57 protein-coding genes and 7 pseudogenes (1 of these 64 running past the window's edge) are annotated in these 57,671 nt (G+C 32.0%); 31 read left to right on the top strand and 33 right to left on the bottom strand.

What is annotated here, in order from left to right:
- Together topA and EAG11_RS00300 are read right to left on the bottom strand one after the other, a co-directional pair.
- Positions 1 to 257, bottom strand: the 5' portion of a protein-coding gene (gene topA / locus EAG11_RS00305; protein ID WP_129537359.1) for a type I DNA topoisomerase. Its footprint begins 2,263 nt before the window's first position; only the first 257 of its 2,520 coding nucleotides appear in the window; its start codon is at positions 255 to 257; its stop codon lies off the left edge, out of view.
- A 195-nt stretch (positions 258 to 452) separates the two neighbouring features.
- Entirely contained in the window at positions 453 to 1,226 is a 774-nt protein-coding gene (locus tag EAG11_RS00300) for a DeoR/GlpR family DNA-binding transcription regulator (RefSeq protein ID WP_129537358.1), read from the bottom strand.
- Positions 1,227 to 1,380: 154 nt separating this feature from the next.
- Here EAG11_RS00300 and EAG11_RS00295 point away from each other — a divergent pair, with 154 nt between their 5' ends.
- From EAG11_RS00295 to groL, 12 genes and pseudogenes are all read left to right on the top strand, one after another.
- Positions 1,381 to 2,970, top strand: coding sequence for a glycerol-3-phosphate dehydrogenase/oxidase (locus EAG11_RS00295; protein ID WP_129537357.1), 1,590 nt, complete (start codon positions 1,381 to 1,383; stop codon positions 2,968 to 2,970).
- Between the two features lie 12 nt (positions 2,971 to 2,982).
- Positions 2,983 to 4,479: a glycerol kinase GlpK gene (gene glpK, locus EAG11_RS00290; RefSeq protein ID WP_129537356.1), complete on the top strand. Its 1,497-nt coding sequence runs from the start codon at positions 2,983 to 2,985 to the stop codon at positions 4,477 to 4,479.
- Positions 4,480 to 4,505: 26 nt separating this feature from the next.
- Positions 4,506 to 5,234, top strand: a complete 729-nt coding sequence (locus EAG11_RS00285) for an MIP/aquaporin family protein (RefSeq protein WP_129537355.1) — start codon at positions 4,506 to 4,508, stop codon at positions 5,232 to 5,234.
- A gap of 26 nt (positions 5,235 to 5,260) precedes the next feature.
- Positions 5,261 to 6,052, top strand: a complete 792-nt coding sequence (locus tag EAG11_RS00280; RefSeq protein WP_129537354.1) for a hypothetical protein — start codon at positions 5,261 to 5,263, stop codon at positions 6,050 to 6,052.
- Between the two features lie 173 nt (positions 6,053 to 6,225).
- Positions 6,226 to 7,671, top strand: a complete 1,446-nt coding sequence (miaB, locus tag EAG11_RS00275; RefSeq protein ID WP_129537353.1) for a tRNA (N6-isopentenyl adenosine(37)-C2)-methylthiotransferase MiaB — start codon at positions 6,226 to 6,228, stop codon at positions 7,669 to 7,671.
- 86 nt (positions 7,672 to 7,757) lie between these two features.
- Positions 7,758 to 8,129 (top strand): GxxExxY protein, encoded by a 372-nt coding sequence (locus tag EAG11_RS00270; RefSeq protein WP_129537352.1) that lies wholly within the window; start codon positions 7,758 to 7,760, stop codon positions 8,127 to 8,129.
- Positions 8,130 to 8,188: 59 nt separating this feature from the next.
- Positions 8,189 to 9,448, top strand: a complete 1,260-nt coding sequence (locus EAG11_RS00265) for a sigma-54-dependent Fis family transcriptional regulator (RefSeq protein WP_129537351.1) — start codon at positions 8,189 to 8,191, stop codon at positions 9,446 to 9,448.
- Between the two features lie 69 nt (positions 9,449 to 9,517).
- Positions 9,518 to 10,021: an LptE family protein gene (locus tag EAG11_RS00260; protein ID WP_129537350.1), complete on the top strand. Its 504-nt coding sequence runs from the start codon at positions 9,518 to 9,520 to the stop codon at positions 10,019 to 10,021.
- Positions 10,022 to 10,116: 95 nt separating this feature from the next.
- The gene (locus tag EAG11_RS00255) at positions 10,117 to 10,812 is read left to right on the top strand and encodes a hypothetical protein (RefSeq protein WP_371414616.1); all 696 of its coding nucleotides are present in this window, start codon (positions 10,117 to 10,119) and stop codon (positions 10,810 to 10,812) included.
- A gap of 271 nt (positions 10,813 to 11,083) precedes the next feature.
- A complete protein-coding gene (gene secG, locus EAG11_RS00250; protein ID WP_129537349.1) occupies positions 11,084 to 11,425 on the top strand; it encodes a preprotein translocase subunit SecG in 342 nt (113 codons plus the stop codon).
- A gap of 143 nt (positions 11,426 to 11,568) precedes the next feature.
- Positions 11,569 to 11,844, top strand: coding sequence for a co-chaperone GroES (gene groES, locus EAG11_RS00245; RefSeq protein WP_129537348.1), 276 nt, complete (start codon positions 11,569 to 11,571; stop codon positions 11,842 to 11,844).
- A 73-nt stretch (positions 11,845 to 11,917) separates the two neighbouring features.
- Positions 11,918 to 13,545 (top strand): annotated as a pseudogene (gene groL, locus EAG11_RS00240) (chaperonin GroEL).
- Between the two features lie 297 nt (positions 13,546 to 13,842).
- On the opposite strand, the pseudogene EAG11_RS00235 reads toward groL, so the two are convergent.
- The 9 genes and pseudogenes from EAG11_RS00235 to xrtF all read right to left on the bottom strand — a co-directional run bounded on the left by EAG11_RS00235 (position 13,843) and on the right by xrtF (position 20,903).
- A pseudogene (locus EAG11_RS00235) lies at positions 13,843 to 14,525 on the bottom strand (DedA family protein).
- A 131-nt stretch (positions 14,526 to 14,656) separates the two neighbouring features.
- Positions 14,657 to 15,046, bottom strand: a complete 390-nt coding sequence (locus EAG11_RS00230) for a heavy-metal-associated domain-containing protein (protein ID WP_230604473.1) — start codon at positions 15,044 to 15,046, stop codon at positions 14,657 to 14,659.
- A gap of 42 nt (positions 15,047 to 15,088) precedes the next feature.
- A complete protein-coding gene (locus tag EAG11_RS00225; protein WP_129537347.1) occupies positions 15,089 to 17,095 on the bottom strand; it encodes a TonB-dependent siderophore receptor in 2,007 nt (668 codons plus the stop codon).
- A gap of 72 nt (positions 17,096 to 17,167) precedes the next feature.
- Positions 17,168 to 17,569, bottom strand: a complete 402-nt coding sequence (locus EAG11_RS00220) for a hypothetical protein (protein ID WP_129537346.1) — start codon at positions 17,567 to 17,569, stop codon at positions 17,168 to 17,170.
- Positions 17,570 to 17,642: 73 nt separating this feature from the next.
- Positions 17,643 to 18,997 (bottom strand): annotated as a pseudogene (locus EAG11_RS00215) (MBL fold metallo-hydrolase RNA specificity domain-containing protein).
- 41 nt (positions 18,998 to 19,038) lie between these two features.
- Positions 19,039 to 19,869, bottom strand: a complete 831-nt coding sequence (locus tag EAG11_RS00210; protein WP_129537345.1) for an ATP cone domain-containing protein — start codon at positions 19,867 to 19,869, stop codon at positions 19,039 to 19,041.
- Between the two features lie 63 nt (positions 19,870 to 19,932).
- Positions 19,933 to 20,070 carry an exosortase F system-associated protein gene (locus EAG11_RS22565; protein WP_256387090.1) on the bottom strand — a complete coding sequence of 46 codons (138 nt, stop codon included), beginning with the start codon at positions 20,068 to 20,070 and terminating at the stop codon, positions 19,933 to 19,935.
- A gap of 43 nt (positions 20,071 to 20,113) precedes the next feature.
- Entirely contained in the window at positions 20,114 to 20,374 is a 261-nt protein-coding gene (locus EAG11_RS22560) for an exosortase F system-associated protein (RefSeq protein ID WP_256387078.1), read from the bottom strand.
- Positions 20,364 to 20,903: an exosortase family protein XrtF gene (gene xrtF, locus EAG11_RS00200; RefSeq protein ID WP_129537344.1), complete on the bottom strand. Its 540-nt coding sequence runs from the start codon at positions 20,901 to 20,903 to the stop codon at positions 20,364 to 20,366. Before xrtF ends, EAG11_RS22560 begins: the two co-directional genes overlap by 11 nt.
- A gap of 70 nt (positions 20,904 to 20,973) precedes the next feature.
- On the opposite strand from xrtF, the gene EAG11_RS00195 reads away from it, so the two are divergent.
- From EAG11_RS00195 to EAG11_RS00180, 4 genes are all read left to right on the top strand, one after another.
- On the top strand, positions 20,974 to 21,429 hold the full coding sequence (locus EAG11_RS00195) for a GAF domain-containing protein (protein ID WP_129537343.1): 456 nt from the start codon (positions 20,974 to 20,976) through the stop codon (positions 21,427 to 21,429).
- Positions 21,430 to 21,469: 40 nt separating this feature from the next.
- Positions 21,470 to 22,435, top strand: coding sequence for an energy transducer TonB (locus EAG11_RS00190; protein ID WP_129537342.1), 966 nt, complete (start codon positions 21,470 to 21,472; stop codon positions 22,433 to 22,435).
- 88 nt (positions 22,436 to 22,523) lie between these two features.
- Entirely contained in the window at positions 22,524 to 22,790 is a 267-nt protein-coding gene (gene rpsO, locus EAG11_RS00185) for a 30S ribosomal protein S15 (RefSeq protein WP_129537341.1), read from the top strand.
- 155 nt (positions 22,791 to 22,945) lie between these two features.
- Positions 22,946 to 25,099 (top strand): polyribonucleotide nucleotidyltransferase, encoded by a 2,154-nt coding sequence (locus tag EAG11_RS00180; protein WP_129537340.1) that lies wholly within the window; start codon positions 22,946 to 22,948, stop codon positions 25,097 to 25,099.
- A gap of 60 nt (positions 25,100 to 25,159) precedes the next feature.
- On the opposite strand, the gene EAG11_RS00175 is transcribed toward EAG11_RS00180, so the two are convergent.
- Positions 25,160 to 25,777 (bottom strand): hypothetical protein, encoded by a 618-nt coding sequence (locus tag EAG11_RS00175; RefSeq protein WP_129537339.1) that lies wholly within the window; start codon positions 25,775 to 25,777, stop codon positions 25,160 to 25,162.
- A gap of 2 nt (positions 25,778 to 25,779) precedes the next feature.
- Positions 25,780 to 26,523, bottom strand: coding sequence for an LA_2272 family surface repeat-containing protein (locus tag EAG11_RS00170; protein WP_129537338.1), 744 nt, complete (start codon positions 26,521 to 26,523; stop codon positions 25,780 to 25,782).
- A gap of 103 nt (positions 26,524 to 26,626) precedes the next feature.
- On the opposite strand from EAG11_RS00170, the gene EAG11_RS00165 reads away from it, so the two are divergent.
- The 8 genes from EAG11_RS00165 (at position 26,627) to rpe (ending at position 38,039) form a co-directional block, all read left to right on the top strand.
- On the top strand, positions 26,627 to 26,866 hold the full coding sequence (locus tag EAG11_RS00165) for a hypothetical protein (RefSeq protein ID WP_129537337.1): 240 nt from the start codon (positions 26,627 to 26,629) through the stop codon (positions 26,864 to 26,866).
- Positions 26,867 to 26,880: 14 nt separating this feature from the next.
- Positions 26,881 to 27,588: a hypothetical protein gene (locus tag EAG11_RS00160; RefSeq protein ID WP_129537336.1), complete on the top strand. Its 708-nt coding sequence runs from the start codon at positions 26,881 to 26,883 to the stop codon at positions 27,586 to 27,588.
- A gap of 934 nt (positions 27,589 to 28,522) precedes the next feature.
- Positions 28,523 to 31,309 carry a TonB-dependent receptor gene (locus EAG11_RS00150; protein WP_129537335.1) on the top strand — a complete coding sequence of 929 codons (2,787 nt, stop codon included), beginning with the start codon at positions 28,523 to 28,525 and terminating at the stop codon, positions 31,307 to 31,309.
- 12 nt (positions 31,310 to 31,321) lie between these two features.
- Positions 31,322 to 32,527 carry a DUF4249 domain-containing protein gene (locus EAG11_RS00145; protein WP_129537334.1) on the top strand — a complete coding sequence of 402 codons (1,206 nt, stop codon included), beginning with the start codon at positions 31,322 to 31,324 and terminating at the stop codon, positions 32,525 to 32,527.
- Positions 32,515 to 34,254 carry a hypothetical protein gene (locus tag EAG11_RS00140; protein WP_129537333.1) on the top strand — a complete coding sequence of 580 codons (1,740 nt, stop codon included), beginning with the start codon at positions 32,515 to 32,517 and terminating at the stop codon, positions 34,252 to 34,254. Before EAG11_RS00145 ends, EAG11_RS00140 begins: the two co-directional genes overlap by 13 nt.
- Positions 34,255 to 34,975: 721 nt before the next feature.
- Positions 34,976 to 35,839 (top strand): RNA polymerase sigma factor RpoD/SigA, encoded by an 864-nt coding sequence (locus tag EAG11_RS00135; RefSeq protein WP_129537332.1) that lies wholly within the window; start codon positions 34,976 to 34,978, stop codon positions 35,837 to 35,839.
- A gap of 268 nt (positions 35,840 to 36,107) precedes the next feature.
- Positions 36,108 to 36,971, top strand: coding sequence for an RNA polymerase sigma factor RpoD/SigA (locus tag EAG11_RS00130; RefSeq protein ID WP_026707723.1), 864 nt, complete (start codon positions 36,108 to 36,110; stop codon positions 36,969 to 36,971).
- Positions 36,972 to 37,376: 405 nt separating this feature from the next.
- Positions 37,377 to 38,039 (top strand): ribulose-phosphate 3-epimerase, encoded by a 663-nt coding sequence (gene rpe, locus EAG11_RS00125; protein ID WP_129537331.1) that lies wholly within the window; start codon positions 37,377 to 37,379, stop codon positions 38,037 to 38,039.
- A 69-nt stretch (positions 38,040 to 38,108) separates the two neighbouring features.
- Here the strand turns inward: rpe and EAG11_RS00120 are convergent, their stop codons facing one another.
- On the bottom strand, positions 38,109 to 38,441 hold the full coding sequence (locus EAG11_RS00120; RefSeq protein ID WP_242499233.1) for a hypothetical protein: 333 nt from the start codon (positions 38,439 to 38,441) through the stop codon (positions 38,109 to 38,111).
- An 86-nt stretch (positions 38,442 to 38,527) separates the two neighbouring features.
- Between EAG11_RS00120 and EAG11_RS00115 the strand changes: the two genes are divergently transcribed.
- Positions 38,528 to 38,740, top strand: coding sequence for a helix-turn-helix domain-containing protein (locus EAG11_RS00115; protein ID WP_207209613.1), 213 nt, complete (start codon positions 38,528 to 38,530; stop codon positions 38,738 to 38,740).
- 112 nt (positions 38,741 to 38,852) lie between these two features.
- Here EAG11_RS00115 and EAG11_RS00110 read toward each other — a convergent pair whose 3' ends face one another.
- Positions 38,853 to 39,692 (bottom strand): AraC family transcriptional regulator, encoded by an 840-nt coding sequence (locus tag EAG11_RS00110; RefSeq protein ID WP_129537329.1) that lies wholly within the window; start codon positions 39,690 to 39,692, stop codon positions 38,853 to 38,855.
- An 88-nt stretch (positions 39,693 to 39,780) separates the two neighbouring features.
- Here EAG11_RS00110 and EAG11_RS00105 point away from each other — a divergent pair, with 88 nt between their 5' ends.
- Positions 39,781 to 41,310, top strand: coding sequence for an MFS transporter (locus tag EAG11_RS00105; protein ID WP_129537328.1), 1,530 nt, complete (start codon positions 39,781 to 39,783; stop codon positions 41,308 to 41,310).
- Between the two features lies 1 nt (position 41,311).
- Here EAG11_RS00105 and EAG11_RS00100 read toward each other — a convergent pair whose 3' ends face one another.
- Positions 41,312 to 42,262, bottom strand: coding sequence for a DUF4421 family protein (locus tag EAG11_RS00100; RefSeq protein WP_129537327.1), 951 nt, complete (start codon positions 42,260 to 42,262; stop codon positions 41,312 to 41,314).
- Between the two features lie 261 nt (positions 42,263 to 42,523).
- Here EAG11_RS00100 and EAG11_RS00095 point away from each other — a divergent pair, with 261 nt between their 5' ends.
- The 5 genes and pseudogenes from EAG11_RS00095 to EAG11_RS21600 all read left to right on the top strand — a co-directional run bounded on the left by EAG11_RS00095 (position 42,524) and on the right by EAG11_RS21600 (position 46,039).
- Positions 42,524 to 42,925 carry a hypothetical protein gene (locus tag EAG11_RS00095; RefSeq protein ID WP_129537326.1) on the top strand — a complete coding sequence of 134 codons (402 nt, stop codon included), beginning with the start codon at positions 42,524 to 42,526 and terminating at the stop codon, positions 42,923 to 42,925.
- Positions 42,926 to 43,085: 160 nt separating this feature from the next.
- Positions 43,086 to 43,757 carry a response regulator transcription factor gene (locus tag EAG11_RS00090; RefSeq protein WP_129537325.1) on the top strand — a complete coding sequence of 224 codons (672 nt, stop codon included), beginning with the start codon at positions 43,086 to 43,088 and terminating at the stop codon, positions 43,755 to 43,757.
- Entirely contained in the window at positions 43,757 to 45,067 is a 1,311-nt protein-coding gene (locus EAG11_RS00085; protein ID WP_129537324.1) for a cell wall metabolism sensor histidine kinase WalK, read from the top strand. The genes EAG11_RS00090 and EAG11_RS00085 overlap by 1 nt, the downstream gene beginning before the upstream one ends.
- 35 nt (positions 45,068 to 45,102) lie before the next feature.
- Positions 45,103 to 45,545: pseudogene (locus EAG11_RS00080) on the top strand (PepSY-like domain-containing protein).
- A 251-nt stretch (positions 45,546 to 45,796) separates the two neighbouring features.
- Positions 45,797 to 46,039, top strand: a complete 243-nt coding sequence (locus tag EAG11_RS21600; protein ID WP_164998634.1) for a PepSY-like domain-containing protein — start codon at positions 45,797 to 45,799, stop codon at positions 46,037 to 46,039.
- 100 nt (positions 46,040 to 46,139) lie between these two features.
- Here the strand turns inward: EAG11_RS21600 and EAG11_RS22705 are convergent.
- The 17 genes and pseudogenes from EAG11_RS22705 to EAG11_RS00005 all read right to left on the bottom strand — a co-directional run.
- Positions 46,140 to 47,252, bottom strand: a pseudogene (locus tag EAG11_RS22705) (exo-beta-N-acetylmuramidase NamZ domain-containing protein).
- 508 nt (positions 47,253 to 47,760) lie between these two features.
- A complete protein-coding gene (locus tag EAG11_RS00065; RefSeq protein ID WP_129537322.1) occupies positions 47,761 to 47,976 on the bottom strand; it encodes a hypothetical protein in 216 nt (71 codons plus the stop codon).
- Positions 47,977 to 48,884: 908 nt separating this feature from the next.
- The gene (locus EAG11_RS00060; RefSeq protein ID WP_129537321.1) at positions 48,885 to 49,079 is read right to left on the bottom strand and encodes a hypothetical protein; all 195 of its coding nucleotides are present in this window, start codon (positions 49,077 to 49,079) and stop codon (positions 48,885 to 48,887) included.
- Between the two features lie 522 nt (positions 49,080 to 49,601).
- Positions 49,602 to 49,826: a family 20 glycosylhydrolase gene (locus EAG11_RS22550; RefSeq protein ID WP_256387076.1), complete on the bottom strand. Its 225-nt coding sequence runs from the start codon at positions 49,824 to 49,826 to the stop codon at positions 49,602 to 49,604.
- Between the two features lie 124 nt (positions 49,827 to 49,950).
- Positions 49,951 to 50,160, bottom strand: coding sequence for a family 20 glycosylhydrolase (locus EAG11_RS22545; RefSeq protein WP_256387089.1), 210 nt, complete (start codon positions 50,158 to 50,160; stop codon positions 49,951 to 49,953).
- 291 nt (positions 50,161 to 50,451) lie between these two features.
- Positions 50,452 to 50,694: a family 20 glycosylhydrolase gene (locus tag EAG11_RS00045; protein ID WP_129537318.1), complete on the bottom strand. Its 243-nt coding sequence runs from the start codon at positions 50,692 to 50,694 to the stop codon at positions 50,452 to 50,454.
- The gene (locus tag EAG11_RS00040) at positions 50,685 to 51,134 is read right to left on the bottom strand and encodes a glycoside hydrolase family 20 zincin-like fold domain-containing protein (RefSeq protein ID WP_129537317.1); all 450 of its coding nucleotides are present in this window, start codon (positions 51,132 to 51,134) and stop codon (positions 50,685 to 50,687) included. The genes EAG11_RS00045 and EAG11_RS00040 overlap by 10 nt, the downstream gene beginning before the upstream one ends.
- A gap of 201 nt (positions 51,135 to 51,335) precedes the next feature.
- On the bottom strand, positions 51,336 to 51,653 hold the full coding sequence (locus EAG11_RS22000) for a hypothetical protein (RefSeq protein ID WP_242499230.1): 318 nt from the start codon (positions 51,651 to 51,653) through the stop codon (positions 51,336 to 51,338).
- Between the two features lie 47 nt (positions 51,654 to 51,700).
- Positions 51,701 to 51,931: pseudogene (locus tag EAG11_RS21995) on the bottom strand (family 10 glycosylhydrolase); the annotation flags it as partial.
- Between the two features lie 369 nt (positions 51,932 to 52,300).
- Positions 52,301 to 52,519, bottom strand: coding sequence for a family 10 glycosylhydrolase (locus EAG11_RS21990; RefSeq protein ID WP_242499229.1), 219 nt, complete (start codon positions 52,517 to 52,519; stop codon positions 52,301 to 52,303).
- 190 nt (positions 52,520 to 52,709) lie between these two features.
- Positions 52,710 to 53,060, bottom strand: coding sequence for a hypothetical protein (locus tag EAG11_RS00030; RefSeq protein ID WP_129537316.1), 351 nt, complete (start codon positions 53,058 to 53,060; stop codon positions 52,710 to 52,712).
- A gap of 272 nt (positions 53,061 to 53,332) precedes the next feature.
- A complete protein-coding gene (locus EAG11_RS00025) occupies positions 53,333 to 53,677 on the bottom strand; it encodes a PQQ-binding-like beta-propeller repeat protein (protein ID WP_129537315.1) in 345 nt (114 codons plus the stop codon).
- Between the two features lie 174 nt (positions 53,678 to 53,851).
- Entirely contained in the window at positions 53,852 to 54,007 is a 156-nt protein-coding gene (locus EAG11_RS21595; RefSeq protein ID WP_164998633.1) for a hypothetical protein, read from the bottom strand.
- 132 nt (positions 54,008 to 54,139) lie between these two features.
- Positions 54,140 to 54,385: a metallophosphoesterase gene (locus EAG11_RS00020; protein ID WP_129537314.1), complete on the bottom strand. Its 246-nt coding sequence runs from the start codon at positions 54,383 to 54,385 to the stop codon at positions 54,140 to 54,142.
- A complete protein-coding gene (locus tag EAG11_RS00015) occupies positions 54,364 to 54,564 on the bottom strand; it encodes a hypothetical protein (RefSeq protein ID WP_129537313.1) in 201 nt (66 codons plus the stop codon). The genes EAG11_RS00020 and EAG11_RS00015 overlap by 22 nt, the downstream gene beginning before the upstream one ends.
- A gap of 472 nt (positions 54,565 to 55,036) precedes the next feature.
- Positions 55,037 to 55,306 carry an alpha/beta hydrolase family protein gene (locus tag EAG11_RS21985; protein ID WP_242499227.1) on the bottom strand — a complete coding sequence of 90 codons (270 nt, stop codon included), beginning with the start codon at positions 55,304 to 55,306 and terminating at the stop codon, positions 55,037 to 55,039.
- 376 nt (positions 55,307 to 55,682) lie between these two features.
- Positions 55,683 to 57,669: pseudogene (locus tag EAG11_RS00005) on the bottom strand (FAD-binding and (Fe-S)-binding domain-containing protein); the annotation flags it as partial.
- Positions 57,670 to 57,671: the final 2 nt, after the last annotated feature.

Here is a 57,671-nt window from a genome sequence, read left to right as displayed (position 1 = left end):
TCACGATCCTCATCACTCGCCAACCAAACCATTTCGGCATTCTTAGATAATGTTTTTAGCTTGCTCACCAAAGCTTTTTTATCCGGAGAAACTTCATATTTAGGTTTAAAACCATTCTCTACATCTACACCGATTTCTTTTGAAGGCAAGTCGGCAATATGCCCATAACTTGACTCTACTTGAAAATCACTTCCTAAAAATTTCTCTATCGTTTTTGCCTTTGCAGGTGACTCAACTATCACTAAATTCTTTGCCATTACTCTATTTTTCTGGAACAAAAGTATCTATTTTTTTTAAATATTGCACTTTACTAAATTTTAAAAATATTTTATACCACTTATAAGTATACAAACACAAATGTAAAATAATATAATTTTCCTACAATATAAAATTCAAATATACCCACCCATTTATCTTATAAAATGACCGAATTTATATACAACCCCTCCAAACTAAAGTTTACTAGCGATAACCACGTCTATTCCAATTTCTTCCAATTTTATTTTCGACTCTGGATCGATACCTTCATCAGTAATCAACACATCTATTTTATTTAAATTACAAATTTTACCAAAACCTCTAATATTCATTTTCGTAGAATCCGCTAATACTATAACCTTTTCAGCTACTTCGATCATAGCTTGATTTAAATGTGCTTCTAAAGCATTAGATGTGCTAAGTCCGAATTCTAAATGAACTCCGTCTGTACCCAGAAATAATTTATTACATGAAAATTGACTCAAAGTCGCTTCAGCAATTGGACCAACCGCAGAAGTAGAACTATTTCGAATATCTCCACCTAATTGTATCGTATCAATATTAATTTCTTTACTAAGCTCTAAAGACACTTTTAATGAAGGAGTAAGTACTGTTAGTTTTTGGAATCCTGTAATTATTCGAGACAAATAATGAATATTCGAACCTGACCCCAATATAATGTAATCATGTTCACTAATATATTTTAAGGCTTCTTTAGCTATTTGCTTTTTTTGCTCGACCTGTAACGTTTCCTTATCACTAACATCTCTTTCAAAAGCATAAATTGGCTTTTTGCTCGCACCTCCATGTGTACGATGCAGTAACTTTTCATTTTCTAAAAAATTCAGGTCCTTTCGTATAGTTACGGTTGAAACATTAAACAATTCACATAAATCAACCACATTTACATATCCTTTTTGATCTAATTCTTTAAGTATATCCTCTTGTCTTCTGTTGATAATGGTCATAATGTCGCTTTAATATTAAGATTCTTCATGGCGAAAGATACAAAAATTAAATAATAAAATAAATTTCACTTTATTTTATTTAGTTTCGTTTAATTTCATTAAGTTTGTTATTCGAAAGCATTTTAAAGAAATACGAAACAAATAAAACTGAACAATGAAACGAATAGAACAATTAGCAAAACTAAAACAAACCTCCGAATGGGATGTAATCATTATTGGAGGAGGTGCTAGCGGACTAGGGACAGCTCTTGATGCCGCAAGCAGAGGATACAAAACTGTTTTAATTGAAGCAGTAGATTTTGCCAAAGGAACTTCTAGCAGAAGTACTAAATTAGTTCATGGAGGTGTTCGTTATCTAGAGCAAGGTGATATTTCTCTAGTAACAGAAGCTTTAAAAGAAAGAGGACTAATGGCTCAAAATGCAGGTCACCTAGTTAAAAATCAATCTTTCGTTATACCTAATTATAATTGGTGGGGAGGCTACTTCTACACTATAGGCCTTACAATTTACGACTTGTTAGCAGGAAGACTAAGTTTAGGGCGATCTAAATATATTTCAAAGAAAAAAACTATTGAATTACTTCCTACTGTAGAACCAAAAGGTCTAGTAAGCGGAGTTGTTTACCAAGATGGTCAATTTGATGATTCTCGTCTAGCTATAAACATTGCACAAACTGCAGTAGAAAATGGCGCTTGTCTTTTAAACTACGCCAAAGTTATTGGCTTATTAAAAAATGACAAAAACCAAGTTACAGGTGTTGAGATAATAGATCATGAATCTGGAGAAAAACACGAAATAAAAGGTAAAGCTGTCATAAATGCAACTGGAGTTTTCACTAATGCAATAATGAAGCTAAACGACACTGTGTACAAAAAATATATTGTTCCGAGCCAAGGAATTCATCTTGTATTCGACAAATCATTTTTACCTAGCGACCAAGCATTAATGATTCCTAAAACAAGTGACGGAAGAGTGTTATTTGCTGTGCCATGGCATAATAAAGTAGTAGTTGGAACAACTGATACTTTAATTAAAAAACATAGCTTAGAGCCAATTGCATTAGAAACAGAAATTGAATTCGTATTAGAAACTGCACAAAGATTCTTAGTAAAAAAACCTACTCGCGCTGATGTTTTATCTGTTTTTGCTGGGTTAAGACCTTTGGCTGCACCAGAAAAAGAAGGAAAAAGCACCAAAGAAGTTTCTAGAAGTCACAAAATCATTGTTTCTGAAACTGGATTAATAACCATTACTGGAGGAAAATGGACTACCTACAGAAAAATTGCAGAAGACATTATAGACAAAGCAATTACTGTACATCATTTACCAAAATTAAAATGTAAAACTGAGCATATTGCAATTCACGGAAACAAACAAACCGATGCAAAAGCTAGAGAAAATCATTTATATATATACGGAACTGATATTCCTAAAATATTAGAATTACAAGAAAAAGAGCCTGAATTAAAAGAAAAGCTACATCCAGATTACGAATATACGATGGCAGAAGTAGCTTGGGCAATTCGTTATGAAATGGCTAGAACCATTGATGACGTATTGGCTAGAAGGGTTCGTTTGTTATTTTTAGATGCACGAGCTGCAATTGCTTCATGCGAAAAAGTAGCTCATTTATTAGCTAAAGAACTAGGCCACGACGAGACATGGGCTCAAAGACAAATATCAGAATTTAAACATCTTGCAAACGGATTTATTTTGTCAGATTTTCAAGAAAAACACCATTAAAAATACACCATTATGGAAAACAAATTTATCCTAACACTAGATCAAGGTACCACCTCCTCTCGAGCCATCATATTCAACCATGATGGCAAAATAGCAAGTATTTCACAAAAACCTTATGAACAAATCTTCCCAAAACCGGGATGGGTTGAACATGATCCTAATGAAATCTGGTATTCACAAATTAGCGTTGCTGCCGAAGTTATTGCAAAGATGGGGATTTCAGGAAAAGAAATTGCTGCAATCGGAATTACTAACCAACGTGAAACAACAATTGTCTGGGACAGAGAAACTAGCGAACCATTATACAACGCTATTGTTTGGCAAGATCGCCGAACAGCAAAATATTGTGACGAATTAAAAGCACAAGGCCTTACAGACATGATCCAAGAAAAAACTGGATTAAAACTAGATGCTTATTTTTCTGGAACTAAGTTAAAATGGATCTTAGATAACGTTAAAGGTGCACGCGAAAAAGCAGAACAAGGAAAACTATGCTTTGGAACTGTAGACACATGGCTAATCTGGAAACTAACCAGAGGCAAGATGTTTATGACAGATGTTTCTAACGCAAGTAGAACCTTACTAATGAACATTCACACATTAGAATGGGATAACGAATTATTGGAATTATTTAATATTCCAAAAGCAATGCTACCTGAAATAAAACAAAGTAGCGAAATATATGGTGAAACTTGTACAACATTATTTTCTACAAAAATTCCAATCGCTGGTGTAGCTGGTGACCAACAAGCTGCTCTTTTTGGACAACTATGCACAGAACCAGGAATGGTAAAAAACACATATGGTACTGGTTGTTTTATGCTAATGAATACTGGCGACAAGCCAGTTTATTCTAAAAACAATTTACTTACAACAGTTGCTTGGAAAATAAACGGCAAAACAACTTATGCACTAGAAGGAAGTGTATTTGTTGGTGGCGCAGCAGTACAATGGCTAAGAGATGGTGCAAAAATGATCGATTCATCTGATGAAATCGAAAGTTTAGCAGCAAGCGTACCTGATAATGGTGGTGTATATTTTGTTCCTGCTTTAACAGGATTAGGCGCACCTCATTGGGATCAATATGCTAGAGGAGCAATTTTTGGTATTACTAGAGGAACAACAAATGCACACATAGCACGTGCTACTATAGAAGGAATTGCATATCAAGTATTCGATCTAGCAAAATCAATGGAGGCCGACTTTGGGAACGAAGGAAAAGAACTAAGAGTTGATGGCGGAGCTGTTGTCAATAATTTAATGTTGCAATTTCAATCAGATTTATTCGGATTTAAAGTAATCAGACCTAAAACTTTAGAAACAACTGCATTAGGAGCTGCATACTTAGCAGGATTAGCTGTAGGATACTGGAAAAGCATAGACGAACTTCAAGAGCAATGGTCAATTGACCGCGAATTCTCTCCAGAAATGCCAAAAGCCGAAGTAGACAAATTGGTACACAACTGGAACAAAGCTGTAGGTCGCACTACAAACTGGATTGAAGACTAGGAAACAAACCATTAAAAAACAAGAAGATGTCACCATTTATCGCAGAAATTATCGGCACAATGCTCGTTATCTTATTAGGTAACGGAGTTGTAGCAAACGTGGTTCTTAAAGGAACAAAAGGAAACAACTCTGGATGGATAGTAATTACTACCGGATGGGCATTTGCAGTCTTTGTAGGCGTAACCGTTTCAGGACCAATTAGTGGCGCGCATCTAAACCCTGCAGTAACACTTGGATTAGCCATTATAGGAAAATTTGCTTGGAGTCAAGTTGCTTCCTACATCATCGCACAATTACTAGGAGCTATGCTCGGCGCATTCTTAGTTTGGCTATTCCATAAAGATCACTTCTCTATCACCGAGGATGAAGGCTCGAAATTAGCCTGTTTTAGTACTATACCAGCAATTAGAAACAACGTATCAAATTTAATTAGCGAAATAATCGGAGCTTTCGTTCTTATTTTCGTAATCTTCTACATTGCAGGTCCAGAGCTTAGCTTTAACTCAGCCACAGATGTCAAAATAGGTCTAGGTTCTATTGGAGCTTTACCAGTTGCTATTTTAGTATGGGCAATTGGACTCTCTTTAGGTGGTACTACAGGTTACGCTATTAATCCTGCGAGAGATTTGGGCCCTCGTATCACACACGCCCTTCTTTTTAAAGGAAGTAGCAATTGGGACTATGCATGGATTCCGATTATAGGACCAATCATAGGATCAGGTTTAGCAGCACTCTTATATATGGCATTACTTTAAATATCTCTTTTATAAAATAAGAAATCATGAAAAAAACACTATTTTTCTCTATAATCTCAATTATAGGGCTAACTGGATACGCTCAAAAAACAGCGGATTCGGATAGTAGTTTCGTTTCAACAGAAAACACAGAACCATCCCGTTTAGACTTTAATGTTGACTTAAAAACAAGCCACCTATGGAGAGGACTTGTCATTAATGACGGTATGACTGCTACTGGAAATATTCATTACACATTTGATAAAAAAAGAAATTTTACAGTCGGAATATGGGGTGGTGCAGGATTTGACGGGAAATACCGTGAAATAAACTACTACATTCAATATCAAAAAAATAATTTTTCAATTGGATTATGGGATTTGTTTAATACTACTGGTATTGAAAACCCTGAAGTATTTAATTACAACAAACTCACATCGACGCATCTTATAGACTTAAGAACTTCGTATCGTTTCCCGGAATCTTTTCCATTGCGAGTAGAAGTTGATATAATACTTTACAGCGGTTTAAAAGACAGACAACTTAATAGCAATAACAGCTACAAAAGCAAATACACAACTTATACCGAATTCAGTTATCCCGCTATCAGAAACCAAAAAGTAAATTTAGACGTTTTCTTAGGAGCAGGCTATGCGCTTAATGGAGATACTTTTCTATACTCAAATAAAACAGAAAGCAGTTTCGGTATTGTAAATACGGGAATAAAAGCAACCAAAGAAATTTCTGTTTTTAATTATAAATTACCTGTTTCAGCAACCGCAATGTGGAATCCTGAAAACAAAATTGCCAGATTGCAACTAGAAGTCAATCTGTTCTAAACTCATTTAGGTTTTTAATTTGTTTGTTAAAACTCTCTTTAAAACAAAGAGAGTTTTTTCATGTTAAGTAAAAATACAAAAACAATGTTAAATCTTCATCTGACATCTTGTCATAATCACTCAAATAATCGTACATTTGTGTCCTTATTAAAATACACTTTTGAAAGTGACTTATGGAAAAGATTATTGAAGAAAGCAAACAAGGCGAAAGTCTTGTTTTAGAAAATAAACCTGAGAATACTAAAAAACTCTTTATAGAAAGTTATGGTTGCGCGATGAATTTTTCAGATAGCGAAATTGTAGCTTCAATTTTATCTGATGGTGGCTACAACACAACTTCGGTTCTTGAAGAAGCTGATTTGGTTCTAGTAAACACCTGTTCTATTCGTGACAAAGCTGAGCAAACTATTCGTAAACGTTTGGAAAAATACAATGCTGTAAAACGTATTAACCCAAAAATGAAAGTTGGAGTTTTGGGATGTATGGCTGAACGTTTAAAAAGTCAGTTTCTAGAAGAAGAAAAAATAGTAGATCTTGTTGTTGGCCCTGATGCTTACAAAGATTTACCTAATTTATTAAGCGAAGTCGAAGAAGGACGCGATGCTATAAACGTAATTTTATCCAAAGATGAAACTTATGGTGATATTTCGCCTGTTCGATTAATGAGCAACGGAATCACAGCATTAGTTTCGATAACCCGTGGCTGTGATAATATGTGCACCTTTTGCGTGGTACCTTTTACTCGTGGACGCGAGCGTAGCCGTGAACCTCAGAGTATTATGAATGAAATTCAAGATCTATGGAACAAAGGCTTTAAAGAAATTACACTATTAGGCCAGAACGTAGATAGTTACTTATGGTACGGTGGTGGATTAAAAAAAGACTTTGTTAGTGCATCAGATATGCAAAAGGCAACGGCAGTAAATTTCGACCAATTATTAGAAATGGTAGCTGTGACTTATCCTAAAATGCGTATTCGTTTCTCGACCTCGAATCCACAAGATATGCACGAAAGTGTTTTACATATTATTGCAAAATATCCTAACATTTGTAAACACATCCATTTACCGGTTCAGTCTGGAAGTAACAGAATCCTAAAAGAGATGAACCGACTGCATACACGTGAAGAATACATGACTTTGATTGACAAAATCAAAACAATAATTCCAAATAGTTCAATATCACAAGATATGATTGCTGGTTTTCCAACAGAAACAGAGCAAGATCACCAAGATACAATGAGCTTAATGGAATATGTAAAGTATAATTTTGGTTATATGTATTCGTATTCTGAACGTCCTGGAACTTTGGCTGGAAGAAAAATGGAAGATGATGTTACCGAAGAAACTAAAGCTAGAAGATTACAAGAAATTGTTGATCTACAACAAAAACACGCTTGGTTTCGTTCTGAAGAATTTATCGGTCAAACTGTAGAAGTTTTAGTTGAAAAAGTTTCTAAAAAATCTAAAGAAGAATTCTCTGGAAGAAATTCACAAAGTATTACTGTAGTTTTTCCTAAAGAAGATTATAAAATTGGTGATTTTGTAAATGTCAAAATCACAAGTTGCACCAGTGGTACATTAAAAGGTGAAGCGATAGGATTGAGCAACATGAATTGATTACTTTTTTTGCCACAGATTAATAGGATTTTAAATGATTTTTATATTATTTTACCTACATTTAATCATGGAGAACAAATTAATTTATGCGACATTATAAAGAAAGTGAGACTTATAAAATTATTGGCATTTGTATGGAAGTACACCGAAATCTTGGACCAGGCTTATTAGAAATAGTTTACAAAGACGCTTTAGAAATAGAATTTAAAGAAAATAATATTCCTTTTGAAAGAGAAAAGGAATATTCAATTGAATACAAAGGCAAAGTTTTGCCTCATAAATTTTATGCAGATTTTATTATTAATGAAGATATCGTTTTAGAGGTAAAAGCAATAAAGGAATTTTCAAATGAACATATAGCTCAGATTATAAATTACATGAAGTTATCTAGCTCAGAAATAGGATTACTTGTTAATTTCCAAACAAAATCCCTTCAATACAAAAGATATATTTCATAAAACACTTAAAAAAATCTGTGAAAATCATTTTAATCTGTGGCAAAAAAACAAAAATATAAATGGAGACAGTTCAAGCTATAAAACAACGTTTTGAAATTATTGGAAATGATCCTAAGCTTAATCGCGCCATAGAAAAAGCAATTCAGGTAGCACCAACCGATATTTCGGTAATGGTAACCGGAGAAAGTGGTGTTGGTAAAGAAAGTATTCCAAAAATTATACATTCACTTTCACATAGAAAACACGGAAAATATATCGCTGTAAACTGTGGTGCAATTCCCGAAGGAACTATTGATAGTGAATTATTTGGCCACGAAAAAGGAGCTTTTACTGGTGCTACAAGTACACGTGAAGGTTATTTTGAAGTTGCCGATGGTGGAACTATATTCCTGGATGAAGTTGGAGAATTACCACTAACAACACAAGTAAGATTACTTCGTGTGCTTGAAAATGGTGAATTTATAAAAGTAGGTTCATCACAAGTACAAAAAACTAATGTAAGAATTGTAGCCGCAACCAACGTAAACCTATTCAACGCTATCGAAAAAGGTAAATTCCGTGAGGATTTATACTACCGTCTGAGTACAGTTGAAATCACTTTACCTCCATTACGTGAGCGTAAAGAGGACATTCACTTATTGTTTAGAAAATTCGTATCTGATTTTGCTCATAAATACAAAATGCCTCCATTAAAACTGGATGATGATGCAGTTCAACTATTACAAAAATTTAGATGGAACGGTAACGTTCGTCAATTACGAAATGTAGCCGAGCAAATTTCAGTTCTAGAAACGAATCGGGATATCACTCTTGCAACATTACAATCTTATCTACCAACAGAAGGTCCAAATTTACCTTCCGTAATTAATGAGAAGAAAAATGATAGCGACTTTAATACCGAAAGAGAGATTTTATACAAAGTTCTTTTTGACATGAAAAGTGATTTGCATGACTTAAAAAAACTTACACTTGAGTTAATGCAAAATGGTAATGCAAATGTACAAGAAGCCAATAAAAACTTAATCAAAAAAATATATGGTTCACAAGAAAATGATAGTGAAATTGATTTTGAAGAAGAACCAAGAACTGCTGTTATGACCACTCCTAGTCGGGAGGAACAATACCAGTCTTCTAATGAAGATAATTATTTATTTGCAGAAACAATCGAAGAAGAAGAGGTTTTACGATTGGAGCAAAAAGAAATCGAAATGATTAAAAAATCATTAGAAAAAAACAAAGGAAAACGAAAAGCCGCAGCAGACGAACTAGGGATTTCGGAACGAACTTTGTATAGAAAAATAAAACAATTTGATTTGTAAAATAACACATTCAAATTGTGTAAAAATTGACAACTAAAATAAATACCTTTGGGGCTTTTAAAAAATAAAATGAGAAATATACAGTACCTAATTATAATTGTAATTGTTTTTACTTTTAGTAGCTGTTCCGTTTACAACTTTACAGGAACGGGTAAAATAGATGCAAAAACATTTCAAGTAAATTACTTCCAGAACAACGCTGATTTAATTGAACCAGGATTAGATCGTACTTTTACTTTACAATTACAAGATTTAATCCAAAACCAAACCAACTTAAACTTAGTGAGTTCAGGTGCGGATTTAATGTACGAAGGAGAGATTACAGATTACAGAATTAGTCCGATGACTGCAACTGCAGATCAACAGGCATCACAAAACAGATTAAAAATTCGTGTAAACGTACGATTCACTAATAGAAAGAAAGAAACAGATGATTTTGAAAAATCATTCGAATTTTATTATGACTACCCGGCACGAGATCAACTTATAGGGCCAATAAAAGATACAGCTATAAAAGAAATTCTTGACCGTATTACCCAAGATATATTTAATGAGTCATTAGCAAAATGGTAAAAAGGTTAATTCGTTTAATTGGTTAATCGTTAATTCGATTCAAAAAAAGACGAGTATACAAATAAACAATTTAAACGATTAAATAACAGAATATAATGAATGTTAACGATTATACTTACCTAATAAATAGACCCGATGCTATTTCCGAAAAGCAAACGGATGAATTAGGTAATGTATTGAATGAATTTCCTTATTTCCAAAGTGCAAGAGCATTGCGATTAAAAGGACTTTATAGTCAAAACAGTTTTAAGTATAATTATGCCTTAAAAGTTACTGCTGCACATACAACAGATAGAGCTATTTTATTTGACTTTATAACATCTGAAACTTTTTCAACCATTCAAAAAGAATATTACGACAAGAAAGCTTTAGCTCTTTTGGATATAAATGTTATTGATAGCGAACATCTTTTACCTGAAGTTCTAATTGAAGACGAAACAATAGAAGTGATAGAAAAAGTAGAACCTATAAAAATTATAGATCCTATCGAACAATCTATCCTTACTTCTATAAAAGAAGCTTCAATTCCTACTATCGAAGTAAATTTAGAAACTACAGAACAGGCCATAGAAATTGCAGAACAAAATCTAGAATTAGGAAAACCTCTGGATTTTTCTGCAAAAGAAAAACATTCCTTCCAAGAATGGCTTCAACTTTCTAGAACAGAACCTATTGAACGAAAAGAGGAAAAGAAGAAAGAAAACAAAGAAGAAAAACAAGAAGTTCCTCCTATTGAAATAGACAATTCTTTAATCGAAATCAACGAAGAAAAAAGAAAAAAGCGGAATTAATCGATAAATTCATCGAAACTAGTCCAAAAATTTCTCCTGTAAAATCTACTACAACAGTTGCTGCTAACATTCAGATAGACATCAATAGAGATGACAATTCTTACTTAATGACTGAGACTTTGGCTAAGGTATATTTAGAACAAAAAAATACACTAAAGCAATACAAGCATATGAAATATTAATTTTGAAATATCCAGAAAAAATTAGTTTCTTTGCAGACCGTATATCGGATATTAAGACATTACAACAAAATAACAATAATAATTAAACAATGAGCACATTTTCAATTTTTTTAGTTTTAATCACAATAGTTTGTTTTCTATTGATCGTAGTAATCATGGTTCAAAACCCTAAAGGTGGAGGATTATCTTCAACAATTAGTGGATCTCAAATGTTAGGTGGTGTACAAAAAACAACTGACTTTTTAGACAAAAGTACTTGGACATTAGCAACAATCTTAATTGCATTAATCTTGCTTTCTAGTTTAAGTTTCACAGGATCTTTAAGTGATGTAGAATCTAAACTTATCGAGAAATCTGCTACTACAGCTCCAAGCACAACGCCTGCTGCTCCAGTTCAAGAAACACCTGCTGCGACTAACCCAGCAAAATAATACATTCTTTATAGAATACAAAAATGCCAGCCTGTCAAAGCTGGCATTTTTTATAAGAAATAATGTCAGTTTATTCAAGGTGGCACAGTTTCTGAAAGTTTATAAACAAACAAAAATTATAAACATAACATAATTATAAAATCATGACTTTAAACATTAAACCGCTTTCAGATCGCGTACTTATTGAGCCAGTTGCAGCAGAGACTAAAACTGCGTCAGGGATTTTTATTCCAGATACTGCCAAAGAAAAACCGCAAAAAGGGACTGTTGTAGCTGTAGGAAATGGTACTAAAGACCATACTATGACTGTTAAAATTGGAGATACAGTACTTTATGGTAAATATGCAGGGACTGAATTAAAACATGAAGGAACTGATTATTTGATTATGCGTGAGGACGATATCTTAGCGATAATCTAAAAAGCATAAGTCTCTAGAATTAAGTATCAGGTAAAACCTGAAACAACTCAAACCTTAAACTAAATTAAAAGAAATGGCAAAAGATATAAAATTTGATATTGAAGCACGTGACGGATTAAAGCGTGGTGTTGATGCATTGGCAAATGCAGTAAAAGTAACTTTAGGACCAAAAGGACGTAACGTAATCATTGGAAAATCTTTTGGTGGACCAAACGTAACTAAAGATGGTGTTACAGTTGCAAAAGAAATCGAATTAAAAGACCCATTAGAAAATATGGGAGCTCAAATGGTTAAAGAAGTAGCTTCAAAAACTAATGATTTAGCTGGAGACGGTACTACAACTGCTACGGTTTTAGCACAAGCAATCGTAAAAGAAGGTTTGAAAAACGTAGCTGCAGGAGCTAATCCAATGGATTTAAAACGTGGAATTGATAAAGCTGTTGAAACTATCGTTGCAGACTTAGCTAAACAAGCTAAAGTTGTTGGAAGTGATTCAGAAAAAATAAAACAAATTGCATCTATCTCTGCAAATAACGACGAAGTAATTGGTGAATTAATCGCTACTGCTTTCGCAAAAGTTGGAAAAGAAGGTGTTATTACTGTTGAAGAAGCAAAAGGAACAGATACATTCGTAGATGTTGTTGAAGGAATGCAGTTTGACAGAGGATACTTATCTCCATATTTCGTTACAAATCCTGAAAAAATGGAAGTAGAATTAGAGAGCCCATACATCCTTTTGTATGACAAAAAAGTTTCTTCTTTAAAAGAACTTTTACCAGTTCTAGAGCCAGTAGCTCAATCAGGAAAACCATTATTAATTATTGCTGAAGATGTTGATGGAGAAGCTTTATCAACTCTAGTAGTAAATAAATTACGTGGAGCATTAAAAATTGCTGCTGTAAAAGCACCAGGTTTTGGTGATAGAAGAAAAGCAATGCTTGAAGATATTGCTATCTTAACTGGTGGAACCGTAATCTCTGAAGAAAGAGGTTATACATTAGAAAACACTACAATCGAAATGTTAGGTACTTCTAAAAAAGTAACTATCGATAAAGACAACACTACAATTGTAAGTGGCGCTGGTGAAGCAGACATGATTAAAAATCGTGTAAACCAAATTAAAGGTCAAATGGAAGCTACAACTTCTGATTATGACAAAGAAAAATTACAGGAACGTTTGGCTAAATTAGCTGGTGGTGTTGCTGTACTTTATGTTGGTGCTGCATCTGAAGTAGAAATGAAAGAGAAAAAGACAGAGTTGATGATGCATTACATGCTACTCGTGCTGCAGTTGAAGAAGGAATTGTTGCAGGTGGTGGAGTTGCATTGTTAAGAGCTAAAAACGCTTTAAGCGAAATAAAAGCTGACAATGCTGATGAAGCAACTGGAATTCAAATCGTATCTCGCGCAGTAGAAGCTCCATTAAGAACTATCGTTGAAAACGCTGGTCTTGAAGGTTCTGTTGTTGTTGCTAAAGTTGCTGAAGGTACTGGTGATTTTGGATACAATGCAAAAACTGACGAGTATGTAGATATGCTTAAAGCAGGTATTATCGATCCTAAAAAAGTAACTCGTGTAGCTTTAGAAAATGCCGCTTCTGTAGCAGGTATGATCTTAACTACTGAATGTGCTTTGATTGATATTAAAGAAGACAATGCAGGCGGAAACCCAATGGGTGGAGGTATGCCAGGAATGATGTAATACTATTCCAGACTTAAGTCTAAAAATAAAATCCGAAGTTTTTCATAGCTTCGGATTTTTTTTGCTTTGATTTGAAAATCTATTTCCCTTTTATTTCTATATTTTAAAAACAACTATTTAGCTCAAAACACAACTAAATAGCCTGTTGTAATGCAATCTCTTTTATACTGTCAAGAAAGATAATCTAAGTAGCAATCAAACAGATTACCATATAATGAACAACCCAATTGTCCCTGACAAAATATAGAAATAAAAAATCCGAAGTGTATAACTTCGGATTTTTTATTTAAACATCTACTACTCTATTTTATCTGCCGGTCTTTTCTTTAGTAACTTCATTAAAACTGGAAAAGTCGTTATGATAACAATAATTATAATAATGTATTCGATATGTTGCTTCAAATCAACTCCTTGTTTCAAAAATATCCCATAGAGGTAATGTCCTGAAAAGATTAAGATAAAAGCCCATAAAAATGAACTTAATATATTATAAAACATAAATTTCTTTTTATCCATAGACACAATTCCTGCAACTATAGGTGCAAATGTTCTAAAAATTGGTAAAAAACGTGCATAGATTATAGCTTTACCTCCATATTTTTCAAAGAAATCTTTTGACTGCAATAAGTATTTCTTCTTAAACCAAAAAGTATCTTCTTTTTTAAATAAATAATAACCGCTTTTGGCTCCAAACCAATATCCAGTCATATTACCTAAAATTCCTGAAATAGCTACCATTAAAGAAAGAAGAAAAACATTTATAAAATCATTTTCTATATAAACCATGTTCTGAATTAATTCACGGCTATAAATTCCAGCTAAAAAAGTAAGCTATCACCAGGTAAAAAGAAACCTGCAAAAAGTCCTGTTTCGGCAAAAACTATAAATATAACAATGTATAAACCAATTTGAACTCCACCTAAGGTAAGGGTAATATAAAACTCTGGATTAATTAATTGAGTCCAATCAAAATTATTCATATAAGCGATTTATTCGTTAAATTTATAAGTTGGTGAAAGTAATAATAAATTAGTTTAACCACAATAAATTGGGATATTTTAAAGTTTTATTAACGCTAAAAAAAGCCCCAACCCTCAGTTAAGCATCAATATTATTTTCTTTCATATTGACAGCACGCAGGAAGTCCATCATAAACATCTTGTGTAGTCTTCGCAGCATCAGTATCATGACCTACTTTAGCAATAGCATTTTTTACATCTACAAGAGAAGTTTTCTCTTCATTCAGGATTAAATTTAGTTTATGCGTACCAATATCCCATGTTGCCGATTTCACTCCCGAAACACTAAAAGCTGCTTTTTCTATTCGTTTTTTACAATCCTCGCAATTACCATTTACCTCTGTATCATACTTTGCATTTTTATTCTTTTTATCTTGTGCCTGAGCAGCAAATGAGAAAAAAGTAAGCAGTAGAACTATTATTACATTCTTATTCATCATTTTTCTATTCTTTTTTTGGAATTCGTGAGTCTTCGGTTTCATTTTGCTTTATTTTAAAGGTTTATTAAATTTATTTAAGTTTTTTTATTTTATTTTAAAACGTAATCCCGCGTAATACATTTGTCCAAAAACTGGAGCATATACAATCGATGCGTCAAAATTTGGTCCAAACGGATTGTCACTACCTAAAATCGCTTTGTTTTGTCGGTAATTCCCAATATTCTCCCCTCCTACATACACTTCAAAAACATCAGAGAAGACTCTTGTTACTTGTGCATTCATTAAAGAATACGAAGGTGAAAACTCAGGCAATCTATCTTTCTCTGGATTTGAAGCTGTATTTGGCAATTGTTGCTCTCCAATCCAATTAAAAGTATAATCTATTTTCCATTGTTTTCCATCAACAAGATTAGTTTCGTATTCTAGATTACCAAAAAAACGATGTTTTGCTTGTAATGGTCTTTCAAAATTTCCAGATAAATAATCGGTTCGAATATCATAATATTTATAAGCTGAACGGAAATTAAAATTCTTTAGTAATTCATAGTTAAATTCAACTTGTAAACTATTAGCATATGATTTCCCATTTAAATTATAAAACAGAACTTCTTGCGGGCTTTGCATTACATCTACAACAACCTGATTCTGGAAATCAGTTCTGTATAAATCAAAAACCACTTCGGCATGCTTATTAAAAAGAGAAAACTTTTGCGAAAAACTCAATCCGTAATTCCAAGCAATTTCCGGATTCATTCCATAAATTTTTCCGTTATTATCCAAAATAGAAAACACTCTTGAACTAGCAAACAATTGTTGATTTTCAGCAAAAACATTAGCAGAACGCTTCCCTCTTCCTGCTGAAAATCTCAAAACTGCTTTCTCCCAAGGATTATATCGTACATGTAAACGTGGAGTTACAAAAGTCCCTAAACGATTATGATTATCAATTCTCCCTCCTAAAATAACACTAAAATTATCCGTGTTATCATATGTATATTCAAAGAAAGCTCCAACAGAATTATCGATTCGGCTATAATCATTTACATTTACAAACTCCTGATATTGATCGTATGTAAAATTTAACCCTGCAGCAAATTTATTCTTAGTGTTATCAATAATTGAATTAAAAATCAAATTAGAATAGTAACTATTCTGTTTGATATCATATTGATTTAAACCAAAATAAGATCTCTGATTGTGACTATTAAACGCATTCTGAAAACCAATACTCTGATAAGGCATATCTGGAAAAACATAACCAATTTTAGTAGCTACATCAATTCGTTCCGTGTTAATTTCTGACCCCCAATAATTCGTTGTCCCTTTATCACGATCCTTATCAAAATCTAGCTCGCCAGTTTGCTTTTTATCATTCATGTATCTAAGATTAACAAAACCAACCCAGCCTTTCTCAGCATTCGTATATTGATAACGGTTCAAAATATTGATTTGTTTCCCTAATGGATTATCCAAAAACCCATCATCGTTCATATCTGTTTTTGCAACTCGTGCATTACCATGAACTAATAAACTTGTTGCCCATTTATCAGAAAGCTGCTTAGTAAAATGAGTGTTTAATTCGAAACGAGAATCAGTAGAACCATATGCATTTAAGAAAAATGGGATATCATTCATTGGTTTTAACAACTCAGTATTTATTTGTCCCGAGATACTTTCATACCCATTTACAACACTACCTGCACCTTTGGTAATCTGGATACTTTCAACCCAAGTTCCAGGGGTAAATGATAATCCATAGGCTTGAGAAGCCCCTCGAACAGAAGGAACATTTTCTTCGGTAATCATCAAATACGGACTCGTAAGCCCCAGCATTTTAATTTGTTTTGTTCCAGTTAACGCATCCGAAAAGCTTACATCAATAGATGGATTTGTTTCGAAACTTTCGGCCAGATTACAACAAGCAGCTTTAAGCAATTCTTTACTTGTTATAAGTGACGTATTTCCTGTAAGAGTATATGATTTTTTAATTCCTTTTTGCTTCTTTACAATTTTTACTTCGTCCAAATTCTCTTGAGCAAGAGCAGGAATACAAAGTAAAAGCATAGCGAAAAATGCTATATTTTTTTTCATGAGTATAATTTTAATATTTAAATAAATAGATTCAAACCATAACAAATGGTTTGACTTTAAAAAACATTAAAATCAGGCGTAAAATATATATTGTTGATAGAGCTTAAATAGCGGAGGTGCATGAGCATCGCTATAATAAGTGTTTAACTGTTTGCTCTTAAATTTTGGAATAAATAAAAAAACAACTGCTTTAAATTCTTGAAAGGTAAAAGGGAAATCAAGCTGAAATAAAAATGTTTTAATAGTAGCTGTATCTGATTTTTTCTCAAAATGAACTACTTTATCCTTACAGCATGATGCTTTCTTTTTGGTAGCAATCTCACAACATTTCTTAACTGGAGGTGCTTCTAAAGTTTTATTCAATGAAATCGAGGCTAGCTTACCTCCACAATAATGTACATCAAAAGCTAATCCTACATTGGAGACCAATAGTAGAAATGCTAAAAACAAACTAGTACATCTTTTTATATTCATATCGTTTGTAAAATTAGCATTATAATCAATTACACAAATGAAATTCTTGTTAAAAAATTAAAAATTACTTTTTTTATAATTCAAACTCCTGCCCCATCAAAGGAATAACACAATTGAAACCATATTTCTCTTTAATTTTTATACGAAGAGCATCTGCTGGAACATTTTCTCCATGAACCAAAAAACTTTTTTAGGTTTATTATCTAATACAGAAAGCCATGCAAGTAAATCATCCTGATCTCCATGAGCCGAAAGCCCTCCTATTTCTAAAATTTTTGCTTTAACTGGAAAATATTTTCCACGTATTTTAATCTCATCCGCACCTTCTAATAATTTCCTACCACGAGTCCCTTCAGCTTGGTAACCTACAATAATTACTGTAGTTTCTCGCATTCCTATATAATGCTCAAAATAATTCAAAACTCTTCCTCCTGTAGCCATTCCGCTCGCCGCAATAATAACTTTTGGACTTTTGTTATAAATAACATCCATTGTTTCCTGATAATCCGAGACTAAAGAAAACATTTTAGACATTCCTATGCATTCCTCCATCGTAAGTTTATGCCATTCTTTATTATTAATAAATATTTCCAGAGCACTAATTCCCATGGGGGTATCTATAATATATGGGATATTCGGAATCCGATTTTCCTTCTTTAGTTGCCATAATAAGAACATAATACTCTGTGCTCGTTCTACAGCAAAACTGGGGATAATTACCGTTCCTTTTTTCTGGAAAGTAGTATTAATATGCTTCTCAAGCTCTTCTTTTGGATCTGTATCAGGATGCAATCGGTTTCCGTATGTGCTTTCTAAAAATATATAATCTCCTTTTTGGGGTTTTTCAGGAGGAAACAATAATACATCATCATCTCGACCAATATCTCCTGAAAAAACTAACGTTTTTTTCTCAACTGTCAACGCAATACTACACGCTCCCATAATATGTCCTGCAGTAGAAAAAACTGCTGAAATATCTGTTTCTAGAAGAAAGGGTTCATTAATTTTGACTACTCTAAAAAGTGGAAAAACTTTCTTAGCCTGATCTACCGTATAAAGCGGTTCTGCAATTTCATGACTTGAATATTGCTCTTCGTTGGCCTTATTTGCCTCTTCTTCCTGAATCTTTGCACTGTCTAAAAGAATAAGTTTAGCTATTTCTTTTGTTGGACCTGAACAATATATCTTTCCTTTAAACCCCTGATACACCAATCTTGGTAACAAACCACAATGATCTAAGTGCCCATGGGTAAGTAATACAAAATCTATAGTTGAAGGCTCAACCGACAAAGGCTCCCAATTAAGTTCTCGTAAAGGTTTTATCCCTTGAAACTGTCCGCAATCAATTAAAATCCTAACACCATTACTCTCAATTAATGTTTTAGAGCCCGTAACAGTTCCCGCACCACCAATGAATTTAACTTTCATTTGATTCAAATTTAAATTACATAAAATAAAAAACTATACTTTTAAGAATACCTACACAACTCCGATGCTTCTTTTATAATACCTTTTATTCTTTGAGAACTCAATCCTATTTCTTCTAAGCAATAGCGATTATTTAACAACTCTCTTACTAAAATCACATCCAAAGCCAATAACTTATCTTTTTCGGCAAGTGTCAGTGTGGTCAAACAAGTTATAGGATATAAATTATTATTCTCATTTTTTGTTCTCAAATTATTATTTGCAGGATAATCCCAACTTAATAAATTCAATCCAGAACATGTTCCAAAAGTCATTGCATCTAATGTAAATCTATTATTGGTAACTATCCAGCATTCTGAAATAGCATCTTTCTCTGCAAAAACAAGATGTTTTCTTTCTTTAAGATCATTAAATCTAGACAAAATATACATCGGTACTTTTACATCTGTAGATGCTTCTTTTCCCATATGAAATTTACACTCAATCATTCCAATGACATTATTTTTCTTTACCAAAACATCTACTTCGTGCGAAACACACTTTCCTTGTAGCGTTAAATTAGTTCTCGTTTCATAATTTTCAATGGAGAAAAGTCTAGCGATATATTTTTCGAAGTAAAAACCTGCAGGTCCTAATAACTGAATGGCTTCTTTTAAGTTATAACGTGCAGCATGAGAATGAGATTTTTTTCGTAGCAGATTAAAAGCCATCTTATAAATTCTCTTGGTAGAAATACCTTCGTAAATTTCTTTTTCTATTGTTTGTAGAACTTCTTGAACAATTAATTGGTTTGCACCCGAATTCAACAGAGACTTCTCTAATTTCTTCCTGTCAAAAACAACAAAATCTCCTGATTTTTTTACAACTTTCATCTGTTCCTTAACTTGATCATTAAAACAAAACAAACCGACTAATAAAGATACGAAAAAAAAGAGCTATTTACTTAGCTTTTGATAATAAAATCCCGGAATGAACAACAGTATAAAAATAGGTTGGATTAAAAATCGACGCACATAAAAAAGCATCAAATTATTATGATTAGCGTAGAAATAAACAACACCAGAAAAAGTAATGATTAAAACCAGAAAAAAACAACATATAAAATCGAAGCGAATTTCACCATTTCAATTTCTTCAAAAGCACATAAATAATTCCCAATGATAGAATCGTATTTAATGTGTATCGAAACAGCAATCCGAAAAATAAACGAAGCGAATCAAATTCAGGCAAAGGAAGCACTTCATAATCTCTTTCAAAATAAACTAGAAAAGGATCATAAAACAACTGACTTTCAAAAGCCCTTACACCTACTAAAAGAAGCACAAAAACAATTAGGAGAAAAATTCTCAACTTATTTTCAAGAATATTATTTAGCATATTTAGAAAATTTACTTACCCAAATAATCCACAGAATAAAAACCAATCCATAAATCACCAATGGAAAAAGAACCCCATGCAAAATATGTGATTTCTCTGGAAAATAATATAACAATGTGCACAATGATGCTATTCTAAAAATATTAAGGACATAAATAAAAAGACAACCTCCTAAAATATAAAGTAACGTTGGTTTTAATTTCCCTGAAAAGGCAACTATAAAAGATACAAATAAAATAATAACACTAATTGCATTACAACCTTCCACAATTGAAGCAACTGTTTTTTGATTATACAATATCCTTACATACGGCTCTGAAGGGATTTTCACGAATTCAACATCATCTTTAAACAATCGCAATAATTGCTCCGTATGATACGCAACTAAATTTGTTATTCCGTCTAACTTACCTGTAGTTCCAAAACTGCTCAAATAAAATTGATAAACCAATGTCAATATAATATAAGTTGCAAAAAATGCACCTATAAAAAGAAGAAAGGGCTTATACTCAATTAAATATTTTTTCAAGACAAATTTTTAACAAATTTATGTATTTTTTGATTTGGCTTTAAATACTTTTGTATAAAAACAAAATAAGATGACATTTCAAGAATTACAACCAAAAATAACTGCGATTGTAGCAGACACAAATCACTCAAGAGATGAGAAACTATTAAACATTTGTCAATTATTAAGTGACAATATAGATTACTACAACTGGGTTGGCTTTTATTTTGCTAATCATGAAAACAAAACATTGCATTTAGGCCCTTATGTAGGAGCTGAAACGGATCATACTGTTATTCCTTTTGGCAAAGGAATTTGCGGACAAGTTGCCGTTTCTAACGAAAACTTTGTAGTCCCAGATGTAGCTGCTCAGGATAATTATATTGCTTGTAGCTTTACTGTAAAATCAGAAATTGTTGTTCCTTTATTTGTTGACGGAGTAAATATTGGTCAAATTGATATTGATAGTCACGTACTTGACCCATTTACTGAAGCTGATGAAAAGTTTTTAGAATTTGTTAATCAAGAAGTTGCCAAACTGTATTAGAAACACAATTACATCTCTTCAGTTTTAAAAATGTAAAAACATGAAATTTAGCTTTCCTTCTTATTTTACAATTGCCTTTTTTCTATTAGTAACGACAAAATTATTCTCACAAGGCTCCTTAGACCTTAACAAAATGATTTACATGGATTCTACATATACAGAAACCACAGCAGAAAACTATAAATACATTAGGATTGTCGAGGGATATTATCAAAACAGAACATCTTATGTTTTTAAAGATTACTACAAGTCTAAGACTCTCAAAATGATTGGAACATCAAAAGATAGAGATTTTTTAAGAAGAGACGGACAATTTGTTTACTACCATGAAAACGGTAAAAAAAAGTCAGCAGTTAGTTATATCGATACAAAAAAGGACGGCAAAGAATTTAACTGGTACGACAATGGCTATTTAAAATCGGAGCTTGAATATTTTAAAGACAAAAACAGAGAGGTTATTTTTAAAGTTAATAATTATTGGAACAAGCAAAACGAGCAAAAAGTAATATCAGGAAATGGTGACTGTAAAGTAGAAGACGAAAACTATGAAGGAAGTGGTAAAATAAAGAATGGCTTTCCTGACGGTATCTGGAAAGGGAAAAACCTAAAAGCTAATTATACTTTTACCGAGAGCTATAAAAACGGCAAATTAATCTCTGGCATAAGCATCGATTCCTTAAACATTGAACACCCTTACAAAGTTGTATCTGAAAAACCAAGTCCTAAAAACGGAATAGAGACATTTTATAGATATATAGCACGAGAAATGTTTATTCCGATAGACGTTAGAAATAAAGTTTTTGGAAAAATACACATGACTTTTGTTGTGGATAAGGAAGGAAATCTAATTGAACCAAAAATAGTAAAAGGGATTGGTTACGGATTAGACGAGAGCGCAATTAGCGTAATTAAAGGGTGTAAAAAATGGAACCCAGGATTAGAAAGAGGCATTCCGACAAGGTTTATTTACTCATTACCCATAACAATTGCAAAAAAGACTCAATAAAATTTATTTTTAGAGAAAAAAATACTATTTTTGCACCCGTCTTACAAGAGATGTATGACATACATAAAAATCATTAAATAATATTGGAATGTATTTAACTAAAGAAATTAAAGAAGAGATTTTCGCAAAACACGGTGAAGCAACAAACACTGGAAAAGCAGAAGCTCAAATTGCATTGTTCACTTACAGAATTTCACACTTAACTGAGCACTTGAAAAAAAATCGTCACGATTATAACACAGAACGTTCATTAGTACTACTAGTAGGAAAAAGAAGATCATTGTTAGATTACTTGAAGAAAAAAGAAATCAACAGATATCGTGAGATTATCAAAGTATTGAATATCAGAAAATAATCAATATAAAAAAGAGGTGCGAGAGTGCCTCTTTTTGTTTTTTAAACAAACAAAGAAAAAAGTTTGGTTTTTCATTGGGTTTTAGGCATTAACTACGCACAACAACAACTACAACACAACTAAAACCCATTGTATAATCAATAAGGAAAAAATTTATGATTCCACAATTATTTGTAGAAAAAATCGATTTAGGTGATGGCAGAAGCATCACAATCGAGACAGGACGTTTAGCTAAACAAGCTGATGGTTCTGTAGTAGTAAGAATGGGCGACACGATGATACTTGCAACAGCAGTTTCAGCTCGTACCGCTAACCCAAATGTTGATTTCTTACCATTAACGGTAGATTATCGCGAAAAATTTGCGGCAGCTGGTCGTTTTCCAGGAGGTTTCTTCAAGAGAGAAGCTCGTCCTAGCGATAGCGAAGTATTAACAATGAGATTAGTAGACCGTGTTTTACGTCCGCTTTTCCCAGATGATTACCATGCTGAAACGCAAGTTATGATTCAATTAATGTCTCATGACGAAGAAGTAATGCCTGATGCATTAGCTGGTTTAGCTGCATCTGCAGCATTAGCAGTTTCAGACATTCCTTTTTACAACTTAATTTCTGAAGTACGTGTAGCACGTATCGATGGAAAATTTGTAATCAACCCAAGTAGAGAAGACTTAGCAAAATCTGACATCGACATGATGATTGGAGCTTCTATGGATTCAGTTGCAATGGTTGAAGGAGAAATGAAAGAAATTTCAGAAGCTGAAATGGTAGAAGCTATCAAATTTGCTCACGAAGCTATTAAAGTTCAAATTCAGGCTCAATTGCGTTTGCAAGCTGCTTTTGGTAAAAAAGAAATTCGTACTTACGAAGGTGAGAAAGAAAACGAAGAAATTTACAAAAAAGTAAAAGCTGCTGCTTACGATAAAATATATGCTATTGCAAAAGTTGGTTCAGCTAAACACGAAAGAACTGCTGCATTTGCCGAAGTAAAAGAAGAAGTAAAAGCTTTATTTACTGAAGAAGAATTAGCTGCTGATGGAGATTTAGTTTCTAAATATTTCTACAAAACAAACAAAGAAGCTGTTCGTAATGTAGTATTAGAATTAGGTGTTCGTTTAGATGGTAGAAAAACAACAGACATCAGACCAATCTGGTGCGAAACTGATTATTTACCAAGAGTTCACGGTTCTTCTTTATTTACACGTGGAGAAACTCAAGCATTGGCTACAGTAACTTTAGGAACATCTAGAGAAGCTAACCAAATTGATTCTCCATCTGAACAAGGTGAAGAGAAATTCTACTTACACTATAACTTCCCTCCTTTCTCTACTGGTGAAGCAAAACCTCTAAGAGGAACTTCAAGAAGAGAAGTTGGTCACGGTAACTTAGCTCAAAGAGCGTTAAAAAACATGATTCCTGCTGATTGTCCTTACACTATCCGTATTGTATCTGAGGTTTTAGAATCTAACGGTTCTTCTTCTATGGCTACAGTTTGTGCTGGTACAATGGCTTTGATGGATGCTGGAGTTCAAATGGTAAAACCAGTTTCTGGAATTGCTATGGGATTAATTACTGACGGTGAAAAGTTTGCTGTATTATCTGATATTTTAGGTGATGAAGATCACTTAGGAGATATGGACTTTAAAGTAACTGGAACTGCTGACGGTATCACAGCTTGCCAAATGGATATCAAAATTGATGGTTTACGTTACGACATCATGGAGCAAGCTTTAGGGCAAGCACGTGAAGGACGTTTACACATTTTAGGAAAATTAACTGAGACTATTGCTGCTCCTAGAGCAGACGTTAAAGCACACTCTCCAAAAATCATCACTAGAACTATCCCTGGAAACTTTATTGGAGCATTAATTGGACCTGGAGGAAAAGTAATTCAAGAATTACAAAAAGCTACTGGAACAACTATTGTAATCAATGAAGTTGATGAACAAGGTGTTATCGAAATATTAGGTACAGATCCTGCAGGAATTGAAGCTGTTTTAGCTAAAATTCAATCTATTACTTTCAAACCTCAAATGGGCGAAGCTTATGAAGTTAAAGTAATTAAATTGCTTGATTTTGGAGCTGTAGTAGAATATACTGCTGCACCAGGAAATGAAGTTTTACTTCACGTATCTGAGCTAGCTTGGGAACGTACTGAAAACGTTACTGACGTAGTAAACATGGGAGATATTTTTCAAGTTAAATATCTTGGACTTGATCCTAAAACTAGAAAAGAAAAAGTGTCAAGAAAAGCACTTCTTCCAAGACCTCCACGTGAGGAGAAAAAGAGTAATCAGATCTTAGTTTACTAAAGGTTTATTTATAGAAAAAACCCCAATTCATTTATTTGAATTGGGGTTTTTCGTTTTTAGCTATTGTCGATAAACAATTCCGAACATCAAACTCTGCGATCCAAAATCCTTCTCAATCTTATCATTAAATAATCCATAAGGAGACCATTGATAATGACATTGTAAGCCAACATTTTTATAATTGAGCTTAATTCCTTGTGATAGATAAAATGTAGTCAAAACTTCTTTTGTATGCTCTCCGCCTTCAAAATCTAATTCGTATGGAGCTTTATAAAAATTTAAAGCCAAACCTATTCCAGAATTCCATTCTAAATTAAAATCTTTTTTTCGCAAAGATAAAGGAACAACTTTTGCAAAACGAGTTCCGATATTTATTGCAAAATGACTTGATTTATATTGAACTATAGTATCTCTATATTCAAAATTAGGCTCTACGGTTTTTTTAGGTATAAAAAAATTAAAACCAAAATCTATAAAATCTTCCCGATTCAATTTACTTCTAAACCAAAAACCAAATGATGGCGATAAATCAAACTTACTCGAAAGTTTCTCGATTGGCTGAACAAAACCAGCTTCAATATAAATTCTTTCATAATCATCAGACGTATCTTGAGATTCATTTTGAGAGAATGCAAATTCCGAAAACAAAAGAATTAATAGATATAAAAAACTTCTCATAATCACCAATTTAAAAAAGGCATTGACCTTTTATTATTTACATTCCAAAGTCCTAACTGAAAACCTGTAGAATTTGATTTATTAAAAATACCAATCTGCAATCCTTTATTAATTTGTGCTTGATTAAAAACTCCCAAATGCAATCCCTTCAACTCATAAGATTGATTATAAACTCCAATTGTAGAACCAATTAAATCATTATTAGCATTGTAAACACCTATTGAAAATCCATTTTGATGACCTGCAATTGTTCCCAAAACAGTTACTGAAAGGCCATTAAAATCGTTGAACTTGTTTCCAGCCGAAATATTTAAGCCATTCATACTTGTTGTGGTAAAAAAGCACCCAGAACTAAGATTTAAACCATTCAATTTTAAATCAGGAGTATAATTTACATTCCTAATTTTATAATCTTCATCAGAATTTTTTATAACTTTTATTTTATTGTTCTTTATTACATCATCAATATGCATTAACAACATAAAAGCATATAATGCTCCAGCGACAGGTGCTGGATTTACTTCTATATTTATACCATTAATTGTTTGACGCTCTATATTTTTATTATTGATATGTCCAAGACCAAACACAAGCCCATTTACTTGGTCAACTTTTTTAGAAATTGGCGAGAGACTAAAAATCTGCGAATGTGTTTTTACAGAATCAACTGTATGAATCTGGATTACGTCCTGAGCATGAATAAATCCAAATGTTAAAAACAGGAATACTAAAATTGACGTTTTCATAAATCATTATTTTAAAATTACAAGACAAACCTATTGCAATTATCACACATATATTTGCTTAAATGAATAAAACTATTTCTTATATTTGCGATTATCGCAAATTATGAAATATCAAGAATCATTTTTAAAAGCCATTCGAAGTAAAGTTTCAAAATCAATTTCTTTAATAGATGAAGTAGCTTCTGTATTAGAAATTAGCTACGATGCATCACATCGGAGAATATCTGAAAAAAGTAAATTTTCTATAGATGAAACTATCAAACTCGCAGATCATTTTAATATTTCATTAGATAATTTATTCTCAAAAAAGAAAAAGTTATTGTCGAGAAAACAATTGAAATAGAGACATTAAAAGATATGCTTCAATATTTTAAAACTTCTTCAGAACAAATTGAGCTTTTAACTAAAAATCCAAAAACGACCCTTTTTTATTCTGCCAAAGATATTCCGTTATTCTATTTTATGGATGGAACTATTTTATCAAAATTCAAAGCTTTTGTATGGCTTAATCTTTTAAATACGGACCAAAAAAAAGTTGCTTTTGAAAATTTTGTAATCGAAGAATCCTTTACAGAATACATGCAAAAATTGAAAAATGTTTATGATAATGCTATTGTAAATGAGGTATGGAATGACACTACAATAAACAGTAGCTTACAACAGATTTTATATTTTTACGAGGCTGGTTTACTTAACCTAAAAAATGCAAATGCACTTTGTAAAGACTTAAAAAGGATCATCAATTCCATCCAAGAAAAAGGCAATAGACCAAATTCTAATTTCACCATATACTACAATGAGTTAATATTGTTAAACAATAATATGCTCATAGAAACAGAAGAAAAACTAACGATGTTTGTTCCTTATACGTTACTCGGTTATTTTATTACTGACAATACAGACAGTTGTAAAAATGTACATCAATTCTTCAAGCAACAAATAATCAACTCAAAGGCTTTGGGTGCCTCCGGAATCAAAGAGCAAAATTTATTTTATAATCGAGCCATTCGAAAAATAGATTATTATATCGAAAAAATCAACTCTCAAGTCGATTTACTATTTTAAAAGAGTAATCAGATTTTAGCTTACTAAAGGTTTATTTATAGAAAAAGCCCCAATTCAAATAAATGAATTGGGGCTTTTTCGTTTTTATGCTACTATAATATATTTCACAATAAATATTTTTTTTAACATATTTTTTTTTAATATTTGCTAAAACATCAACAAAAAAACGCTAAAACAAACAATCCTTTGAAAAATTATCATAAAAAAAATCATTCTTTATTTTATTTGGATTAATACTAAACATTCATATAATTAGAAGCCAAGTCAACGACGTCAATACATACAACTGGTTTGACAATACAATTGGCAAAGAAAATTTAGACATAATCAATGGTGTCCCTCACACAAATCCTTACAAAACAGCTAAAGAGTCCATCAATTTATATTACATAAACGCGTACGAATTAGGTAACCTTACTTATGACGGACAAATTTATTACAATGTAAATTTAAAATACGACATATTTAGAGACATTCTAATACTAAGTCCTTCCGACCAAGCTCAAAATATAGGAATTAACATTATCAAAAACAAAGTCAAATCATTCTCAATAAAAGATATAAACTTTGTTAATATCAACAATCAAAACAATAAAGATTTAAAATTATCAAACGGGTATTATGAGGAGAATAAACATTATCCTTATTTTACATTTTACATTAAGCATTATAAAGACCAACAAAAGATTACCAATGACGAAGGGATATTTTATTTATACAAAGAAAGTCCTTCTTATTTCATCGACCTCAAGAACACAGTATACCATATAAAATCCAAAAATGACTTAATCAAACTATTTCCTGAACAAAAGAAACAGATTAGCGAATTTTATTTAATGAACAGAGAACTTAAAAAAACAAACTCAAATCTATTCATGAGAAACTTGATGAAATACATTAGCAACTCTCTTACAATTCAAACTATATAAGACAAATGAAAAGAATTATACTCGCCTTATTTATTTTATTTTCATTTCAATTATCTATAGCACAAAATTCTAATGAAAAACTATCTATTAATTTCAATGACGAAACTTTAGAAAATGCTTTAAAATCTATAGAATCATCTACCCCTTACAAATTTTATTTTGATCCAACTTGGATTAGATCTAATAATAAGCTTATAACCGGAACGTATACCGATATAAAAATCGATGATTTATTAGAGAAACTATTAAATAAAACTGAGTTAAATTTTATTGTTATAAAAAACAAAGTGATACTAACACTTAACAATACTATTCACGATGATTTACCAGCTAATTATTTTGCAGATACTCCAGTAACTAACGACAGGAACAATGGTGAAAACAACTCCAATAATCCCGTATTTTATCAACAATATGACACCTTAAATAATTATAGTGTTACAAAAAAAGCATCAATCGTTTTTATAGGAAAGGAAAACAAAGAGGTAACGAAAAAAAACTTTGTTGTATCAGGTACTATAAAGAATGAAGAGACTGGTAAACCTGAAGCAAATATTTTTATCAAAGTAAAAAATAAAAACATTAGTACCTCAAGCAATCCAGACGGATACTATAGCTTACAACTTCCAAGAGGGATAAATATTATTGAAATAAAATCATTAAGCCACAAAGAAATTGTAAAAACTTTAATGGTTTATGAGGATGGTGTATTTGATGTTAATATCAATGAAAAATCAAACCAACTAGATGAAATCGTAATTAAGAAGAAAGGTAAAAAGACAATTGAAACAACTGTTTCTGGTTTAGTTTCTATTGACATTGAAGGAATAAAAAATGTTCCTTTAATTCTTGGAGAACGAGACATCTTAAAAGTTGCAACTACATTTCCGGGCGTTAAAACTACAGGAGAAGGATCTGCAGGGTTTAACGTTAGAGGAGGAAAAGATGACCAAAATTTAATTCTTTTAGACAATGCTGTCTTATATAATCCACAACACTTTTTAGGCTTTTTCTCAGCGATAAATCCTTACACAGCAAAAAAAGCAGATATTTACAAAGGAAGTATTCCTGCTGATTTTGGAGGCCGTTTGTCATCTGTATTTGACATTACAACAAAGAATGGTAATCTAGAGAAATTTTCTGGAGAAGGAGCTGTAGGCCCTATCACATCAAATCTTACCATTAGCACTCCAATTAAAAAAAATAAATCCAGTATCATTTTTGGAGTTCGTGCAACATATTCTGATTGGATTTTGAAGTCTTTAGATGATGAAAATCTAAAAAACAGCCAAGCAGGTTTTTACGATGGTATTCTAAAATACAATAACAACATAAACAAAAACAACTCGATTGAAGCTACTTTGTACTATAGTCATGACCGTTTTAGCTTAAGCTCTGACTCTATTTACAAATACAGTAACAGACTCGCTTCGGTAAAATGGGATCATACTTTCAACGAAAAAAGTAAAGGAGCATTAATATTTACCAATAGCGAATACAAATTTAATATTGACTATAACACAGAAAACATCAATTCATTTGATTTTGGCTACAAAGTAAATGAATCTCAGTTACAGTTAAAAATGAACTATCAACTTAATAAAAAGCACAATTTATCATATGGTGTTGCTAGTAAACTGTACAATATTTCACCCGGATATCAACATCCTACAAATCCAGAAGCAACTCTAGTACCTATAGAAATTGCAAAAGAAAGAGCGCTAGAGTCAGCAATTTATTTAGCAGACAGCTATAAATTAAGCGACAAACTATTGATTGATTTAGGATTGCGATACTCGTTTTATGCTTCACTAGGCCCCTCAGATGTAAACAAATATCAGCCTGGATTACCTTTAAGCGATGAAACACTTATTGGGACAGAAAAATATTCGAATAACGAAGTTATAAAAACTTACGGAGGCCTAGAACCTCGTTTAGCAGCACGTTATTTTATTACTGAAGATTTATCAGTAAAGGCTGGATACGATTTTACTAGGCAATATATTCATCTTTTATCTAGTAATGTAACACAATCACCAACTGATACTTGGAAATTATCCGACTCAAATGTAGCACCTCAAAGCGCACAGCAAGTTTCTTTAGGTCTTTTCAAAACTTTAAAAGATGAAGAATATGAAATAAGCCTTGAAGGGTATTATAAAACATCTAAAAACATTCTTGATTATAAGGTTGGAGCACAGCTTTTATTAAATCAAAAAGTTGAAACTGAATTATTGCAAGGAGAAGGAAAAGCCTATGGAATAGAGTTATTACTAAAGAAAACGACAGGAAGATTAAACGGATGGGTTGGCTATACTTATTCTAAATCGCTTATTAAACTTGATAGCAAATTTAGTTCTGAAACGGTAAACAACGGAAACTTTTTCCCTTCAAATTTTGACAAACCACATGATTTAAGCGCAATCTTAAATTACAAATTCACAAAACGTTATAGCTTATCAACCAATTTCTTATACCAAACTGGAAGACCAATTACTTATCCAATTGGAACTTTTAACTATGGAAATGCTGAATACACACTTTATAGCGACAGAAATGCATATAGAATACCAGATTATATCCGTTTAGATATCGGAATCAACATTGAAGGAAACCATAAAATAAAAAAACTAGCTCATAGCTTCTGGAATATTTCTATTTATAACGTTTTAGGCAGAAACAATCCTTATTCTATTTATTTTGTTACTGATAAAAATGGATCAGTAAAAGGGTATAAATCATCGATTTTTTCAATACCTGTTCCTAGCATCACTTATAATTTTAAATTTTAAATATCAATCTAAATGGATTCAAAAGTCATGAAAACCATCTATCAAAATAAAATATGCTTTATTCTACTACTAAGCTTAATTATAAGTAGTTGCACAGAGTCGTTTAACCTTCAAAGCGATACTTACGAAGAAGCTTTAGTAGTTGAAGCAACTATTACAAATGAATTAAAAAAACAAGAAATAAAACTCACAAAGACTTCACGATTAGAAGAAGATGGATTAAAGATTGAAACTGGTGCAAATGTCACTGTATTTGACAATAAAGGAAATACATTTCAATTCAAGGAAGAATCAGGAAAATACATTTCTGAAACTGAATTTAAAGCTGATCCAAAAACAGAATACACACTTGAGATTACCACCTCTAACGGGAAGAAATATAAATCTTCAAATGAAGTTTTAACTACCGAGAATGAAATTGAAAACATAATACCTACTGTTGTAACCGACAGCAAAGAAGGTAGAGGAGTTCAAATAAAAGTACACAGCTACGACCCTGCTAATACCTCAAAATATTACAGATACGAATACGAAGAAACATACAAGATTATTGCTCCACGTTGGACGGGCAGTAAGCTTATACTTACAGGTCCTGAATCTATAGATGTCGTCAAAAATTCAACAGACACTAGAATATGTTATAGTACAAAAACATCTAATGACATTATTTTAACATCGACTGCAAATTTACAAGAAGACCGTGTGAATTATCAAATTCGCTTTATTAGTGATCAAAACTATATTATTAGCCATCGTTACAGTATACTTGTAAGACAGTATGTTCAAAACTTACAATCTTATACATTTCGAAAAACAATGAAAGACATATCAAGTTCTTCTAGTATTTTGTCCCCAAAACAACCTGGTTTTATTAATGGAAATATCAAATGTACATCTAATATCGATGAAAAAGCAATCGGCTTTTTTGAAGTGTCATCTGTTTCTTCAAAAAGGATATTTTTTAATTATTCTGATTTATTCCCTGGTGAACTATTACCCCCTTATATCACAGATTGCGATATCGAGGAATATAAATTTTGTTTTGGTATAAGCGCCCCTATCCCTTGTCGAGGCGATGTTTTAATAGATCGTATTAGTGCAAACAAAATATCTTATTTATACAACACAGACAGGATTCTTTATTATGCCACAAACATAGAATGTGGAGACTGCACATCATTTTCATCTAACGTAATACCTTCGTTTTGGACAAATTAAAAAAAATCATTTTATTATTAGTATTTATTAAAATACAAATAATAACAGCACAAGCGCCACAAATCATCAATTTAGATGAAACCATTTTTATTCACACAAATGGTTCATCGTTTGTGTCTGGAGAAACCTTACAGTATAAAATTTACTGCCTAAAATCGACTGACAAGATTCCTAGCAACATAAGCAAAATTGCTTATGTTGAGTTAGTAGATAATGATAAGAAATCCGTTTTTAAAACAAAAATTGCATTAGAAAATGCAACTGGACAAGGGGATTATTTTATCCCTACCACTTTAAAAACTGGAAATTACAAACTAATTGGCTACACAAATTGGATGTTAAACAAACCTATTTCAGAGCTATTCCAATTAGACATTAACATTGTTAATCCGTACAAAGTTGTAGATAAGAAAACAACTGAGAATAGCCTAATAGCTTCATCAAAAAATAATACTGAAGATTCATCGACTAGTATTACAAATGAAAACATTGCCTTTAAATTCAATAAAAAAACGTTTACAAATCGTGAATTAGTAGATTTGAAAATCGAATCTGAAAATACCATTCTCAAAGATGGTGAGTACTCTTTATCAGTTCGAAAACTTGACAATATACCAGCAAACGATCAAATTTCTGCTGTAGATTTTTCTTCTAAACAATCATACCCACTAGTTTTTGATTTACAAAATCAAGATAAAAAAATAATCCTACCTGAAATTAGAGGAGAAATCATTTCTGGAAAAATTTTAGCAAAAAACAGCACTGACAACACCAATAACATAGCAGTTGGATTATCAATACCTGGAAAATCTTTTGCATTTAAAATTGTAAAAACAGATTCTAATGGTAATTTTATTTTCTATGTAAACAAAACGTATTATACACCAGACGTTATTATTCAGATCATTGATGATAAAGCTAGTAATTACGATCTAAAAATAAACAATGCTCCAGAAATAGATTATTCAAATTTATCTTTTAATCCAAATGCTACTTTATCATATTCCATAAAAGAAAGTCTTTTGGACAGATCTATTTCTGCCCAGATTGAAAATGCATATTATCATAAAAAGTTAGACAACATAATAAAAACGCCAACATTAGAACCTTTTTATTTCCCTCTTGCAAAAGAATATGTATTAGATGATTTTACTAGATTCAGAACACTAAAAGAAACAATGACTGAAATTGCTACAGAAATATATCATAAACAAAAAGGAGACAAAACCTATCTATATGTTTCTGATCCACTTTATTTCCCACAGTTACCTGAATCTGCTTTAGTTCTAGTTGATGGTTTATACTTAGAGAATCAAAATGAACTGATGACATACAACATGAAAAATATTTATAAAATTGATGTCGTTATTGGAAGATATTATATGGGCCCAAAATCTTTTAATGGATTAATTAATTTTACAACATTCGATAAAGATTTCAAAAGCAACCAAACAGGAAGTTATATTGTAAAAGCCTCAGTTTTGAGACCACAGCCCAAAAAAACATACAACAACATAACTTATGCTGATTCAGCAGATAACGAACGTATCCCAGACTTCAGAAATCAATTGTTTTGGAATCCTGATGTGAAACTAAATACTGATAGTAATAATTCATTTTATACATCTGACATTTCTGGAACGTTTGAAGTAAGACTTGAAGGTTTTACCAAAACTGGAACTCCAATTTCATTAAAAGAAATCATTGAAGTAAAAAATTCTTTATAACCGTATTTAGTATTCTAATTTAAATACGATAGAAAAAGAGATTCTTATCAGATTTAAGTGTCTAGTAAACCCCAATTCATTTATTTGAATTGGGGTTTTTCGTGTAAAAAAAGCAAATTATACTTAAATAAGGGACTCGTTTTTAGATAAATAAAACTAAAACTGCTGGTACAAAACTAATAATAAGCATAATATCCTCATACCCTTTTACATAATTGGCTCTTTTATCAAAAACATAATTATATATGTAATTACTAAGCTTTCCGAATGATTTAAGCTGCTATCTTATGGTTTCCTAAAAAACCTTGTTACTTCATTGTCACAATCATTTTTCACTCACTTGATTTTTAACCATTTAAAACCTCAGATTACACGATCCATTAGGAACACCCTCCTTTTATTAGTATATTTGGGTTATAGCCATCAATAGAATATAATTCTATAACAGCTGTTTTTAAAAAACTTTGGTCTCATTTTCTCAGAATAAATTCTAATTCTGCATAAATTGTTTTTTGTTAATTTAGAGTAATCCCCCTTACTTATTAAAACAAAAAACTACAGACACAAGTCTTTTATCCCATTATTTAACGATTACAATTATATTCAATTACAGCGGTTTTCATTGCGGTAACAACTTTTTTGCAATCTAAATTATTGTAATTTTTTTACAACTCCATATGCATAGCATTATGTACACTTTTAAAAATTGAGAAGAGAAAATATGAGACAACTTAAAATTACCAAGCAAGTAACCAATCGAGAGACTGCTTCATTAGACAAATATTTACAGGAAATTGGAAAAGTTAACCTAATTACCGCTGAAGAAGAAGTAGAATTAGCACAGAGGATTAAAACCGGTGATCATCATGCATTAGAAAAATTAACAAAAGCCAACTTGCGTTTTGTCGTTTCGGTAGCAAAACAATATCAAAATCAAGGCTTAACACTTCCTGATTTAATAAACGAAGGAAATTTAGGTTTAATCAAAGCAGGACAGCGTTTTGATGAAACACGCGGTTTCAAATTTATATCCTACGCAGTTTGGTGGATTCGACAAGCAATTCTTCAAGCATTAGCGGAACAATCTCGTATTGTTCGCTTGCCACTTAATAAAATTGGTTCTATCAATAAAATCAACAAAATGTATGCAATATTAGAACAAACTAATGAGCGTGCGCCGTCTGTCGAAGAAATAGCAAAAGAACTAGATATGACAATACATGACGTAAAGGACTCTATGAAAAACTCGGGCCGTCACTTGTCAATGGACGCTCCTCTTGTTGATGGAGAAGATTCCAATCTTTACGACGTATTACGTTCTGATGAATCTCCAAATCCAGATAAAAAATTAATCCACGAATCATTGAGCACCGAAATAGAACGCTCATTAGACACTCTAACTCCAAGAGAGGCAGATGTTGTTCGTTTGTACTTTGGTCTTGGAAATCAAAACCCAATGACATTAGAAGAAATTGGAGGAACCTTTGATTTAACCCGTGAGCGTGTACGCCAAATTAGAGAAAAAGCAATCCGTAGATTAAAACATTCTTCAAGATGTAAAATTCTTAAAACTTATTTGGGGTAATACAATTTAGTTTAAAGTTTCATGTTGTTTGGAGTAACCTGAAAATTTAAACCTGAAACTTTTTTTAACTCAAACAACAGTTTGACTGACTATTCGTTTTTTGATTGATGATTGAAACTCCGGCTGATTACTGGAGTTTTATTCTTTTTTTTTAGAACTAATTTAACCCGTAGATTTATTATTCTAAAATATTTTTAATTTAATTGTAACTTTTTTGCAACTCTATACGTATAACAACTGTACACTTAAAAATTGAGGAGACAAAAACATGAGACAACTTAAAATCACCAAGCAGGTAACCAATCGTGAGACTGCTTCATTAGACAAATATTTACAAGAAATTGGAAAAGTTGACCTAATTACCGCTGACGAAGAAGTAGAGTTAGCACAGAAGATTAAAGCCGGTGATCAAAGAGCATTAGAGAAATTAACAAAAGCCAATTTACGTTTCGTAGTATCAGTGGCAAAACAATATCAAAATCAAGGGTTAACACTTCCTGATTTAATAAACGAAGGAAATTTAGGTTTGATCAAAGCTGCACAACGTTTTGATGAAACACGTGGTTTCAAATTTATATCATACGCAGTTTGGTGGATTCGTCAATCGATTCTTCAAGCACTTGCAGAACAATCACGTATCGTTCGTTTACCGTTAAATAAAATTGGTTCTATCAATAAAATCAACAAGATGTATGCATTATTAGAGCAATCTAATGAGCGCCCACCGTCTGCTGAAGAAATTGCAAAAGAACTAGACATGACTGTTAATGACGTAAAAGAGTCTATGAAAAACTCTGGTCGTCACTTATCAATGGATGCACCTCTTGTAGAAGGAGAAGATTCAAACCTTTACGATGTATTACGTTCAGGTGAGTCACCAAACCCAGACAGAGAGTTAATTCACGAATCATTACGTACAGAAATCGAACGTTCATTAGAAACATTAACTCCAAGAGAGGCAGATGTAGTTCGTTTATACTTTGGTCTTGGAGACCAACACCCAATGACTCTAGAAGAAATTGGAGAAACTTTCGACTTAACTCGTGAGCGTGTACGTCAGATTAAAGAAAAAGCAATCCGTAGATTAAAACATACTTCAAGAAGTAAAATTCTTAAAACTTACTTAGGATAATAATATATATTTTCAGATTTAAGATTTCAAGTTGCTTTGAGTAACCTGAAATCTTAAACTTGAAATGTTTTTAACGCAAACAACAGTTTGATTGACTGTTCGTTTTTTGATTGATGATTGAAACTCCGGCTGATTACCGGAGTTTTATTTTTTTGTACTAGCCCTACTGCATTTTATAATTGGGCGTGCCCTTCCGTAAAAACTACAGGTCAGGCTTTCGTACTCGCTTTTTTTAAATAATTACACTCCGTTACATCATTAAAAAAAGAGCTCAAACAAATACTCAATCCTTCACGCAAAACACCCTCTATCTTCAAAAAATAATTTTCTTCACTAACTTAGTATAAAAGCTTGTGAATCTTTGCGGTTAAAATTCTACTTTTGCAAAAACAACACAACTACACAATGAAAAATACACTAATAGCACCGTCAGTTCTTGCAGCCGATTTTGCAAACTTACAACGTGATATCGAAATGATTAACAACAGTCAAGCCGACTGGTTTCATATTGACATTATGGATGGCGTTTTTGTTCCAAACATTTCTTTTGGAATGCCAGTTTTAGAAGCAATAAACAAACATGCTAATAAAACTATCGATGTTCACTTAATGATTATCGACCCTGATCGATACATTAAAACTTTTGCAGACTTAGGAGCAAATATATTAAGCGTGCATTATGAAGCTTGTACACATCTTCACAGAACCTTACAAGCCATAAAAGCTGAAGGTATGAAAGCTGGAGTAGCGATAAATCCGCATACAAACATTGACTTATTAGAAGATGTTATCAACGACATTGATTTGGTTTGCATCATGAGCGTAAATCCTGGTTTTGGTGGACAATCATTTATCGAAAATACGTACGCTAAAGTAAAAAAGCTAAAAGATTTAATCACTAGAAAAAACGCATCAACTATTATAGAAATCGATGGTGGTGTAACCAATAAAAATGCAAAAAAATTGGTAGAAGCCGGAGCTGATGTTCTAGTAGCTGGAAGTTTTGTTTTTAAAGCAGAAAATCCAACTGCAACAATTGCCGATTTAAAAGCACTGACTACTTTTTAAATTTTCAAAAGCAAATAAAAATACAAAAGCCGAAGATAAAATCTCTTCGGCTTTTTTTGTCAATTTTACTCAGAACTGTGAATTAGCTATAAACATTTTATTGATCTCATCCAACAATTCGATTTCATCTAGAGGAAGCAACTGAGTAACTACTTTTAGTAGTAACGCAATATCGATGGATGAATCTTTAACCCCATTTGAAATTTCAAGTTCTTCATGGTCTAACGCCAAGGTGCATAATTTAATCATATTAGAAATAATATATAAAAGTTCGCAATAACCTAATACTTTGATTTCTACGGCACAAACACCCTTTTTATCATTTGCAGGTTTTATTGTCGTGAAATATCTGTCGATTAATTGTCTAAAATCCTCCGATTTCATAATTTCATGTGCTTCCATAATTTTATTTTTATAGTTATCATAAAAGATAACCTGTTTAGGCAAATATATGACAAAATTTGAATTATCATAAAAGATAATCTATTTTGGAACAGAGCTTACAACAAAAAGTCGGAAAACGAATTCAAACAATTAGAATTGAGAAAAATATTTCTCAACAGGATTTAGCAGCAAAATGCAATTTTGAAAAAAGTAATATGTCAAGATTAGAAAAAGGAAATGCTAATGCAACGCTCTCAACTTTAGAGAAAGTATGCAATGCCCTACAAGTAGATTATATAGAATTATTTAAGTTTTAAAAAAGACCTAGTGGCCACGGAAAGAATTCGCATACTATCATTCGTTAAAATTCGTGTAATTACTTCATCAACTAGCGTAGCCAAAATTGTGTAAAAAAACAATTTAATCATATTAGTTCATCAAAGTTTTTGCCTTTCGATAACCAGTTAAACTAATGTTTCTGTGTTTCTTAAAAAATTTATTGAGATGACTTTCGTCAGAAAAACCAAATTCATCTACAATTTCATTGATCCTCATATCACTAAAACTTAATCGATGTTCTATCAATCTAATTTTATAATTTGAGATAAAAGACTGAATCGTTTCCCCACAATGATTCTTAAAATAACTCCCTAAATACGTATTAGATATATCAAATTTCTCTGCTATAGCTGAAGCCTTTAATTTTTGAGGACAAAAAATATTAGCCTGAATATAATTAATGATTTCAAGGATTCTTTTATCTGCATTTTCTTTTATACCAACAGGTTTTATCTTTGCTAGATTTCTCGCAGCAATTACAATCAATGCATTTACATAATGAGAAGCTAAATCTTCATCATAAATATCTTTATTTTCTATACTATGTATTAAAGATTCGGCTATAGACCTAACAAGGAACTCATCGGCTTTATTTTTTAAAATACAACCTGACAAATGTGTCGCATAATGCAATAAACATTCGATATGGTCAATACTTTTCGACTTATATTCTTTTACATACTCACTATTAACCTTAACTAATAAAAACTCAGTAGTCGTTACAGTATCAAACTTATGGAAATCATTTGGCGTAAGTAACATTAAATTTCCTGTTTGATAAGAGATACGATTGCCATTAATGTGAAGAAACCCATTTCCGGAAACTACATAAACCATCTGAAAGAAACTGAATTTAGAATCTACAATCGGACATTCGTTGATCTTCTTATAAATCACCTCAACAGATTGATGCATATTTTCTTTTCTCATCTTGTAAAGATACTTTATTATCATAAAATTATACTGAAAAAATAGCATTACTCAGTTTAATTTTGCTTTATATAAATAATACAAAATAATGAAGCAAAAATTCAACTTAAACAAAAATACAATTGCCTTAATCGCGATTTGTCTAGCTAATCTAATGTTCTCTTTAGAAATTTCAAGTGTTCCTGTAATCTTACCAACTCTCGAAAAAGTGCTAAATGCCAATCTCAGAGACATGCAATGGATAATGAATATATACACCATTGGCTGTACTGCTATTTTAATGGTTGCTGGAACCTTAGCGGATCGATATGGTCGAAAACACATTTTAATTATCACATTACTTTTATTTGGTGTTTTCTCCCTAATCTGTGGTTTAGCACAAAATACAGCGGTATTAATTATTAGTCGATTCTTTCAAGGGATAAGCGGTGGGGCTATGCTTATTTGTCAAGTAGCCACTTTATCATATCAATTTCAGGAAGGTAAAGAGCGTAGTAAAGCATTTGGTGCTTGGGGAATTATCCTTGGTATCGGATTAGGTTTTGGCCCTATTATTGGTGGTTTAATACTAGCTTTGTTATCATGGCAGTGGGTGTTTTTAATTCATGTTCCAATAGCTATTATCGCTGCTTTTCTTGTTTATAGCACTGTAAATGAATCAAAAGATTCTGAAACCAAAAAATTAGATATATGGGGAATGATTACATTATCTATCTCTATTTTCGGACTCACTTATTTCATTACCCAAGGCCCAAATTTAGGGTTCTTAAGTCCAATTGCCCTAGCTAGTATACTTATTGCCTTAATAAGTTTGATCCTTTTTATATGGGTCGAAAAAACAACTCCCTATCCCATGTTTGATTTTTCAGTATTTAAAATCAATACTTTTTCAGGAGCTATATTTGGTTCTATAGGCATGAATTTTAGTTTTTGGCCCTTTATAATTTATTTGCCAATTTATTTTCAAAGCTATTTGGGTTATGATGTTGTTACAGTAGGACTTTCTTTGCTTGCTTATACTTTACCAACTTTATTTATTCCTCCATTTGCTGAATATCTTTCGGTTAAATATCGCTCTGGCATTGTAATTCCTTTAGGACTATTTATTCTTGGATTAGGTTTTATCATGATGCGATATGGTAGCATTGCAGAAAATGCTAGCTGGATCACAATGCTACCCGGTTCCCTATTGGCTGGTATCGGACTAGGTTTAACCAATACTCCTGTAACTAATACAACCACAGGTTCAGTTTCAAGTAATCGAGCTGGTATGGCCTCTGGTATAGACATGAGCGCCCGAATGATTACGTTATCTCTTAATATTGCTTTAATGGGAGTTATATTAGTTGAAGGAATCTTATCTCATTTAACAACTTCTTTTTCAAAAGCATTAGAACCAGAAATTTTACGCTCGATAGCAGAAAAAATAGCTGTAGGAAATTTTTCTTCTCTCAATCAAGATTTTCCTGAGCTTGCAACCTTAGATTCTTCAGGGAAAATTGTACATGACGCTCTTGCTCATGGCTTTGACCTAGTCTTATTATATGGAGGTTTTGGTGTATGGATTTTAGCATTAATGAGTTATAAACTTTTCAATCCTAGGAATAGTGACAGATAACTTAATCTGCCTTTTTGTTACCCCAAAAAGGATTAGAATCAAGCCTCCATATGTAGGCAATCTGAAAATTTCCAGAGGACAATCCTATGTTACTAGTATTATTATCAGAAAATGAAGAAAAGATAAGATTATTAACATAGGATAAGCCTAGCGACCATTTTTCTTTATTATATCCTATTGCAACTCTTGGAAAGAATGTAGGATAGACTTCTATCTTTTTTTTACCAAAATCATTTATTTTTTCAGTCCCAAAATTAACTCCCATTGTTGCTGAACCACTAGCAAACCACTTTTCATTAATCGCCCAAGTATAAGCATAACCTCCACTTACACCAAACTGAAAATTCCGTAATGAGTTCTTATCCTTGTGTACAAAAGAACTATCTGAATCTATTTTTGTAAAATAAATTCCACCTCCAAGGAGAAAACTTCCTGCGGTTTTTAATTGCCTTTCATTTTGATTAAAAGCTGCTTTATAAGAGAATTTCTTGTTATTAAAAACATACTGCCCAAATGCTCCATATTGCTGAATTTTTAAATCTGGGTATAGCTGTATGTTTTTATCATTATCATCAGCAGTATAAAATCCACGATACTTTTGAACAAAAAGGTCAATTATAAACTTTCGCCCATAATTATGAATTTGAAAATCTAATGCTTTCGTTTTCCCTTTATCTTTATCCTTCATAAAATTTAAGCCGTATCCATAACTTAAATTAATTATAGTGTTATTTACAGACACTCCAAAACCTAAATTCATTGGTGTATTTGGCATAAATTTCTTTGTCTCGCCTCCTATGTTTTGTTCCATAGAAATAAACTTCATCGACTGATATATTCGAATAGAAAGATGATTTTCAAATGGTTTAATATAAGAAGTATCAACCTTAACCTGAGCTTGACTAAAATAAGGAAGAATAAATAAAAGTAAAAAATAAAAATATGTTTTCATTATGCTATAAAACGGAATTTATTGCCCCTTATTATTACGCAAAAGTATTCTTTAGAAAATATAAAAACTACACCTCTTAATTAAATCATATATCTTTTATACATACTTTAAATATGTGATTTCTGCGAATTAAACACTGCAATAATTTAATAAATGAATTCAACTTTACTCAAAAAACAGCTTATCATTATACTTTTATAATTTATTGAACTCGTTTTATTTTCATATTACAATTAAATTAGCATCTTAAATACTTACATTATGATTAAATCAATAATTCTATTATTTTTTTGTCTTCTATTAACCAGTTGTGATCCAATAAGAAATCTTAATTTCATAAACAAAACCGATTCAGATGTTAAAATTAAAATCAATCTAAATCCAGAAGCTAAAAGTTACACTTCGAGTGTTATAAAAGACAAATCAAATGGAGATTCTATTGTCTTCAATCTAAAACAAAAAAATACTGTAAAAATATCTTTTGGAGCTGGAGTTTGGTCTGATCCTATAATTGATGATTTTTCAAATTCAGTAAATACTATTGAGTTTGATACTAAAAACATCAAAACTATTTATAAAACTCCAGAGTCTGTAAAAAAACTCTTAAAAGACAACAAACATGGTTTTTTACACAAACATCGAGTCGACATAGATATTAATTAATAAATTACACACTTCTATAAAAGTATAAATCAGTATTATTATGTCTTGCATTATTTTAAAAAAGGAAGTTAACAAAACTATTTATTCCTAAATGTTTCCAGAAATCCAGTTTTATTTTGATTGGTATTCATACTTTTGAATTACATAAAACAGAGAGAACATGAAAATTTTAATAATAGAAGATGAGGCTGGTTTACGTGAAGTGGTACAACAATCACTTGAAAAAGAAAAATATATTGTCGAAACGGCATATGATTATATTTCTGGATTAGACAAACTAGGCGCATATGATTACGATTGTATTCTAATTGATATCATGCTACCAAACGGGAATGGCCTTGACTTACTTCTGGAAGTAAAAAGACAAAAAAAACAAAGTGCAGTTATTATTATTTCAGCAAAAGATGCTGTTGATGATAAAGTAAAAGGTTTAAACTTAGGAGCTGATGATTATTTAAGTAAGCCTTTTCATTTGTCAGAATTACATGCACGAATAAAATCAGCTATTCGCAGAAATAATTATAATGGAGATAATTTTATTACTTGGAAGAACGTAACTCTTTGCCCTGAACAACGAACCGTTACCATAGATAATAATGAACTAATCTTAAACAGAAAAGAATTTGACTTACTCTACTATTTTATAATAAATCCAAACCGATTAATTAATAAAACTGCGATAGCCGAATATGTTTGGGGCGACCACACCGATCAGGCAGACAATTTAGATTTTGTATATTCACAAATTAAAAATTTGCGAAAAAAACTAAAAGACAGTAATGCCGAAATTGATATTCAAGCAGTTTACGGAATTGGATACAAAATGAATTAATGAAATTACAAAATTATACCCTTCGTTATCTGGCACTTACGCTTCTTATTGTAATCCCAATCTGGGCAGGGATTTTTTATATGCTGATTTTAGATGAAGTACATGATAATATCGATGATGATTTAAAAAACTCTAAGATTATTATTATCCGTCACACTTTTGCCGACAAAAAATTATTAAATTCTCCAGAATTTGGTATCAACAAGTTTACTATAAAACCATTACCAAAAGGTAATTATTCTCGAAAAGATGAGTTTTCTACTTCTAAGGAATTCATGGAATATGATAATGATAACGAACCTATCAGGACATTAAAAACTATATTTAATGATGATAAAGGCAATCCTCATGAACTAATTATAAAAGCATCAATCGTTGAAGAAGATGAATTACTAGAAGATTTACTGCTTGCTTTAATTGGTTTATATGTTATGCTCGTAATTAGTATATTGGCAGTAAACCACTTGTTGTTAAAAAAAATATGGAAATCGTTTCATATCATTTTAGATAATCTTAAAGAAATTAAATTAGGAACTGGCAGCCGATTAAAACCTATAAATTCTCCTATCGATGAATTCAATATCTTAGCAAAAGAAGTAGAAAAAATGCTAAATCGCAATGAAACAATTTATTCTAGTCAAAAACAATTTATAGAGAATGCTTCTCATGAACTACAAACACCACTAGCAATTAGCATTAACAAACTCGAGTTATTTGCCGAAAATACCGTTCTTCCTGATGAACAAATGATGGAAATAGGAAAAATAACCGATACCTTAACTCGCTTAACAAGGTTGAATAAATCGTTATTAATGTTATCCAAAATAGAGAATCAACAGTATTCGGAAGAAGAAAATGTTAACTTTAATGAACTCATTTTATTACTAATTGACGACTACACAGATTTGGCTGATTTCAAAAAAGTAAAAATAACAGTCGTAGAAAATGATTCGTTATATTTTATGATGAACAAAGGATTGGCAATTGCATTGATTAGTAATTTATTAAAAAATGCCATAATACATAATCATCCAGATGGTTTTGTGAATTTCATAATAAATAAGAATGACATCATAATTTCGAACACTGGAAATAATCCTCCTTTAAATTCTGAATTAATTTTCGGAAGATTCTATCGCCATACCACAACAAATGAATCTACTGGTTTAGGTTTATCTATTGTAAAATCAATCATAAATAACTATTCGATTACTATAGAATATTCATTTACGGGAAATCATCAATTCAAAATCAACTTTCCTAAAAGTAGTCTTTTTTCTATGTTTTTCCTAATTGTTTCCAAATTCTAGTTGTACACTTGCATTAGAATTAAAAATAAATAATTATGAAAACTAAATTAAACTTGGCTATGTGCCTAATAGCAGGATTAGCATTTGGACTTTCTGCAAATGCACAAAAAACAGTAATCACTAAAACTGCACTACCTGCAAATGCTCAATCTTTTTTAAAAACCCATTTTGCAGGACAAGAGCCTACTTATATAATTGAGGACAAAGAAATGTTCTCTAAAGACTACAAAGTTCAGTTTGCTAATAATTTAGAAGTTGAATTTGATGGAAAAGGAAATTGGGAAGAAGTAGATGGAAATCATCAGGCTATTCCTATATCTGTAATTCCAAAAAAATTGTATCTTACATAAATACCAATTTTGCCAATACAACAATAACCAAAATTGACAAAGGTACTTGGGGTTACGAAGTAAACTTAAGTAACGGTTTAGAGCTAGAATTTAACTCTAAAGGTAATTTTATAAGAATCGATAATTAAGAATCAATAATTTAATACTTTAATCATGAAAAAATAATCTTATCAGGCTTTATTGCTTTAACGCTTTATTCTCAGCAACATCTTGTAGTAGTGATGATGATAATGATAATGACTACGAATCTGTAATTAGCGCTAAAGACTTACCTCAACCAGCAACAACATTTGTTACCTCATATTTCCCTACTGCTACTTATAAACTAATAAAAAAGCAAAACATTCCTGATTCTGATGGTTCTGTATATGATGTTTTATTGAGTAATAATTTTGAAATTGATTTTGATATAAACGGAAAATGGGTTGATATCGATGGAAATAACCAAGCAATTCCTGTTGAATTAATTCCTGAAAAAATCAATACTTATGTAAAGGAAAATTATCCTAATCAATCTGTAACAGCTATAGACAACGAAAAAACTCATATCGAAATAGAACTTTCTAATAATCTGGAACTTGTATTTGATCTTGAAGGAAATTTTATCCGAATAGATAAATAAAGATTGATTAAAAGCAAAATACCGCCTCATGGTTAGAGGCGGTATTTATTTACCAACAAAAATTAAAAACTAAAAAACATTTTTATAGGCTTTATTATTTTTATTTATAAATTAAGTACTGCTTTCTCATTTTTTAAAGGCTTGTAAACCTTCTTTCCAACTATTTCTTATCTCTTCTTCGGAGGTTCCTGCTTCTATCTGCTGTTGTAATTTTTCATTTCCTGCTCGTATTGAGAACTTTCTTTTATCAAAAAATTTAGATTTATCCGATGTTATTTGGTATGCTTTAATCAACCATTTGATTTCTAGTTTATCTATTTTAGGTATTGCCGATAAATCCTCTCCATTACACTCTACTCCATTATATAGAGGGTCTTTATCCCCAAAATTAGGCTTGGGAGTAAATGCAAAGTCACTTTTGGGCAAGTATGGAGATCCATAAATCTGAAATTGCTTTTCGGTTCCGCGTCCCATACTCACATTAGTTCCTTCAAAAAGACACAAACTAACATATAAATTAATCGATTGGTCGTTAGGCAAGTTTGGAGAAGGTCGTACAGGCAAACTATAACTCATACTTCTGTCATAATTTAAGCACGGAATAACCGTAAGTTCACATTGAATCCATCTTTTAACCATTTTTCTCCATTAATCATTTTGGCTTCTTCACCCAGAGTCATCCGTGAAGCAAAGGTGTTGGATGCATCCCAATCCCACTTTTAAAAACAATATCCAAAACTGGTCCATCTACAATACAATATTTGGATTTGGCCGATCCATTACTATCAACGGGACATTATTCTCTGCACATGCTTCCATTATTCTGTGCATTGTAGAAACGTATGTGTATAACCTTGTCCCACATCCTGTAAATCAAAATCATGACATCAATTCCTTTTAATTGTTCTCCACTTGGTTTGTTGTTTTTTCCGTAAAGGGAAACAATCGACAAACCTGTTTTTGAATCGATTTCATCAGATACGTGTTCGCCTGCATCGGCTGTCCTCGAAAGCCGTGCTCTGGTGCAAAAATGGTTTTATCTTTACTTTTTTCTCAACCAAAAAATCAACAAGATGGGTTTTCTTGTCAATAATTCCTGTTTGATTGGTTACTATACCGATAGTCTTCCTTTTAGTAAAGGCAAATATTCAGTATAATTTTCTGCTCCTGTCTTTATTTTTGCGCAAAAGAAACAGTTGTAATTAGTACGCATATTATGGTTAGTTTTTCATAGAGTTTATTTATTTTTTGCTACTCCCGATAGCTATCGAGAGTAAAGGATTATTTTTATCACTAATTTTTGCCTCTCGCAGATTTTGGAGATTTACATTATAATAAATTGTATCATGCAAATTTTACAGATTCTGGCAGATTTAATTTAAATTTTATAATCTGTGGCTAATCTTTCTTAATTATTTATTTGTTTCCAGATCTTCGGGCTAAAATCATCTTTATACATTAATTTATTGGTTCTGGTAGGATTTACGCGATTGGTAAGGATAATCAAAAACCTATCATTATTGGGATTTAAAAGAAAAACGTTCCTGTAAATCCTGTATGCCAAAATTGTTTTCTCATAAAACTCATCTGGTTTTCGTTTATCAAAACCAAGTCCTCGATAAATTCCCTTTTAGCAAGAGGTGATTTGTAAACGTGCAACTACCTTTGCTTTTAAAATTTGCTTCCCTGATACTTTCCTTTATTAAGCAACATTTGGCATATTACCGAGATTGATGTTGCATTTGCAAACAACCCTGCATTTCCGAAACTCCTCCTAAAATGGCTGCTGCCTCATCATGCACATATCCTTTAATCGTATCCTTTCTGAAAAAATTATCAACTTCTTGGAATAATATCTTGTTCTGAGTCCATTTTAGAGGATTATATCCAATTTTAAAATACCTAATTCGCTGTAAATCTCTTTGCCAATTCGTCAAGCTTCAACCTGTTTTGCTTCCATCATCTGTTGTGCAAGAATCAAATTTAAATCGCTGTATAAATAATTACTCTAGGATTCGTACTCGCCAAAGCTATTTTATCATAAACTGTTTATAGAATTCGGGATTCAACCACATATTTTATAAATCTGAATATAATTATCCTTGGGTTCAAATGTCAATACTTAGCATCGTAAATAATATTATTATTTACATGCATATTATCAAATGAGTCTGTATAATCCTCTGATTGCTGACTACTCAACAACGGCAATCCGTTTGAGGTAGAAAGCAAGCTTGATAAAAAACAATCCTGATTTTAACCCCGTAGTATGCGTCAACAATTCAAAAAGAGTTAAATTTCAATAGCAGTATTTTTATACACGCCAACTACATCTCCCAGTTTGTCTTCTAAGCTTATTTTATTTCTCCAACTAAATGCATTGCTATAAAGTTGCACCCAAAACTTTAGACATAGAAGCTAGATCGTACACATCATTGTTTTTACTAATTCAGTTTTTGAATAATCATGATATCATAATTTTTCAATACAAAGACTGAGTCTTTGCTTCTACAATAATTTGTGCTCCTGGGAAAAATCCTTTTTGAAGTGCATTATTCACCATTGAATCAATGTAAGCTTCATTTCGGTTTGTATCAAAGGCTCTTTTGTGTTTTTTAGGGAATGGCAACTAATCCTAAAAGGATCAAAAAACAGGTACGATTCTAACTCCTATTTTCTTCATTCCTCTTAAGGATAAATTCTTAAATCCTGACCTGCATAATAGGCTCATTATTTGTTCCTGTAATCAATCTTCACAGCTTTTACAGGTTGCTTTGGATATATGGAAGCATTTCCATAATCAAAACTATCCCTTTTTCAAAATCAATACCGTTATACGAATATTCTACATGCCCATCGTTGATAATAAATCTAGGATGATGCGGAATCCTGTCAATACATCAATTTTAGAAGAAGTAACTGGATTAGTAAAAGTGTATAAAATCCAGTCTCCATTTGCACACGGAGCATCTGTACGCAAATAGCTTTCTATATTATAATCTTCTAATCTTGTGAATGGAAATTTCGGGTTTTCAACCATAGATGAGGTTACTTTTACCTCAGGTTCTATATAAGGTGAGCAATTGAAATTTACTTTTGCAGCAGATTCTTTTGCTTCTTATTTTCAACGGTAACTCTAAACGATATGTGTTTTATCATTATAATTATCAATCACAATCGCAACGAGGTTTTGATTAATCCTATCTTCAGAATACTTTGTATTAATTTATCGTTTTCAAAAGCGAAACTGCTCTTATTACCCATTATTTGTTCCATCAGCTATTGGGTTAAAAGTTAAATACAAATTCCTTTTTTGTCAATATTCTCCGAAATATCCTCTGAATAGTTAAGGTTTCCACTTTTGAAGTAGTCAAGTTGCTACTGGTAGTTTCTCTACTTTACTGCTGGACTTGCTGTATCGTCATTAAAAAAGTACGAATTGGTATTGCTCATATCTTGTTTGAATTGGTTGTATACAATGGTGATTGTCTTGTAGGCTCGTTTCCTTGCGCATCATAACGTACAACCGCTCCTTCATAAGGTGTGTTCTGTATATTCCACTTTATAATTGCTGTAGTGGAAAATCTCTAAAAGCAATTCCCATATTGGCCAAACGTTGTAAATGACTATTGGTTAACCTGCTATAAAAATCATCCCAGTTTTTGTATTCCTTTTTAGACCATCCTATTTCTGACAAAGCACTAATTCTTGGGTAACTTTGATATTCCATAAATCGTGTCGGACGAAGATATTCGCTCCACAAAGCTCCTTGTACTCCTTTTATCAATTTTTGCTGCTCAGGAGTTAAGTCACTATCTGGAATTGGCTCGAATGAATAAGTGATTGCAGCCAGCGATGACCTCGCTCGTTTTCCGATTGTGCCATATCAAAATATAAATATTGTCCGGGCATCATAATGGTTTCATAACCTCTTTAGCCGATTCGATTCCGTAGTTTATTCCTTGCCAAGCACTAATTAAAGTATTTGGATTTATCTCTCCACCTTTTAAAATTTCATTCCAGCCATTTGTTTTTTTATGATATTTATCGACAATGGTTTGAACTCTTCTAAAGAAATAATTCTGAAGCTGAAAACTATCTGTAAATCCTTCTTTCGTCATCAAAGCCTGGCATTTTGGGCAATGTTCCCAATTGGCTCTGTTTACCTCATCTCAACATGAATATAATCAAAAGGAAATATTTCTGAGACCTCCCTAATAATAGAATCTAAAATTTGATAGTTTTCTTCGCGTCCTACACCATACATTTTTTACTTCTCCCTGAACACTTTTTGTTTCCTGAGTTGTAACACATCCTATTTCTGGATACGCTGCTGTTACTGCACGAGAATGTCCAGGGATTTCAATTTGGCATAATTGAGATTCCACGAGCTGCTGCATACGCCACTTCTTTCATATCGGCTTGCCATAACGTTTGTTTCCTGAACCGTACGATGGCAACAATACTTCGCCTGGTCCTCTCCAAGCTCCTTTTAAAGTTAAATCTGGCATTGATTTAATTTCGGCTCTCCAACCATTATCATCAGTAAGATGCCAATGAAAAACATTCATCTTATGTGCTGCCAACCAGTCAATGTAGTTCTTAACTGTTTCCTTATCAAAAAACTGTCTTGATACATCAAGCATCATCGCCATTCAAAACGAGGATAATCTTCTATTTTCACAAATGGTATTGTTCCTTTTTTCACCTCTTTGGCTGAACAAATCTGCAATAAAGTTTGAAGTCCATTTATGACTCCATTTGTGGATTTTCCTTTTATGAGAACTCCTTTTTTAGTTACGCTCAATTCATAACCATTAGGAAGATTTATTTTTTCATCTACTAAAAATGATATTCCGTCTCTTTTATTACCTTTCCCAATAGAAACAATCGGTTTAATTCCTGTATTTTTAAGAAAATTACTTCCTATATAATCTGCACTCTTTTGTATTTTTTTATCTACAACAATTTGTACCGATGATGGAATTACAAATGTTCCTTTCTGTTCTATTTTTACTGGCTGCGCCAGTTTCTGAGCTTGTAATACATTCAAGGAACTCAAGAAAACGGCAATTAGTAGCATGTTTTTTTTCATCTTTTCTGGTTTTTTTTTTGTTAAAATTGTATTGGAATGCTTTCCGTTTGTGTGGTACTCAAAGCGGTAATAGCATAGATATAGTTTTCAAAATTAGCATTTGGTATTTCTAATTTTGTAGCTGTGGTTACGTAGTAAATTCTCTGGATTAGAGAAATCGGTTATTTTTCGGAAATCTATAAATCACAAATTTTTTATTGTTTAATCCTGCCTTCCAAGTAAGCTGTCCTTTTTCCTCTTTGAGTAATCGAAGCACTTATTTGGCGGTTTTATTCTTGTGATTCTATTTGCTTCGGGTGTTAATGCGATATATTTATATTGTTTTTCGATAATAGGTTTTCTAAGTGTATCTCCCATCCTTTTAAATACATTTGCCGTAAAATGCATAGAACCATCTATCAATGGTAAGGCTCTAATCATTTCTATTTGTTTTACAATTTGATCAGGACTTCTCCATTCTACTTCTTTTGATGTTTTGGAAATCTTATACTCTCCATGACCGATATACATTTGCTCCATATTTGTGTTCTGCCCACCATTTTGCTAAAACTTCAAAATTTGCTCTATCAAAACCAATGTGCCAATACAGTTGAGGTGTTACATAGTCTATTTTCTTTCTGCCATTTTAAGATATTAGCATACAAATCATCATAATTTGTTGCTCCTGCCATAGTATTTGATCCTTGTGAATCTCTTGCTATATTTCGCCATACCCCAAAAGGTGAAATTCCAAATTCGACCTCTGGTTTATTTGCAATTATTGTATCTCTTATTTGCTTGATTATTAAATCGACATTGTCTCTTCTCCAATCGTCTTTGTCTTTAAATTGTCGAGGTTCTTTGGCAAATGCAACTTGGTCTGGGAATTCTTTTCATTTTTATATGGATAAAAATATCATCCATATGTATCGCCTGAATATCATAATTTCGAACTATTTCGCCCACTACTGAAGCTACAAATCTCTGGTTTTTTGTAACCGGATTAAAATATCTAGTTTTTCCGTAAGTAAGGAATAACTCTGGTTTCTTAAAATACAAATGTTTTTGGAAAGTACATCCTTGGTTGTGTCTTTCTGTACACGATATGGATTTAGCCAAACGTGAACACTCATCCCTCTTTTTCCTGCTTCATCTATCATTAACGGGTGCCACTCCTTGCGTTCCAGTTATCCAATGTGACGCTGCTCTTTTGTAGATTTATAATAAGCATCGGCCGTAGGACGAATTTGAAAAACTACTGTATTTAGATTATATGATCGTAAATTATCTAAAATTGTTATCATTTCAGCTTTCATTTCTTCTGAAAGCCCTGGTTTTGATGGCCAATCTATATTATCGACGGTATCAAGCGGCCCGCATTTCTCTTTTTGCTGGTTGTTGTCCAAAAAGATTGGCTTGAATCAGCAATACTAGAATTAAAATTTTTAAGGTTTCATAAATTCTATTTTTGGTTTGTTAATATATATATTTCTTTAGCGGAGGATTTAACCGCAAAGCTTTCTATTTAATCCTTTAATCTGTGGCAAAAAATTAACCGCAGAGCTCGCAAAGGTTTCATTTAATCTATATAATCTTTTATTTTCTCTCTCGCAGATTTGGCAGATTAAGCAGATTTAATTCATGTAATTGCTTATCCTGTTTGCTTTCACTCGGGTCATGATAAAAAAACAACCGCAACTTTCGAAAGTTTTTCCCCAATATTGTCATTTCGACGAAACAACTTACTCTAAAATATATTCCTCCTTCTATAAGCGATGTCCATACTCTTCCTTGATCATCAATTGAAAATCCATTTATGCTGGAGCTTCCTAAATTAATTTGTTTTAGAATCTCAAATTTCCCTGCATCTACAATAACAAACTTCCCTTTCGGCTTCCTATGTATATTTATTGTTGTTTTCAAAATATGGTGCAGGATTGTGTTCATATCCAAGCTTTAAGTCCAAAACTTTACTTTGATTAATCAAATTTTCTCCGTTAATTCTAAATTATCATTAAGGGGCAATCTCAAAAGTTCCCCATTCATTGTTTTTGCATAAAACCACTTTCCATCTTGACTTTCGATTCTCTAACTTTCCATTTGGAGGTTCTTAAAAGTGTTTTAAGAATCGTTCGGGTGTCACAAAATAAAGTCTATTTTTTGATGAGACTACATTTATATTTCCTGCTGAATACAAAACTTGCTTTTCATTTCCATTATTATTTCCAATAAGTTTTATCCCATGCTCCAAAAATAATTTTATCATCTTGTATTAAAGGAGTTCCTTGCGAATACGATTGTGGCAAGTTATTCTTCCAAATTACCTTACCACTAACAGCATCTATGCAAATAAAAGCTGTTGAACTTGCTGTATAAATTTTATTGTTTTCTGCAATTGGTGAACCTACCAATACTCCGCCAACTGGTATGTTCCATTTTTGTTTACCAGACGCTGCATCAAATCCTAACAAGTTTCCTTCTATCGTACCAATAACAAGAATATTTTTTACAATAATTGGTGAGAAATAGATCGCGTTTCCTGTTTCTGTTTTCCAATTCAGCACTTTATTTTCAAATTAATCGATTGTATCTCACCAATAGAATTAGTAAAATAAAGACTTTTTTTATCAAAACATGGAACTATAAACTGATGCAATATCTTTTATGAATGAGAGAAATTAGTTTCTAAATTATCTTTTGGAATTTCAATTTTTGAAGGTTTAGTAGGAACTGAAAATTTAAAAACACCTTGTTTTTGCTATCTCTTTCTGATAAATACTAATACTATCGTTATTGATGATTACCTCGTTATAACTTCTTGTTTTACCATCGCGAGAAGTAATAGATGCTCCCATGATACCACTCAATCCTGAAAAATCATATTTTTTAACCATGACCACACTTGCAACTGTTGGGTATTTTCTAAAACTGAAAGAACTTATAAACACTATTATCTAGTGGATAATTTCAGAACTTTTTATTGCTATTTTTAAGACTGTCTTTTAGTGTTTTATTAACCAACATCTTCATCTTCCCATCTTTTTCATATATGGTCCACACGGAAATCCGATAAAAAGGTAATCTCCTTTTGAGAAAACAAATCGATCGTCGCCCCATATTTTTTTATAAGTCAAACCAGCACTTTCGCTCCAATTTGTTTCATGATTTCCAGAAATTACATAATACGGAATTTTTAAATTGCCCAAAATAGAATGTACTTGTTTTAGTTCATCATCTGCACCACGATTTGTTAAATCCCCCGTACAACAAATTCATTATCCGAATTATTAATTTCTTTTAATATTTGCAGTAAAAAATCATTTTCGTTCCCCACTGAAACATGCAAATCTGTAAGTTGTACAAACTTAATATTTTCTGATTTTTCTGTCTTTTGAGAAAACCCTGATGCAATTATAAAAAGCAATAATATTATGGAAAGTGAATGTTTCATAAGCAATTATTAATCTATTGGTTGTTATTATTGTGTTAGACGCACTGCGGTGGGTATCTACACTGTACACCTAATATGCGTATCTATAAACCCTTGAACCTTTTTCTCACGCAGATTTAGCAGATTTAGCAGATTGAATTCGTGGTAAAAAAAATCTTTTAATCCTTTATGTTAGACGCACTGCGATGCGTTTATATGCATATCAATAGGGAACCTTTGAACCTTTTTTTCTCTGTCCCTTTGAACTTATTTCACAAACTATTAAAAAAATTATTAAAAAACAGTAATTGAAATTTAAGGAGTTTCCCAATATTCAATATTATGTTTCCCTGGACGTTCTATATAGTCATGATTTATTTTTAGACTGAGCATCTTTGTATGAAGTTCTCTGTTTACGTCAATAAAAAAATCATCAACACCACAATCAATATAAGATTTAGCTTATTACTTTCTACTAATTTGTGTTTAACTGTTATAGAACCCAATCGTTTTTTATATCCCATTTTTCAGGAAATGGACGAAAATCTACTCCTCCGCTCATACTCCCTGCAGCTCCAAACACTTCTTGATGCTTAAACGAAAGATACAATGCGCCATGTCCGCCCATGCTAAGACCTGATATAGCACGGCCTTCACGACTTGTAATCGTTTTGTAATTTTTGTCTATGAAAGGAACTAGCTCATCAATGACATAAGTTTCATATTTAAAAGTTGTGTCAATCGGACTATCAAAAATTTCCATCAACGCCTATTACTATAAATCCATATTTATCAACCAGTTGCCCAACCTCTTTAAAACTTTTTACCCAAGTTGCATAATTTCCGCTATACCCATGAAGCAGATAAACTACTGGTAATTTCTTCTTGCTTTTTTTATAATTATCAGGAACTACACACGTTTATATTTTTATTCATCGAAGTACTAAACACTTGTATAGTATCAATCTTGGCTGCTTTGGCAGAAAAAAATGCGAAAACTAAGAGAGCTATATAGATTGTTTTTTTCATAGAATTATAGTTTCTTTTGGTTAAAAAAGGCAATAGCTTTTCTTCAAAATGTATGAGATTTTTTATTTCTGATACCTTTTGACAAAATATAAAATTTATATTCGAGAAATTTATTTCAAACAATCCCTCAAAATCGTCACTGGATGCATTGCTTTTCTATTGGTTCCGTCAAAAATCTGATGGCGGCAACTCGTTCCTGCAGCTGCAATTGCAGTTGTTTGGTTGAACGTATCTTTGGGAACAAAGTATCTTCACCCATTTGCATACTGATTTCGTAATGCTCTTTTTCATATCCAAAGGAACCTGCCATACACAACAACCTGAATTATAAATTTTAGGTACGTTTAGCATTGCAAATGAAGCTTCAACAGTACTCAATGATTTTTGATGACAATGTCCGTGAATTTTAATTGTTTTCTACATCCGAAAATTGTCCAGAATGGATTTTTCCTGTTGCAATTTCTTTCTTAAGAACTCTTCGATAGTAAATGTATTTTTCGATAATTTTTCAGCGCTTTCTTTGCCAATCGAATGTATTCGTCTCTAAAAGTTAATATTGCTGAGGGTTCAATTCCTGTGTTTTCTGAAATTAAATCCTTGAAGATACCCACGTTTTTATTGGCTATATCTTGTGCTTCTTCCAAGAATCCTTTTGATATAAAAGCTCTTCCGCTTTCCTCGTGATCTATTACAATCACTTCATAACCTAATCCTGTCAGTAATTCATAGGCATCTATCCCAACTGAAACATCATAATAATTGGTAAACTCATCGCAAAAAAGATAGACTTTTCCGTTTGTAAAAGAATTGCTTCCTGCTATTTTTTTATTTTTTTCGTACCATTTTCTAAAAGTCGTTGGCGCTAATAATGGAACCTGTCTTTGGGATGCAATTCCCATACTTTTTTTAACCAAAGCTAGATTGGCTACAAAATTAGTCATAGACGGTGCTATACTCCCGAGTTTATTAAGTTTTGAATTGCGGACAGAAAATCCATTTGCTTTTTGATATTGGTATAAAAACTCGATTTTAAAGTCGCTACATCTACGTTACTTGGACACTCGCTTGCACAGGCTTTACAGCTCACACACAACTCAAATACCTTATATAATTTCGTGATCAAATTTATTATCTTTCTCTGAATGAGTTAGATATTCTCTCAACGCATTGGCTCTGGCACGAGTAGTATCTTTTTCATTTCTAGTAGCTCGATAACTCGGACATAAAGTTCCTCCCGCTGAAGGTAATTTTCTACAATCACCTGAACCATTGCATTTTTCGGCAGCACGCAAAATCCCCATGCTATCCGAGAAATCCTGAATTGTTTTTATATCTGGCTCTACTCTACCCGCTTCTACACGAAGGTTTTCATCCATCTTCACAATTTTTCCAACATTCAAAATTGTATCTGGATCAAAAGCGCTTTTGATTCGTTTTAATAATTCATAATTTATCATAAAAGGTAAAAACTCTCCACGAACTATTCCGTCTCCATGCTCTCCACTCAATGAACCTCTATATTTTTCACCAAAAATAGCCACTTCGGTAGCAATGTTTCTAAATTGGTGTAATCCTTCTTTTGTTTTTAAATTTAAAAACTGGACGCAAGTGAATTTCTCCTGCACCTGCATGTGCATAATAAATAGCACTTTGTCCATGACTTTCCATCATGGCAGAGAAATCAGCGATATAATTAGGCAAATCACTTAGTTCTACAGCTGTATCTTCAATAGAGTCAGCTGCTTTATCATCACCTACAATACTTCCTAAAAGTCCAAGTCCTGCTTTTCGTAATTCGTTTATTTTATCAATATCGGCTCCATAAATTTTAGGCAAAGCGTACCCAAAATTATTTTCCTCAAGGTCTTTTATCAAGGCATCTGCCTGTAATTCGGCATCTTCCATACTATGATGCGATCCTACTTCGAGCATGATAACTGCCTTAGGTTCTCCTACAATAAAAAACCTGTTTTTTGCTTGTTCTCTATTTGTTTTGGTACAATCTAATATCGTATCATCCATCATTTCACAGGTGTACAAATGATGCTTCATAGCAGTAACTACAGCTTCTAAACTTTCTTGAATAGTATGAAAATGTG

Origin of the sequence: Flavobacterium sp. 140616W15 (assembly GCF_003668995.1) — a bacterium.
GTDB lineage: Bacteria > Bacteroidota > Bacteroidia > Flavobacteriales > Flavobacteriaceae > Flavobacterium.
This window is presented reverse-complemented; position numbering and strand designations above follow the sequence as displayed.

Excerpts from the sequence above, each read along its gene's own strand:
- EAG11_RS00210 (WP_129537345.1), bottom strand. The coding sequence starts at position 19,869 with ATGAAAGTTGTAAAAAAATCAGGAGATTTTGTTGTTTTTGACAGGAAG.
- groES (WP_129537348.1), top strand. The coding sequence starts at position 11,569 with ATGACTTTAAACATTAAACCGCTTTCAGATCGCGTACTTATTGAGCCA.
- EAG11_RS00130 (WP_026707723.1), top strand. The coding sequence starts at position 36,108 with ATGAGACAACTTAAAATCACCAAGCAGGTAACCAATCGTGAGACTGCT.
- EAG11_RS00145 (WP_129537334.1), top strand. The coding sequence starts at position 31,322 with ATGGATTCAAAAGTCATGAAAACCATCTATCAAAATAAAATATGCTTT.
- EAG11_RS00270 (WP_129537352.1), top strand. The coding sequence starts at position 7,758 with ATGCGACATTATAAAGAAAGTGAGACTTATAAAATTATTGGCATTTGT.
- EAG11_RS00090 (WP_129537325.1), top strand. The coding sequence starts at position 43,086 with ATGAAAATTTTAATAATAGAAGATGAGGCTGGTTTACGTGAAGTGGTA.
- EAG11_RS00295 (WP_129537357.1), top strand. The coding sequence starts at position 1,381 with ATGAAACGAATAGAACAATTAGCAAAACTAAAACAAACCTCCGAATGG.
- EAG11_RS00230 (WP_230604473.1), bottom strand. The coding sequence starts at position 15,046 with ATGAAACCGAAGACTCACGAATTCCAAAAAAAGAATAGAAAAATGATG.
- EAG11_RS00105 (WP_129537328.1), top strand. The coding sequence starts at position 39,781 with ATGAAGCAAAAATTCAACTTAAACAAAAATACAATTGCCTTAATCGCG.
- EAG11_RS00190 (WP_129537342.1), top strand. The coding sequence starts at position 21,470 with ATGAAATTTAGCTTTCCTTCTTATTTTACAATTGCCTTTTTTCTATTA.
- EAG11_RS00015 (WP_129537313.1), bottom strand. The coding sequence starts at position 54,564 with ATGAAACATTCACTTTCCATAATATTATTGCTTTTTATAATTGCATCA.
- EAG11_RS00195 (WP_129537343.1), top strand. The coding sequence starts at position 20,974 with ATGACATTTCAAGAATTACAACCAAAAATAACTGCGATTGTAGCAGAC.
- EAG11_RS00300 (WP_129537358.1), bottom strand. The coding sequence starts at position 1,226 with ATGACCATTATCAACAGAAGACAAGAGGATATACTTAAAGAATTAGAT.
- EAG11_RS00060 (WP_129537321.1), bottom strand. The coding sequence starts at position 49,079 with ATGGTTGAAAACCCGAAATTTCCATTCACAAGATTAGAAGATTATAAT.
- glpK (WP_129537356.1), top strand. The coding sequence starts at position 2,983 with ATGGAAAACAAATTTATCCTAACACTAGATCAAGGTACCACCTCCTCT.
- EAG11_RS00280 (WP_129537354.1), top strand. The coding sequence starts at position 5,261 with ATGAAAAAAACACTATTTTTCTCTATAATCTCAATTATAGGGCTAACT.
- secG (WP_129537349.1), top strand. The coding sequence starts at position 11,084 with ATGAGCACATTTTCAATTTTTTTAGTTTTAATCACAATAGTTTGTTTT.
- EAG11_RS00135 (WP_129537332.1), top strand. The coding sequence starts at position 34,976 with ATGAGACAACTTAAAATTACCAAGCAAGTAACCAATCGAGAGACTGCT.
- EAG11_RS22545 (WP_256387089.1), bottom strand. The coding sequence starts at position 50,160 with ATGACGAAAGAAGGATTTACAGATAGTTTTCAGCTTCAGAATTATTTC.
- EAG11_RS00265 (WP_129537351.1), top strand. The coding sequence starts at position 8,189 with ATGGAGACAGTTCAAGCTATAAAACAACGTTTTGAAATTATTGGAAAT.
- EAG11_RS22560 (WP_256387078.1), bottom strand. The coding sequence starts at position 20,374 with ATGCTAAATAATATTCTTGAAAATAAGTTGAGAATTTTTCTCCTAATT.
- EAG11_RS21595 (WP_164998633.1), bottom strand. The coding sequence starts at position 54,007 with ATGGTTAAAAAATATGATTTTTCAGGATTGAGTGGTATCATGGGAGCA.
- EAG11_RS00260 (WP_129537350.1), top strand. The coding sequence starts at position 9,518 with ATGAGAAATATACAGTACCTAATTATAATTGTAATTGTTTTTACTTTT.
- EAG11_RS00180 (WP_129537340.1), top strand. The coding sequence starts at position 22,946 with ATGATTCCACAATTATTTGTAGAAAAAATCGATTTAGGTGATGGCAGA.
- EAG11_RS00160 (WP_129537336.1), top strand. The coding sequence starts at position 26,881 with ATGCTTCAATATTTTAAAACTTCTTCAGAACAAATTGAGCTTTTAACT.
- EAG11_RS00030 (WP_129537316.1), bottom strand. The coding sequence starts at position 53,060 with ATGAACACAATCCTGCACCATATTTTGAAAACAACAATAAATATACAT.
- EAG11_RS00225 (WP_129537347.1), bottom strand. The coding sequence starts at position 17,095 with ATGAAAAAAAATATAGCATTTTTCGCTATGCTTTTACTTTGTATTCCT.
- EAG11_RS00110 (WP_129537329.1), bottom strand. The coding sequence starts at position 39,692 with ATGAGAAAAGAAAATATGCATCAATCTGTTGAGGTGATTTATAAGAAG.
- EAG11_RS00085 (WP_129537324.1), top strand. The coding sequence starts at position 43,757 with ATGAAATTACAAAATTATACCCTTCGTTATCTGGCACTTACGCTTCTT.
- EAG11_RS00255 (WP_371414616.1), top strand. The coding sequence starts at position 10,117 with ATGAATGTTAACGATTATACTTACCTAATAAATAGACCCGATGCTATT.
- EAG11_RS00100 (WP_129537327.1), bottom strand. The coding sequence starts at position 42,262 with ATGAAAACATATTTTTATTTTTTACTTTTATTTATTCTTCCTTATTTT.
- rpe (WP_129537331.1), top strand. The coding sequence starts at position 37,377 with ATGAAAAATACACTAATAGCACCGTCAGTTCTTGCAGCCGATTTTGCA.
- EAG11_RS00095 (WP_129537326.1), top strand. The coding sequence starts at position 42,524 with ATGATTAAATCAATAATTCTATTATTTTTTTGTCTTCTATTAACCAGT.
- EAG11_RS00165 (WP_129537337.1), top strand. The coding sequence starts at position 26,627 with ATGAAATATCAAGAATCATTTTTAAAAGCCATTCGAAGTAAAGTTTCA.
- rpsO (WP_129537341.1), top strand. The coding sequence starts at position 22,524 with ATGTATTTAACTAAAGAAATTAAAGAAGAGATTTTCGCAAAACACGGT.
- miaB (WP_129537353.1), top strand. The coding sequence starts at position 6,226 with ATGGAAAAGATTATTGAAGAAAGCAAACAAGGCGAAAGTCTTGTTTTA.
- EAG11_RS00040 (WP_129537317.1), bottom strand. The coding sequence starts at position 51,134 with ATGAAAAAAAACATGCTACTAATTGCCGTTTTCTTGAGTTCCTTGAAT.
- EAG11_RS22000 (WP_242499230.1), bottom strand. The coding sequence starts at position 51,653 with ATGGAGCAAATGTATATCGGTCATGGAGAGTATAAGATTTCCAAAACA.
- EAG11_RS00220 (WP_129537346.1), bottom strand. The coding sequence starts at position 17,569 with ATGAATATAAAAAGATGTACTAGTTTGTTTTTAGCATTTCTACTATTG.
- EAG11_RS21985 (WP_242499227.1), bottom strand. The coding sequence starts at position 55,306 with ATGGAAATTTTTGATAGTCCGATTGACACAACTTTTAAATATGAAACT.
- EAG11_RS00170 (WP_129537338.1), bottom strand. The coding sequence starts at position 26,523 with ATGAAAACGTCAATTTTAGTATTCCTGTTTTTAACATTTGGATTTATT.
- EAG11_RS00120 (WP_242499233.1), bottom strand. The coding sequence starts at position 38,441 with ATGGAAGCACATGAAATTATGAAATCGGAGGATTTTAGACAATTAATC.
- EAG11_RS00045 (WP_129537318.1), bottom strand. The coding sequence starts at position 50,694 with ATGGCGATGATGCTTGATGTATCAAGACAGTTTTTTGATAAGGAAACA.
- EAG11_RS00150 (WP_129537335.1), top strand. The coding sequence starts at position 28,523 with ATGAAAAGAATTATACTCGCCTTATTTATTTTATTTTCATTTCAATTA.
- EAG11_RS00285 (WP_129537355.1), top strand. The coding sequence starts at position 4,506 with ATGTCACCATTTATCGCAGAAATTATCGGCACAATGCTCGTTATCTTA.
- EAG11_RS00175 (WP_129537339.1), bottom strand. The coding sequence starts at position 25,777 with ATGAGAAGTTTTTTATATCTATTAATTCTTTTGTTTTCGGAATTTGCA.